This is a genomic window from Streptomyces phaeofaciens, from assembly GCF_014648915.1.
Taxonomy (GTDB): Bacteria; Actinomycetota; Actinomycetes; order Streptomycetales; family Streptomycetaceae; genus Streptomyces; species Streptomyces phaeofaciens.
The window spans coordinates 57,672-115,342 of sequence record NZ_BMSA01000029.1 but is presented as its reverse complement, the minus strand read 5'-3'; the positions used below and the strand labels follow the sequence as shown (position 1 = coordinate 115,342).

Sequence of the window (57,671 nt, the reverse complement as noted above, 5' to 3'; positions counted from 1 at the left end):
GCGGCTGAAGGCGGAGATCGTGAGCCAGACCGTGCCGTCGCCGGTGCGGTCGACGACGAAGGACTCCTCGCCGCATTCGGGGTGGCCGGGGAGGGTGCCGTAGGCCCAGCCGGCGCGGCGGGGTTCCTCGGCCGTCCAGACCACGCGGCAGGGGGCCTTGATGACGCCGGCCAGGGTGACGGTGACGTCGACGTCGGGGGCCGCCCGCTCGGCGGTCGCGGCTATGCCCACCCCGAGGGCGCGGTGCATCTCCCAGGTCATCACCGCTTCCGCGGCGCGGTGGAAGACGTCGTGGCCCTCGCCGATGCGGGCGCGCACGTGCAGGGGGTGGAAGCCGGGCGGGCAGAAGCCGGGCTCGCGGGTGGCGCCGACGTCGTCGTACGTGAAGGACATGGGAGCCAAGGGTAGGGCGGCACCCGGGACGCGTTCGTCCCGGGTGCCGCCCCGTGCCGGCCGCTCGTGATCAGGCGACGTTGACGGCCGTCCAGGCCGCCGCCACCGCCTTGTACTCGGTGCTGGTGGAGCCGTACAGGGCAGACGCCGCGCTCAGGGTCGCCGTGCGGGCGCCCGCGTAGGTGGTCGTCGAGGTCATGTACGTCGTCAGCGCCTTGTACCAGATCTGGACCGCCTTGGCGCGGCCGATGCCGGTGAGGGTGGAGCTGTTGTACGTCGGGGAGTTGTAGGTCACCCCGTTGATGGTCCGGCTGCCGCTGCCCTCGCTCAGCAGGAAGAAGAAGTGGTTCGCCGGACCGGACGAGTAGTGCACGTCCAGGTTCTTCAGGGACGAGGACCAGTAGTTGGCCGACCCGCCGTCCTTGCTGGGCTGGTCCATGTAGCGCAGCGGGGTGCCGTCGCCGTTGATGTTGATCTTCTCGCCGATGAGGTAGTCACCGACGTCGGAGGAGTTCGCCGCGTAGAACTCGACCGCGGTGCCGAAGATGTCCGAGGTCGCCTCGTTGAGGCCGCCGGACTCGCCCGAGTAGTTCAGGCCCGCCGTGTTCGAGGTGACGCCGTGGGTCATCTCGTGTCCGGCGACGTCCAGCGAGGTCAGCGGGTGGGTGTTGCTCGACCCGTCGCCGTAGGTCATGCAGAAGCAGCTGTCGTCCCAGAAGGCGTTGACGTAGGCGTTGCCGTAGTGGACGCGGGAGTAGGCGGCGACGCCGTTGTTCTTGATGCCGCTGCGGCCGAAGGTGTTCTTGTAGAAGTCCCAGGTCGTCTGGGCGCCGTAGGCGGCGTCGACGGCGGCCGTCTGGTCCGTGGTCGAGCTGGAGGCCGCGCCGGTGCCCCAGGTGTCGTCGGCGTCCGTGAACAGCGTGCCCGCCGAACTGCTCGTGCTGCGCGCCTTGTTGTACGTCTTGTGGCTGCCGCGCGTGCTGTCCGTCAGCTGGTACGTCGAGCCCGACAGGGTCGTGCCGAGCGTCACCGTGCCCGAGTACAGGCTCTTGCCGGTGCCGGTCTCGATGCCCTGGTACTCGTACAGCTTCTTGCCGGTGGCCGCGTCGGTGATGACGTGCAGCTCGTTCGGGGTGCCGTCCTCCTGGAGGCCGCCGACGACGGTCTCGTAGGCGAGGACCGGCTTGCTGCCGTTGCCCGCCCAGATCACCTTGCGGGGCGCGGAGTCGGCCGCGGTCTTCGCGGAGCCGGCGTCCTTGGCGAGGGTCAGGGCCTGCTTCTCGGCCTTGGCGGCGGCGATGACCGGCTTGACGGAGGCGACCTTGATGGTGGTCTTCGTCGCCTTCGTGACGCCCTTGCTGACGCCCGCGGCCGACTCGTGGACGACGAGGTCGCCGCCGAGGACCGGCAGGCCCGCGTAGGTCCGCTCGTAGCGGGTGTGCACCGAGCCGTCCGCGTCCTTGATCACGTCACGGACGACCAGCTTCTCCTTGGCGCCCAGGCCTATCTCCTGCGCGGTCGCGGGGGCGTCGGCCTGCTTGTCCTGGATCAGGGCGGTGCGGGCGGACGCGGAGAGGGCGACCGGCACGGCCAGCGGGGTCTTGGTCGTGGAGTCCGCGGGCGTCTGAGCGGCGGCCGTACCGGCGGTGAGGCCGGTGGTGACCAGCGCACCGGCCGCGACGGCGGTGGCGATGGTCAGCGAGGTGCGGCGGTGACGCGCGTAGAGGGAGGTCACACAAGCTCCTTGGATGTGGGGGTGCCCGGTCGGCGTGGGGTGGCCGGCCGTGACGGCTGTGAAGTTGTGCGGCGGGTGTGAGGAAGCCTCGCATCAGGTCGCGTACATGTCAGGACCCCGATGTGATGTTGGCTCAAAATCGACGAACGGGTGAACATTGCCGGAATGTAAACCGACTTGACCTGGGTAAAGCGCCAACAGGGCGTGGGTAAGCGGCTGGCAAAAAGAGGGCGCCGCCCCGGAGGATCCACCTCCGGGGCGGCGCTTCGCTCGTGTTCCGGGCCTACGGGAAGGTGAGCTTCCAGCTGTTGATGTAGCCGGTGTCGATGGCCGCGTTGTCCTGGACCCTCAGCTGCCACACACCGTTGGCGACCTCGGAGGAGGCGTTCACCGTGTACGTGGTGTTGAGGTTGTCCGTGCTGCCGCCGGTGCCGTACGCCTTCAGCGTGTACGCCGTGCCGTCGGGCGCGACCAGCTGCACCTGGAGGTCACCGATGTAGGTGTGGACGATGTCCACCGCCACCGCGAGGTTCGACGGCGCGTTGCCGGTCCGCCCGGAGACGGTGATCGGCGAGGTGACCGCCGCGCCGTTGTCCGGAATCGACACGTCGGCGGTGTTCTCGAAGGAGGTGCCGCCGCCCCCGCCGCCGGGACGCGAGCCGACCGCGATGGCCGCCCAGGCGTTCTGCACGGCCGTGTACTCGGCGCTCGTGGTGCCGTACAGCTCACCCGTCGCCGCGAGGGTGCCGGTGCGGGCGCTCGCGTAGTTGGTGGTCGAGGTGAACTTCGTGGTCAGCGCGCGGAACCAGATCTTCTCCGCCTTGTCGCGGCCGATGCCGGTGACCGGAAGGCCGTCCGAGGTGGACGAGTTGTAGGTGACACCGTTGATGGTCTTGGTGCCGCTGCCCTCGCTCAGCAGGTAGAAGAAGTGGTTCGCGGGGCCCGAGGAGTAGTGCACGTCGATCGAGCCGATGCCGGAGTACCAGCTGTCCTTGGACGCGCCGTCCTTGCTGGGCTTGTCCATGTAGCGCAGCGGGGTGCCGTCGCCGTTGATGTTGATCTCCTCGCCGATGAGGTAGTCACCGACGTCGGAGGAGTTGTTGGCGTAGAACTCGACGGTCGAGCCGAAGATGTCGGAGGTCGCCTCGTTCAGACCGCCGGACTCGCCGCTGTAGTTGAGGCCGGCCGTGTTGGAGGTGAGACCGTGGGTCATCTCGTGGGCGGCCACGTCGATCGACGTCAGCGGGTTGGAGTTCCCGGAGCCGTCGCCGTACGTCATGCAGAAGCAGCTGTCGGACCAGAACGCGTTGACGTAGTTGTTGCCGTAGTGGACGCGCGAGTACGCGCCGACCCCGTCGCCGCGGATGCCCGAGCGGCCGTGCACGTTCTTGTAGTAGTCCCAGGTCAGCTGTGCGCCGTAGTGGGCGTCGGCGCCGGCCGACTCCAGGTTCGAGGCGCTGCCGTTGCCCCAGATGTCGTCGGGCCCGGAGAAGAGCGTGCCGGTGCCGGACGTGCCGCGGTTGAGGTTGTACGTCTTGTGGCCGCCGCGCGCGCCGTCGGTGAGGTTGTACGTCGACCCGGACTGGGTGGTGGTCAGGGCGACCTGACCGCTGTAGACCGTGTTGCCGGTGCCGGTCTCGATCGCCTCCCACTCGTACAGCTTCGCGCCCGAGGTGGCGTCGGTGATGACGTGCAGTTCCTGCGGGGTGCCGTCGTGCTGGAACCCGCCGACGACCGTCTCGTACGCCACGGTCGGCGTGCCGTTCGCGGCCCAGATCACCTTGCGCGGCGCCCGGTTCACGTCGGGGCTCTTGGCGTCCTCCGCCTTCGCGGCACCGAGCGCCTGCGCCTCGGCCTTGGCGGCGGGCACGGCGGCGGTGGTGGTGGCCGGGGCTATCTTCGCTCGGGTGGCCTTGACGACGGACTCCGTGGCGTCGGCCGCGGTCGACTCGACGACCAGGTCGCCGCCGAGGACCGGCAGTCCGGCGTAGGTCCGCTCGTAGCGGGTGTGCAGGGTGCCGTCGCCGTCCTTCAGGACGTCCCGGACGACCAGCTTCTCCTTGGCGCCCAGGCCGAGTTCCTTGGCGGTGTCCGCCTTGGCGGCGTCCGCGGTGCGGATCAGCTCGGCGCGCTGGGCGGGGGTGAGCCGGACCGACTCGGCGCCGGGCAGGACCTTGCCCGCGGCGGACGGCGCCTGCTGGGGGGCCGCGGTGGCGCCGCCGGTCTGCACGGCGGCGGCGATGAGCGCGGCGACGCCGACCAGGGCGACGGCCGCGGCCTTGCGGGGCGGGGTGTGGGAGGTGCGTCTGCGAGAGGAACTGCTTCTCAACACTGACTCCTTCTGCGCGGCCACGGATCACGCGGCCTGGGGAGACCGGACGGCGGGTGGGCCGGCCCGGCACGACAAAGGCGGTACGCAGAACGTGAAGCTGTGGGGTTGCTGTGAAGTAGCAGAGGGAAGAGTGGCAGGGGATTGCGCTCTCTGTCAGGAGCGCGTCAGAAATTTGGCCGGAAAAGCTCCGTTGTCCGGTAGTTCATGTTCGATATACGGAGGAGGGGGTGACTCTCAGGCCCCGCCGGGCTCCCCGTGCCACGTCCGCCACAGCGCCGCGTACGCCCCGCCCGCGGTCACGAGTTCCTCGTGCGTGCCGAGTTCGGTGAGCAGCCCGCCCTCCATCACCGCCACCCGGTCCGCGTCGTGCGCGGTGTGCAGCCGGTGCGCGACGGCGATGACGGTCCGGCCCTTCAGCACGGCGGCCAGGGCCCGCTCGGTGTGCCGGGCGGTCGCCGGGTCCAGCAGCGCCGTGGCCTCGTCCAGGATCAGCGTGTGCGGGTCGGCCAGCACCACCCGGGCCAGCGCGAGCTGCTGCGCCTGCGCACCGTCCGTACGGCACCGCGAGCCGCCCAGCGGGGCGTCCAGGCCGCCGGGCAGCTCCCGCACCCAGCCGGTCGCGCCCACCGCGGCCAGCGCCGCCCACAACGCGTCGTCGGACGCGGCCGGTTCGGCGATCAGCAGGTTGTCGCGGACCGTCCCCAGGAACACATGGTGCTCCTGCGTCACCAGCACGACCTGCCGGCGCAGCGTCTCGGGCGCCAGCTCCGCGACCGGCACCCCGCCCACGGTCACCGTGCCCGAGCTCGGCGCGTCCACGCCCGCCAGCAGCCGGCTCAGCGTGGTCTTGCCCGCCCCGGACGGCCCCACGACCGCCAGCCGCTCCCCGGGCCGCACCGTCAGATCGACCCCGCGCAGCACCTCGCCGCCCCGCCCGTAGGCGTACCGCACCCCGGTGACGTCGATCCGGTCATCCACCGGAACCGGGGCGTCCGCCCGCCGGGGTGCGCGCGGCGCCGCCGCCAGCCCCTCCACCCGGGCGAACGAGGCGCCACTGGACTGGAGTTGCTCCACCCGCACCAGGATCTGATCCAGCGGATCGGCGAACTGGCGCAGATACAGCGCCGCCGCCACCACCGCCCCGAGGCTCGTCACCCCCCGCGCGTGCAGCACCCCGCCCACCAGCAGCGCGCCCGCCACCGGCAGCGTGTACGACACCTCGACCACCGGGAAGAACACGCTCCGCAGATACAGGGTGTGCAGCCGGGCCCGGCGCGCGCCCGCCAGCGACTCCCGGTTCGCCGCCGTGCGCCGCTCCCGGAGCCGGAACGCCTCGACCGTCCGCGCCCCGGCCGCCGTCGAGGCCAGGACCTCGGCGACGTCCGAGTCCGCCGCCCCCTGCGCGAGATAACCGGAACGGGCCCGGCGCAGATACCAGCGCAGCGCCCACCAGATCGGCGTCAGCCCGAGCACCCCCACCGCCCCGAGCAGCGGGTCGATCACGAACACCGCGGCGAGCGCCAGCAGCGCCTGCACCGAGCAGACCAGCAGCTCGGGCCCGGCGTCGCGCAGGGTGGTGCCGACCACCGCCACGTCGGCGGTGCCTCGCGTGGTCAGATCACCGGTGCCGGCCCGCTCCACGACCGACGCCGGCAGCGCCAGCGCCCGCTCGACGAACTCCTCCCGCACCCGCGCCAGCGTGCGCTCACCGAACCGGTGCCCCGCGTACCGCGCCCAGCGGGCCAGCAGCAGCTGCGCCCCCGCGCACACCACGATCGCGACCGCCAGCCGGTCCACGGCCCCCACCCCGGCCCCGGTCCGCACCACGTCGACGATCCGCCCGAGCAGCCAGGGCCCGGCGAGACTCGCCGCGGCGGCGAGCACGTTGAGCAGCAGCACCCCCGCGAAGGCCCGCCCGTCGGCCCGCACCAGCCGCACGGCCGCCCGCCGCACCTGAGCGGCCCCGGCGACGGGCAGCCGGCCCTGCGCCGTCTCCTTCGGTGTCTCCTCCCGCGTCATCCCTCGACCTCGGCCTCGGCCGTGTCCCGCGCCACCAGCACCCGGTACCCCGGCTCCCGTTCCAGCAGGTCACGGTGGCCACCGCTTGCCGCCACCTTCCCGTCGACCAGGTAGAGCACGGTGTCCGCGTGGTCGAGGACCAGCGGGGACGTGGTCGTGACGACCGTGGTCCGTCCGGCCCGGGCCGCCCGCAGCCGTTCGGCCACCGCCGCCTCCGTGTGCGCGTCGAGCGCCGACGTCGGTTCGAGCGCCAGCAGCACCGCGGGGTCGGCGAGCAGTGCCCGCACCAGCCGGACGCGCTGCCGCTGGCCCCCGGAGAGACTGCGGCCCTGCGCCGCCACGGGCGCGTCGAGACCCTCCGCCAGCCCCCGCACGACGTCCTCGGCGGCGGCCGCCCGGACCGCCTCCCGCACCTGCGCCGGCTCGGGTTCCCGCCGGCCGCCCACCACCTCGCGCAGGCTTCCGGCGAACAGGTCGGCCTCGTTGTCCGCGACCAGGATCCCGGCTCTGACCTGGGGCAACGCGATCGCGTCGAGTCGGGTCCCGCCCCAGGTGACATCGGTCGGACCGTACCGGCCGAGCCGGTCGACGACGGCGGTCAGCTCGGCGGGGCGCGCCCCGACCAGCGCGGTCAGCCGGCCCGGCGCCACCCGGACGCCCGACGCGGGGTCGTACAGCGCCGCCGGTTCGGCGGGCGCGTCGGCGGTGCCGGTGTCCGGATCGGGCTCCAGCCGCAGCAGCCGTACGACCCGCCGGGCCGCGACCACACCCCGGCTCAGCTCGTACCCCATGTCGACGAGGAAGGCCACCGGGCCGACCAGCACGGCGACATAGCCGTACACCGACACCAGCTGGCCCACCGTCATGTCCCCCCGGACGGCCGTGCGGGCCGCCAGCCAGGTCACCACGGCGAGGAACAGCGTCGGCAGGCCCATGCCGAGGGCCTGCATCCAGCTGGTGACCGCGCCCACCCGGTAGCCCTGCTCCCGCAGCCGCGCCGAGTCCCGCCGGAAGGCGTCCGCGAACAGGTCCTTCCCGCCCAGCCCGCCCAGCACCCGCAGCCCGCCCGCGAGATCGCCGATCCGTGAGGTGAGCACGCCCTGCCGCTCCCGGTACTCGCTCTCCGCGCCCTGGAGCCGCGCCATCAGCGGCCCGACGAGCACGGCGATCACCGGCATTCCCAGCAGCACGACCGCCGTCAGCAGCGGCGAGACGGACAGCAGCAGCCCGGCGACGAAGACGTACACGACGACCGAGCCGACACCCGGCCCGATCACCGTCAGCGCGTTCGCGATGGTCTGCACGTCGCCCACCCCGATGGTGACGATCTCCCCGGTGCCGATCCGGCGCGGCAGCGCGGCACCCAGCCGGACCGCCTGCCCGACGACCACCTTGACGGTGCGGAAGTAGGCGTCCATACGCAGCCGGGTCATCGTGCGGTGCCGCATGATGCTCACCCAGGAGTTGGCCGCCCCGACCACGAACAGGGCGGCCGTCCAGCCCGCCAGCGCGGCCGCGTCACCGGGTTCCAGCCCGTCGTCCACCGCCCGCGACAGCAGATACGGAGCCACCGCCAGCAGCACCATCCAGACGCTGGCCAGCACCGCGCCGGCCAGCGCCCGGCCCGGCTGGCACCGCACCAGCCAGGCCAGATACGCCCAGCCGCCCCGGCGGTCGGGCGACCCGGGATCCTCGTACGCGTCGACCACAGGCTCCCCCGATCGTCAGGCCAGACTGTCCCGCCAGGCCCGGTGCAGATCCGCGAACCGGCCGGTGCCGGCGATGAGTTCGGCCGGGCCGCCGTCCTCGACGATCCGTCCGTGCTCCATGACGAGCACCCGGTCGGCGATCTCCACGGTCGACAGCCGGTGCGCGATCACCACCGCCGTACGGCCCTTGAGGACCGTCGCCATCGCGCTCTGCACGGCCCGCTCCCCGGGCACGTCCAGTGAGCTGGTCGCCTCGTCCAGGATCAGCACCGCCGGATCGGCGAGCAACGCCCGCGCGAACGCCACGAGCTGCCGCTGACCGGCGGAGATACGGCCGCCGCGCTTGCGGACGTCCGTGTCGTAGCCGTCGGGCAGGGCGCTGATGAACTCATGGGCGCCGATCGCCTTCGCCGCCCGCTCGATCTCCTCCCGGGACGCGTCCGGCCGCCCGATGGCGATGTTCTCGGCGACCGTGCCGGAGAACAGGAACGCCTCCTGCGTCACCATGACCACCCCGCGCCGCAGCTCGGGCACCGCAAGCTCGCGCAGGTCGACCCCGTCCAGCAGCACCCGCCCCCGCGTCGGGTCGTAGAACCGGGCGAGCAGCTTGGCCAGCGTCGACTTGCCGGCGCCGGTCGAGCCGACCACGGCGACGGTCTGCCCGGCGGGCAGGGTCAGGTCGAAGCGGGGGAGCACCTCGCCGCCGGTGCGGTAGCCGAAGGCGACTCCGTCGAACACGACCTCGCGGCCGGGGAGTTCGCCGGGCGGCGCGGGCAGTTCCCGGGGCACGGACGGCTCCGGCACGGACGGCGTCTGCGCGAGCAGCCCGGCGATCTTCTCCAGCGAGGCGGCCGCCGACTGGTAGGAGTTGAGGAACATGCCGAGCCGGTCGATCGGGTCGTACAGGCGCCGCAGGTACAGCACGGCGGCGGCCAGCACACCCAGCTCCAGCGAGCCGTCCGAGACCCGGTGGGCGCCCCACAGCACGATCGCCGCGACGGCCGTGTTGGCGACCAGCCGGGAGCCGACCACGTACCGGGCCATCTCGATCAGCGCGTCGCCGTTGGTGCGCTCGTGCCGCCGGTTCAGGACCCGGAAGTCGGCGTCGTTGGCGGCCTCCCGGCGGAACGCGCGCACCGGGCGGATGCCGTTCATCGTCTCCACGAACTTCACGATCACGGCCGCGATCGCCGTGGACCGCGCCGTGTACACCCGCGCGGCCCGCCGCCGGTACGTCCGCACCAACAGGTACAGCGGTACGAAGGAGGCCACCGCGACGGCGCCGAGCCCCAGATCCAGCCAGAGCAGCATCGCCGAGATGTAGAGGAACGACAGGATGACGGTCACCAGCTCCTGGAGACCCTCCTCGAGCAGCTCGCGCAGCGACTCCACGTCCGTGGTGGAGCGGGAGATGAGCCGGCCCGAGGTGTAGCGCTCGTGGAAGTCGACGCTCAGCGCCTGCGCGTGCCGGAAGATCCGGCCCCGCAGATCGAGCAGCACGTCCTGGTTGACCCGGGCGGCCGCGATCAGGAACGCGTACTGAAGCCCGCCGGAGAGCAGCGCGCACAGCAGATAGCCGGCGCCCACCGCGATCAGCGGTCCGTGGTCGTCGGCCCGGAAGGCCGGTACGGCCCGGTCGATCGCGTAGGCCACCAGCAGCGGACCCGCCTGCACGGCCGCCTGCTGAAGCAGCAGCAGAAGCGTGGTGAGCGCCACCCGCGCCTTCATGGGGGCGAGCAGGGAGCGCAGCAGCGTCCCCGTGGCGCCCGGCGGGGTGGGCAGGACGTCGTGGTCGAAGGGGTCGCCGGCGGCCCGCGGGCCCAGGTCGTCCGGCGCGTCGTCGGTGGTGGGGGAGGAGGTGGTGGGGGCGGTCATCGGTCGTCCTCCTGGCGGCCGGTTCCGGACATGAGGTGGGCGTACTCGGCGTTGCCGCGCAGCAGTTCCTGGTGGGTGCCGACGGCGGTGATCCGGCCGCCGGAGAGCAGGGCGACCCGGTCGGCGAGCAGCACGGTCGACGGACGGTGGGCGACGATCAGCGCGGTGGTGCCGGCGAGGACCTGGCGCAGCGCGGCCTCCACGGCGGCCTCCGTGTGGACGTCCAGCGCGGAGAGCGGGTCGTCGAGCACGAGGAACCGCGGCGTGCCGACGACCGCCCGGGCGAGCGCGAGCCGCTGCCGCTGCCCGCCGGAGAGGCTGAGGCCCTGCTCGCCGACCTGGGTGGCGGTGCCCTGCGGCAGCTGGTGCACGAAGGCGGCCTGCGCGACGCCGAGCGCCCGCTCCAGCTCGGCGGCGCCCGCCGAGCCGTCCGCGCCCATCAGGACGTTCTCCCCGACGCTCGCGGAGAACAGCGTCGGCTCCTCGAAGGCGACGGCGACCTTCGCCCGCAGCTCGGCGCGCGGCATCGCGGTGATGTCCTCGCCGTCGAGCGTGATCCGTCCGGCGGTCGTCTCGTGCAGTCGGGGCACGAGCGCGGTGAGCGTGGTCTTCCCGCTGCCGGTGGCCCCGACCAGGGCCATCGACTCCCCGGGTCTGATGTGCAGGTCGATCCGGTCGAGGGTGGGCGGGGAGCCGGGCTCGGCGTCCGGGTAGCGGAAGACGACCCCGTCGAAGCGGAGCCCGCCGTCCCCGGTGGCCGGTTCCGTACCGGAGCCGGACTCCTCCTCCGGCCGCTCGTCCATCACCTCGAAGTACCGCTCGGTGGCGGTGGCCGCCTCCTGGCTCATGGCGAGCAGGAAGCCGATCGAGTCCACCGGCCAGCGCAGCGCGAGGGCCGTGGACAGGAACGCCACCAGGGTCCCCGCGGACAGCTCGCCGTCCGCCACCTGGACCGAGCCCAGCACCAGGGCGGCGCCGATCGCCACCTCCGGGAGCGTCACGATGACGGCCCAGATGGTCGCGAGCAGCCGCGCCTTGCGCAGTTCGGTGCCGCGCAGGCCGGCCGACAGGTCGCGGAAGGCGCGGGCCTGGCTGCGGTGGCGGCCGAAGCCCTTGATGATCCTGATCCCGAGGACGCTCTCCTCGACGACCGTGGTCAGGTCGCCGACCTGGTCCTGCGCGCGCCGGGCCACGACCGCGTACCGGCGCTCGAAGATCACGCACATCACCATCACCGGGAGGGCCGGGCCCAGGATCACCAGGCCCAGGGTCCAGTCCTGGAGCAGCATGATGATCACGCCGACGAGGATCGTGACCGAGTTGACCAGCAGGAACGTCAGCGGGAACGCCAGGAACATGCGCAGCAGCATCAGATCCGTGGTGCCCCGCGACAGCAGCTGCCCCGAGGCCCAGCGGTCGTGGAAGGCGACCGGGAGCCGTTGCAGGCGCCGGTACAGATCGGCCCGCATCTCCGCCTCGACGTTCGACAGCGGCCGCGCCACCAGCCACCGCCGCAGCCCGAACAGCCCGGCCTCCGCGAACCCGAGGAGCAGCAGGTACAGGGCGCCGAGCCAGATGCCCGCGGTGTCCCCGTCGGCGACCGGCCCGTCCACCATCCACTTCAGGACGAGCGGGATCACCAGGCCCGTGCAGGAGGCGACCACCGCGACGAACGCGGCGGTGAACAGGCGCGTCCGCACCGGCCGCACATACGGCCACAGGCGCAGCAACGTCCGTACCGCGGACCGGTCCTTGGTGGGTTCAGGTGTCGTGGCCATCAGCAGCGAGCCTACGGAACGCCACTGACGACGCCCACCGAGTTTTGGCCGGGCCGCGCTCGGGCCTTGGTCCTACGACCTGCGTGTTCGACCCGTCGTCCGCCCTTCGGGTGAATCCCGGGTCTCACCCCGCCACCCGCAGCAGCAGCACCGCCCGGGCCGGCACCGTCACCGCCGCGCCCGCCCGGTGGTGGACCGCGGGCGGCTCCGCCTGGTCCTCCCGGGAGGTGTCCACGACCACCTCGTACCGCTCGGCCCACGGCGGCCCCGGCAGGACGAAGCTCACCGGGCGGTCGCCGGCGTGCAGGACGGCGAGGAAGCTGTCGTCGGTGATCGGGACCCCTCGCTCGTCCCGGCCCGGGATGTCCCGGCCGGAGAGGTACATGCCGAGGGTGCCGGCGGGCGCGTACCAGTCCCCCTCCGTCATCTCCGTGCCCCGCGCTGTGAACCACGCCAGGTCGCGCAGCCCGTCCGCCGAGTGCGCCCGGCCGGAGAAGAACGCGCGCCGGCGCAGCACCGGATGGCGGTGGCGCAGCGCGATCAGCCGGGCCGTCAGGTCGAACAGGGCCTTCCAGCCCGGTTCCGCCAGCAGGTCCCAGTCGACCCAGCCGATCTCGTTGTCCTGGCAGTACGCGTTGTTGTTGCCGCCCTGGGTGCGCCCCAGTTCGTCGCCCGCGACCAGCATGGGCACGCCCGTCGACAGCAGCAGGGTGGTGAGCAGATTGCGCAGCTGCCGGCGGCGCAGCGTCCGCACCCGTTCGTCGTCCGTCTCCCCCTCCGCGCCGCAGTTCCAGGCGCGGTTGTCGTCCGTGCCGTCCCGGTTGCCCTCGCCGTTCGCCTCGTTGTGCTTGCGCTCGTACGACACCAGGTCCCGCAGGGTGAAGCCGTCGTGCGCGGTCACGAAGTTCACCGACGCGTACGGCCGCCGCCCGCCCCAGGCGTACAGGTCGCTGGAGCCCGACAGCCGGTAGCCCATCTCCCGCACGTCCGGCAGCGCGCCCCGCCAGAAGTCCCGCACCGCGTTGCGGTACCGGTCGTTCCACTCGGTCCACAGGGGTGGGAAGGCGCCCACCTGGTAGCCGCCCGAGCCCACGTCCCACGGCTCGGCGATCAGTTTCACCCGCCGCAGCACGGGATCCTGCGCGATCACCGCGAGGAACGGCGACAGCATGTCCACGTCGTGCATGGACCGGGCCAGCGCGGCGGCCAGGTCGAACCGGAAGCCGTCCACACCCATCTCGGTGACCCAGTAGCGCAGCGAGTCCGTGATCAGCCGCAGCACGTGCGGCTGCACCACGTGCAGGGTGTTCCCGCAGCCCGTGTAGTCCGCGTACCGCCGGGCGTCCGACTGGAGCCGGTAGTAGCCCCGGTTGTCGATGCCCTTCAGGGACAGCGTCGGGCCCAGCTCGCCGGCCTCCGCCGTGTGGTTGTAGACCACGTCGAGGATCACCTCGATGCCCGCCGCGTGCAGCGCCCGCACCATCCGCTTGAACTCGCCGACCTGCTCGCCCCGGGTGCCGGCGGAGGCGTATCCGGCGTGCGGGGCGAAGTAGCCGACGGAGTTGTAGCCCCAGTAGTTCGCCAGGCCCCGGCGCAGCAGATGGTCCTCGTGCGCGAACTGGTGGACCGGCAGCAGCTCCACCGCCGTCACGCCCAGCTTCACCAGGTGCTCGACCGCCGCCGGGTGCGCCAGCCCCGCGTACGTGCCCCGCAGCTCCGGCGGGATCCCCGGGTGGCGCATGGTGAAGCCCTTGACGTGCACCTCGTAGATCACCGAGTCCGCCCACGGCGTCTTCGGCCGGCGGTCGTCGGCCCAGTCGTCGTCGTCGTGGACGACGACCCCCTTCGGGACGTACGGCGCCGAGTCGCGTTCGTCGCGCACGGTGTCCGCGACCTGCTGCTGCGGCCAGTCGCGGACGTGCCCGTACACCTCCGGCGGCAGGGTGAACTCGCCGTCCACCGCGCGGGCGTACGGGTCCAGGAGCAGCTTCGCCGGGTTCCAGCGGCCGCCGGTCCACGGGTCCCAGCGGCCGTGCACCCGGTAGCCGTAGCGCTGGCCCGGCATCACACCCGGGACGAAGCCGTGCCAGATCTCGTGCGTCAGCTCGGTGAGCCGGGCCCGGGTCTCCTTGCCCGACGCGTCGAACAGGCACAGCTCGACCGCCTCGGCCCCGCCCGCCCACAGCGCGAAGTTGGTCCCCGCGACCCCGTCCGGACCGGCCCGGAACCGGGCGCCGAGCGGCATGGGCGCACCCGGCCACACGGGCACGCCGGGCGTCCTGTGCGACGCACCGTTCACGACGGCCGCGGGCGCGACGCGCCCCTCCGCCACCGTCTCCTGCTCGGCTGCGCTGGACACCGTTCAGCCTCCCGCGGCTCGTGGAACGACATGGTCACAGCGCAACGGCGTCCCGGCCGCTGCTCCCCGTCGCGTCGTCCTCCCCCCTGTTCTGCCCAGAGCGTGCCTCGCACTCACGTTTCCCGGGAGCGTGCCCGGTCGTTGGACATGTCGTGAGGCACGTACATGGGCGCGCACGGCGCGCGAGGGTCGCAGTGGCCGCCGTAGTGGCATGGGCAGGACTGCTGGCCGGGGCGGCCGGCTGCACCGGGGAGAGCGGCGCCGGGCTCGACCGGATGCTGGGCAAGGCGCCGGCCCCCGAGGATGTCGTCCGGGTCGTCCCGGACGACGGGGCGAAGGGCGTCGGTCCCGGCACCCGGCTGCGGGTGCGGGTGCCGGACGGGCGGCTGGAGTCGGTGAAGGTCGTCCGTTCCCAGGACGCCGAGGAGACGAGGGTGCCCGGCCGGATCTCCGCCGACGGACTGTCCTGGCGGCCCGACGACGACCGGCTCGCCCTCGCCGCCCGCTACACGGTCGACACGGTGGCCCTCGACGGCGACGGCAACCGCTCCGCCCGCCACACCACCTTCACCACCCAGGTCCCCGAGGAGCGTTTCATCGGGTACGTCACCCCGGAGGACCGCTCCACCGTCGGCACCGGCATGATCGTCTCCCTGGAGTTCAACCGGGAGATCGAGAACCGGGCGGCCGTGGAACGGGCCGTCCAGGTCACCGCGGACCCGGCCGTCGAGATCCGGCCGCACTGGTTCGGCGCCGGCCGCCTCGACTTCCGCCCCCGGGAGTACTGGAAGCCCGGCACCCGGGTCACCGTCGCGCTGCGGCTGCGTGACGTCGAGGGCGCGCCCGGTGTCTACGGGCTCCAGGACAAGACGTTCGCCTTCACCGTCGGCCGCAGCCAGGTCTCCCTCGTCGACGCGGCCCGGCACACCATGCAGGTGCGCCGCGACGACGAGCTGATCGCCACCGTGCCCATCACGGCGGGCGCGCCGAAGACGACGACGTACAACGGGAAGATGGTCGTCACCGAGATGCTCGAGCTGACCCGGATGAACGGTGCCACCGTCGGCTTCAAGAAGAAGAACGGCAAGGGCGAGTACGACATCCCGGACGTGCCGCACGCCATGCGGCTGACCGAGTCCGGCACCTTCCTGCACGGCAACTACTGGGCGGAGGACGTCTTCGGCAGCGCCAACGTCAGCCACGGCTGCGTGGGGCTCAGGGATGTGAAGGGCGGCGGCTCGGACACGCCCGCGGGCTGGTTCTTCGACCGCTCGCTCATCGGGGACGTCGTCGAGGTCGTCCACAGCAAGGACAAGGAGGTCGCCCCCGACAACGGGCTCGGCGGCTGGAACATGGACTGGGAGGAGTGGACGGACGACGGTTCGGTCGACTGAACTTCGCTCCCCGGTGCAACCATCTTCGCGGTCGATGGTCCAAGTTGCGACGGAACGGTGACATTGACCTGACACGGCGCTCAAAACCGTGAGGTTAATATGCGCCAGTGATCGCGCGGGACGCGCTGGGGTGGGGGCCTGACCAGGCCTTGCGAGGGGAGAACGACTGTGAACGTGCGACCGATATCGGGGGCGTCGGCAGGTGGACGCTCACGCGGCCGCAACAAGCGGTGGGCGGTGATCGTCGGCGGTGCGCTGCTGGCCGTCACGGCCTGCGGCGGAGGCGGGGGATCGGACTCGGGGTCCGAGGGGAAGGGCAAGGACGACAAGGGCAGCACCGCCGCGGCGGAGAGCAAGCAGTCGGTGGCCGTCGTCACGATCGCGCCGAAGACGGGCGCCAAGGACGTCGACACCAGCGGCACCCTCAAGGTCACGGCCAGTAAGGGCAAGCTGACCGAGGTCACCGTCAAGGACGACGAGGGCACGAAGATCGACGGCGAGATCTCGGCCGACGGCAGCGGCTGGACGCCCGCCACGCATCTCTCGGCGTCCACCAAGTACCAGGTGCACGCGGTCGCGAAGGACTCCGAGGGCCGGACGGCGGCCGAGGACTCCTCCTTCACCACGCTGAGCCCGCAGAACACCTTCACCGGCAACTTCACGCCCGAGGACGGTTCCAAGGTCGGCGTCGGCATGCCGTTCTCGGTCCGCTTCACCCGGGGCATCACCAAGCCGGACGACGTCGAGAAGGCCATCAAGATCACCACCGAGCCGGCCGTGGACGTCCAGGGCCACTGGTTCGGCAACGACCGCCTCGACTTCCGGCCCGAGAAGTACTGGAAGGCCGGCACCAAGGTCACGGTGAAGCTGAACCTCGACGGCGTCGAGGGCCGCAAGGGCGTCTACGGCAAGCAGGCCAAGACGGTCTCCTTCACCATCGGCCGTGACCAGGTGTCCGTCGTGGACGCCAAGAAGCACACGATGAAGGTGATGCAGGAGGGCAAGGTCGTCAAGACCATCCCGGTCACCACCGGCAAGCCCGGCTACGCCACCTGGAACGGCCAGATGGTCATCAGTGAGAAGTTCACCGTGACCCGCATGAACGGCGACACGGTCGGCTACGACGGCGAGTACGACATCAAGGACGTGCCGCACGCCATGCGCCTGACCAACTCCGGCACGTTCGTGCACGGCAACTACTGGGGCGGCGGCGCCTTCGGCAACTACAACGCCAGCCACGGCTGCATCGGCCTGCGGGACGTGCGCGGCGGCTACGACAGCGGCGTGCCGGCCGCGTGGTTCTTCAACCACTCGATGGTCGGCGACGTGGTGGTCGTGAAGAACTCCACCGACCCGGTGGTCGACCCGGCCAACGGCCTCAACGGCTGGAACCTGTCCTGGGCGGAATGGACGAAGTAGCCCTTCCGGCCGACGGTGGGCCCGGTGCTGTGACTCACGGCACCGGGCCCACCGGCGTTAGTGGCCGTTAACCTGCTGCCATGACCGTGAATCTCGAAGTCTCCGAGGGCGTCGGCACCATCCGCCTCGACCGCCCGCCGATGAACGCCCTGGACATCGCCACCCAGGACCGGCTGAAGGAAGTGGCCGAGGAGGCGGCCGTCCGCGACGACGTACGGGCCGTCGTCGTCTACGGCGGGGAGAAGGTGTTCGCGGCGGGCGCGGACATCAAGGAGATGCAGGCCATGGACCACACGGCGATGGTCCTGCGGTCCCGCGCCCTCCAGGACTCCTTCACGGCGGTGGCCAGGATCCCCAAGCCGGTCGTCGCGGCCGTGACGGGGTACGCGCTGGGCGGCGGCTGCGAGCTGGCCCTGTGCGCGGACTTCCGGATCGCGGGGGACAACGCCAAGCTCGGCCAGCCGGAGATCCTGCTCGGCCTCATCCCCGGCGCGGGCGGCACCCAGCGCCTGGCCCGGCTGGTCGGCCCGTCCCGGGCGAAGGACCTCATCTTCACGGGCCGGATGGTCAAGGCGGACGAGGCGCTGACGCTCGGCCTGGTGGACCGGGTGGTCCCGGCCGCCGAGGTGTACACGGAGGCGCATGCCTGGGCCGCGAAGCTGGCGCAGGGGCCGGCGCTCGCGCTGCGGGCGGCGAAGGAGTCGATCGACACGGGCCTGGAGACGGACATCGACACCGGCCTCGCGGTCGAACGGAACTGGTTCGCGGGCCTGTTCGCGACCGCCGACCGGGAGATCGGCATGCGGAGCTTCGTGGCGGAGGGCCCGGGCAAGGCCAAGTTCCTGTGAGGCACGTCTCTGTGAATCCGGCCGGAATCACTTGCAATTGACGCGGCGTCTGATCCGGTTCCCTCGATGGGGCGGTTTATGGGAACCTTAAGCCAACCTTAAGCCTGCCTTGTCGAGGGAGTCCGGCGGTCGCCTCCGGACCTGTCGTCGCCGCAGGTCAGTGGCCCCGTGCAAGACACCGCGCTGCCTCTGGCATATGCCTACCGAGGTGCGCGGACCGGAGTCGCACGGGGGGCGTATTCCCCCGGAACGGCCCCGGAGGAGGCGCCGGACGGCCATGATGGGGGCATGGCGGGGCTGGAGGGTATCGAACAGCCGCGAGGGCACGGGCGTGTGGCCGCGGCGCGCTGGTCGCCGGCGGTCGAGGACGAACGGGCGCTCAAGGCGCTGGAGTTGTTCGGCAATCCGACGGAGGGTGAGGTTCCCCTGCCGTCCCGCCCCGAGTCCGCCGCCACCGCCCGCCGGCTCACCCAGGTCGTCGTCCTGCGCCACTGGGGCCTCAGCCCCCGGATGACCGAGGACGCGGTGCTGCTCGTCTCCGAACTCGTCGGCAACGCCGTACGGCACACCGGTGCACGGGTGTTCGGGCTCCGGATGCGCCGTCGACGCGGCTGGATCCGCATCGAGGTCCGCGATCCGTCCCGAGGGCTGCCCTGTCTGATGCCGGTCCAGGAGATGGACATCAGCGGCCGCGGCCTCTTCCTCGTCGACAAACTCTCCGACCGCTGGGGCGTCGACCTGCTGCCACGCGGGAAGACGACCTGGTTCGAGATGCGGGTCGCGGACCGCTAGGCCGTGTCCGGCGGACCGTTCCGGCATCGGGCGGCCGGGTTCCGCGTCCGCGCTCCGCCCCCCTGTTCACCGTCGGCCGTCGCTCCCCGGGGGCGCGCCAACCGGCCGCCGAACGGACCAATCGCCCGATTTGCACCTCAACTCGCCTTAAATGGTGCGGGTGACCCCGACAGACCGCCGAACGGCCCTGCGCACAGCCGCCGGACTCGCCGCCGCAGCTGCGTTCGCCGCGGGATGCGCCTCGACCGGCGCCGTCGCACACCCCGCGCCGGACGCCACACGCGCGTCCCCGCGGCGCCCCGCCGCCGGACCCCGCCCCGCCCCGTCCCCGCGCCGCTTCCCCGGGCAGCCGGCCCAGCTCACCCACGGCCCCCGCACCCGCCCCCGGGTCGCCCTCACCTTCCACGGGAACGGGGATCCCGCCACCGCCCGCGCGCTGCTCGGCGAGGCCGAACAGCACGGGGCCCGGATCACCGTGCTCGCCGTCGGGACCTGGCTCGACGAACACCCGGACATGGCCCGCCGGATCCTCGACGGCGGCCACGACCTCGGCAACCACACCCAGCGCCACCTCGACATCAACGCCATGTCCGAGGCGGACGCGGCCCGGGAGATCGCCGAATGCGCCGCACGCCTGAAGCGGCTCACCGGGTCCGTCGGCACCTGGTTCCGCCCCTCCCGCACCGCCCGCGCCTCCCCGCTCGTCGAGACCCTGGCCCGCCGGGCCGGCTACCCCCACGTGCTCTCCTACGACGTCGACCCCCTCGACTTCACCTCGCCCGGAGCCCCCGCCGTCACCCGCGCCGTCCTCGACGAGGTCCGCGCCGGATCCGTCGTGAGCCTGCACTTCGGCTACGCGGACACGGTCGCCGCGCTCCCCGCCGTCCTGGACGAACTGCACCGCCGCGGACTGCGCGCGGTCACCACCACGGAGCTGTTCAGCTGATGCACCCCACACTTCTCAGGCGCGCCCTGCTCACCGGGACCGCCCTCACCGCCGTCACCGCCCTCGCCGCCTGCGGCACCGACTCCCCGGGCGGCACCCACCGGGCCGTCAAGGCCGCCGCCCCCGCCCCGGCCAAGCCGAAGAAGCCGGCCGTCGAGGGGCTGCCCGGCATGCCGCCGGTCCTCGACTCCAAGGACGTCTACGCCGCCGACCGCCCGAACCGGCTCTCCCCGGTCGTCAAGGACTTCCCGTCCCGCGTCTACGTCCCCAACACCGAGTCCGACACGGTCACCGTCATCGACCCGAAGACGTACAAGGTCGTCGACACCCTCCACGTCGGCCAGCAGCCGCAGCACGTCGTGCCCTCCTGGGACCTGAAGACGCTCTGGGTGAACAACAACCGCGGGCACACCCTCACCCCCATCGACCCGAAGACCGGCAGGGCGGGCAAGGAGGTCGAGGTGCACGACCCGTACAACCTCTACTTCACGCCCAACGGCAAGTACGCGATCGTGATGGCCTCCCTGGACCGCGAACTCGTCTTCCGCGACCCGCACACCATGAAGCGGATCAAGACCGAGCCGGTCACCTGCTACGGCGTCAACCACGCCGATTTCTCCCGCGACGGCCGGTACTTCATCGTCTCCTGCGAGTTCAGCGGCGAACTGCTGAAGGTCGACACCGAGCGGATGGAGGTCGTCGGGCAGCAGAAACTGCCCTTCGAGGGCGCCATGCCCCAGGACGTCAAGGTCGCCCCCGACGGCAAGCGGTTCTACATCGCCGACATGATGGCCGACGGGATGTGGGTGATCGACGGCGACACCTTCGGCAAGCCGACCCTGCTGCCCACCGGCAAGGGCGCCCACGGACTGTACGTCAGCCGCGACTCCCGCGAGATGTACGTCTCCAACCGCGGCGAGGGCTCCGTCTCCGTCTTCGACTTCGCCGCGGACAAGGTCACCAGGAAGTGGCACCTGCCCGACGGCGGCAGCCCCGACATGGGCGGCGTCTCGGCGGACGGCAAGGTCCTGTGGCTGTCCGGCCGTTACGACGCCGAGGTGTACGCCATCGACACCCGCACCGGCAGGCAGCTCGCCCGCATCCCCGTCGGCAGCGGCCCGCACGGCCTCGCCGTCTACCCTCAGCCCGGCCGCTACTCCCTCGGCCACACCGGCATCTTCCGGTAGTCACCGGCGGGCGGTCAGCAGCAGCTCCGCGCCCACCGGCACATACCCCGCCGCCTGGAACGCCCGCACGCTGCGGGCGTTCCCCGGGGCGATCTGCGCCCACACCGGCTCCGTGGCGAGGTGCCGCGCGGCGGTCACCAGCAGCCGTCCGAGCCCCCGGTGCCGCAGCGCCGTCCCGACCTCGGCCGAGACCTCCAGCCGTCCGCCGATCCCGCGCCCGGTGACCAGCACCCCGCCGTCCGCGGACCACGCGCGCACGTCGTGGCGCCGACGGAGCGCGTAACGGATGCGGGGATGGCCCCGGTCCTCGATCTCCGTCAGCGGCAGCGGCGGCCCGCCCGGCAGCGGGGAGCCCACCAGCATCGCGTCGATCGTCTCGGCCGTGCGCCCCGTGCGCTCCATCAGCGCGGCCAGGAATCGCGGGTGCATCGACGCGGACAGCGCGTCGCAGTCCACGGCCCGCAACGCCTCGTCCACCCACGCGGGGTCCTCGTCCGTGAAGACCACCGAGTGCGCGGTGAAGGCGAGGACGCCCGCGTCGCGCGGGGACATCTGCGGGACGACCCTCGTCCGGCCGTCCTGAGGGGGGAAGACGCCGTGCGCGGCCCCGTCGAGAATGTCCCGCAACGTCTCCACCGCACCGCCCCTTGAGTCTCCACCCACTGGAAGGCCCAGACTCCCAGACATGATCGACGACGGCACCGGACTTCTCACCATCGGCGAGCTGGCCCGCGCCACCGGACTGACCGTGCGCACCATCCGCTACTGGTCCGACGAGGGTGTCCTGACCCCGGCGGCCCGCTCCACCGGCGGCTACCGGCTCTACGACGCCGGCTCCGCCGCCCGCCTGGAACTGATCCGCACCCTGCGCGAGCTGGGCCTCGGCCTGACCGATGTGCGCCGGGTGCTGGCGGGGGAGCGGACGGTCGCCCAGGTCGCGGCGGCGCACGTGTCCGCGCTGGACGCGCAGATCCTCCCCCAGAGGGGGGACCCCCAGCTCAAGGTGACCCGCGCGGTGCTGTCGTCCGTGGCGCGACGCGGTGCGAGTGCGGAGGAGACGACCCTGATGAACAAGTTGGCCCGGCTGTCGGCGGCCGAACGCGGACGGATCCTGGAGGAGTTCGTGGACGAGATGTTCCACGGACTCCGGGCGGCGGACCCGGTGATCCGGGAGCGGATGAGGGCCACCGTGGTGGACCTGCCGGACGATCCCACGCCCGAGCAGGTGGACGCCTGGGTGGAGCTGGCCGAGCTGCTCCAGGACCCGGGGTTCCGGGCGCAGATGCGCAAGGCGGCCGAGTTCAACGCGGCGGACCGGGGGCCCGAGGTGCCCGCCGGGGCGTCGCTGTGGTTCGCCCGGCGGCTGGTGCAGCTGGGGGCGCGGGCGCGCGAGGGCGGCATCGCCCCCGACTCCCCGCAGGCGGCGGAGGTGCTGCGCGAGCTGCTCGGTGACGCGGACCCGGCTCAGGTCCTCGAACGCCTGACGTCCCACGCGAACGACCAGGTGGCCCGTTACCGGGAGTTGCTGGGGATCGTGAACGGCCACGGGCCCGCGGCGGCCCACCGGGAGGAGTTCGCCTGGGTGGTCGCCGCGCTGGAGGCTCGCACGGACGGCTAATCTGACCTGCGTCAGTACGACGGCAAGCGAAGAAAAAGGGGCGGATCGGTGGCCGACATCGAAGAAGCACGCAAGCAGTTCCAGCGCATCGACACGGACGGTGACGGATTCATCACCGCTGCCGAGTTCAAGACCGCCCTGGCCCAGGCAGGCGACTGGAACGTCACCGAGTCGGTCGCCGAGGTCATCATCAAGGACCGTGACCTCAATGGGGACAAGGTCCTCTCGTTCGACGAGTTCTGGGCCTACCTGAACAAGTAGTGCCCCAGGGGGGAGCCCGGCGCGGGATCTTCGCGCCGGGCTCCCCCTTTCTCGTGCCCGCGGGCACCGGAATAGCCGATGGCCGCCCGGGGTTGTCGCCCCTCGGAGGTTCCATGCGTATGCATGGAACCCGGACGGACGGACACGGACGGACCGGAAGGCCTGACATGAAGATCGGCATCATCGGCGCGGGCAACATCGGCGGCAACCTCACCCGGCGGCTCACCGCCCTCGGCCACGAGGTCTCCGTCGCCAACTCACGGGGCCCGCACACCCTCACCCAGCTGGCGGCGGAGACCGGCGCGACCCCGGTGGCCGTGACGGAGGCGGCCCGCGGCGCGGAGGTCGTCGTCGTCACGATCCCCCTCAACGCGGTGCCCGGCCTCCCCGCCGGGGTCCTCGACGGCGCGGCCGACGGCCTCGTGGTGATCGACACCAACAACTACTACCCGCAGCAGCGCGACGGCCGTATCGCCGGGATCGAGGACGAGGGCCTCACCGAGAGCCGCTGGATCGAGCGCCAGATCGGCCACCCCGTCGTCAAGGCCTTCAACGGCACCTACGCCCAGGACATCCTGGACCGCCCGCTCCCGGCCGGTGACCCCGCCCGCACCGCCCTGCCGGTCGCCGGGGACGACGAGGTGGCCAAGGCGAAGATCCGCGCCCTGATCGACGAGCTCGGCTTCGACACCGTCGACGCCGGCGGCATCGACGACTCCTGGCGCCAGCAGCCCGACACCCCCGTCTACGGCCTGCGGGCAGGCGTCGCCGAGGTCACCAAGGCTCTGGCGGAGGCCGACCCCGAGCGCCCGGCGGCGTTCCGCGGCTGAGGCCCCTGCGGACCGGGCCCGCGCCCGGCGCGACACCGGTGCCCGGGGCGGGGGCGGCGGGGCGGCGTCGGCACTCGACGATGCCGGCCGCCGGCCCGCCCCGGCCTGCCCCGGGCGGTCACGGCCCAGGCCGCCGAGGCCGCCGCGGCCGTCCTGCGCGCCGCGCCGGAGGACCTGTTCGGCGGCGGCCCCTCCCGACGGGCGGGCCCCTTCCGGTACCGGGTGCCCGCCGAGAAGTGTCCGCCGTCTCAGCCCGTCAGGGACGTCCACAGGGTGATCGGGCGGTCCTCGACCACGATCCGGTCGGGGTGCCCGTGTCCGTCGGCGATCGAGATGATCCGGTACTTGTCCTGGTGGAACACCCAGAACAGGCTCAGCCCGTCGACGCGCTGCCCGTCGGGTACGGCGAGGAACTCGTCCACCCGGGAGATCCCGGCCAGTGACGGCCACAGATCGAGCGACCGGTCGCCGCGCTCGATGACGTCGTGGTGCGCGGAGCCGTCGGCGATCGAGATCAGCCGGTAGACCTGCCGGCCCAGCGAGGAGTGGAAGAGCCAGTAATGGCTCTTGCCGTTCTGGCGCTGCATGTCGGGCACCGGCAGCAGGGCGTCCACCTGCTCGATCCCGCTGAAGGAGGCCCAGGCCGAGATCGGCCGGTCGGGCCGTTCGAGCGTGACCGCCGCCTCGGGCGCGAGTCCGGACTCCGCCCCGTCCGTGACCGACAGCAGCCGGTAGACCTGACGCCCCTCGACCGTGTGGAACAGCCAGTACCGGCTGAAGCCGCCCACCCGCTGCTCGTCCGGCACCGGCAGGATCGCGTCCACCGTGGCCACGCCGACATAGGCCGGCCAGGTGGACAGGGGCCGGTCGGGACGCTCGACGACATCCTGGTGCGTGTCGCCGTCGGCGATGGAGAGGGTGCGGCAGACCGGTCCCGCGCCGCCCGTCCCGTAGGCCCAGTACCAGCTCTTGCCCTTGTCCCGCTGCCGGTCGGGGATCGGGAGGAAGGCGTCGGTGGGCCGCACCGCGTCCGGGAGCCGGTCGGTCAGCCGGCCGTCGCCCAGCAGCCGCAGGGTGGTGAGCGAGGGGACGAAGGCGTAGACGGAGCCCTCGGTGGTGACGAACTGATGGAAGCTCAGCTCGGTCGTCGCGCCGGGGGTCTCGAAACCGACCGTGCCGGTGGGGCCGACCATCGGGTCGGGGCCGGGCTTCCTCGGGCGGTCCGGCGGGAAGCCGGTGTCGTTGATCCAGCTCTTCTGGATGAACTCGAACTGCTCGACGAGATCGGACTGGTAGCAGACGAAGAGCAGCCCGCGCGGGTGGTCGGGGCCGCCGGGCCCTTCCGAGGCCGGGTCGAAGGGCGCGCCGTAGGGGGCGCCGCGGCGGATGATCCGGCGGCGGTCCATGACCGGATTCTCGGGGAGCGGCTCCGTGCCGGGATGTTCCTGAAGGCCGTCGCGGGGGTTGGTCTTGCGCAGGTGCGAGAAGAGCGGGGTGACGAACCCCTCCGGGTCGCCCCGGTAGCCGAAGTCGTTGTCCTGGCTCGCGAGGGCGTTGTCGGGCATGTCGGCGTGCGGGCACGTGGCGACGGGAGTGCCCGAGCGCCAGCGGCCCACCATCCGGGCGGCCAGCCACTCGGTGGTCGCCTCCTGCGGGACGACCTTGGCCCGGCGCAGGACCTTCAGCTGCGCGGCGACCTGGGCCCACCAGCCGGGGACGTCCTGAGCGAGCCGGCGCACCACCTGGAAGCTGCCGTTGCGGGCCCACTCCGGCATGTCGTCGTAGGGGATCCCGCCGATCCGGTCGTGCCCGATGACGAACTCGCCGGGCGGCACCAGCCGGGTGCCCGGGTGGTCCTTGACGTACTCGGGGCGCTCCGGGTCCGGCTCGTCGAAGCCGGTCACCCCCGGCTCGCTGACCCCGTCCTTGAAGCCGAAGTGCTCCTTGCCGCGGCGGGTGCCCGGCAGGGTGGCGCCGTTCTGCTGGAAGACGATCACGATCTTGGCCTGCGCGGCCGCCTCGCGCTGGGCGGTCAGGGCGTCCTGGAGCCCCTCGGCGGTGTCGGAGGCGACGGTGATCACGGCGTGCACGGTCTGGCCCTTGCCGTCCCCGAACAGCCAGTTCTCCGGTGAGCTGTCGCCGGTGTCGCCCAGGGAGCGCTTGTGGGACCCGTCCTTGAACGCCTCCAGGGTGCCGCCCCGCCGCACCGAGGGCAGGGGGTCCTTGCCGGTGAGGACCTTGAGGCCCTCGTAGGTGAAGCTGACGTTCGTCCAGGTGGCCTTCAGCTTCTGCGGGTCGTCACCGCCGTTGGCCTGCCGGGCCCTGCGGAACGCCGCGTTGAAGGCGGCCACCTGCCGGGTGGTGGAGATCTGGGAGGCGAGCCGCTTCACCCAGGTGCGAGCCCGCGGGGGGTCCTCGAACTTGAGGAAGAGCAGGGTCATCCGGTCCTTCTTGAAGCCCGCGATCACATCGCCCTGGATGTCGTCGCTCTCGCGCAGTGTGAGCTCTTCTGTCATGGACTTTCCCTCATCGGTCACATGTGCCGGGAATATGCTCAGTAGTCATGACAGTACGCTAAGTAATCGGCGTGTGAAGGGGTGAGATCGCCCGGCCGCCCCCTCCCGGCGCCGCCCCCTGGCGGCGGAACCCTTGTCCCACCTGGGCTCTGACCCGCTCGGCCCTCGTGGAGTCACCCGCCTGCCCGGCATCGCGCGACAGTCCGCGCCCGAGATGCGAACACTGAGAGTAATTGCAGGATTGCGTCATGTGTTCGCCGCCCGGGCCGCCGAAACGGCACGGCCGCGGCGCTCCGCCGTGCGCCCTGTCCCCCCTCTCGCAAGGAGTTCCATGTCCCACAGGAACCGGCCCGGGCCGTCGTCCAGGAGGATGCTGGCCGCGGCGGTCACCGCCTGTGCCGCCTCCGCGCTCACCTTCACCGCGCTGTCCACGGGCCCGGCCCTAGCCCACGGCACCGGCGGTGACGTCCCCTCGGCCGACCGGGTGCACGTCGACCCGGACGAGGCGACCGTCATCGGCCGGGAACACGCCGAGGAGCACGCCAGGACCAGGGAGGCCGTCAAGGCCGTCGGCGAGTACCCGCAGACCACCCGAACGGAGCGCCTCAAGGCGCTCGGGGCCTCACAGGCCAAGATCAACGCGGAGTTCGACCCGGCGGACGCCGGCCGGTTCCGGGAGTACTTCCAGTCCCCGGACTTCGCCGCCCACATCGCGATGCTGCCCACCGGCAAGGTGCTGCTGTTCTCCTTCGAGCGCATCGAGACCAATCCGCAGAAGGAACCCGCCCCGACCGACACCATCGGCAGGGAGAACGCGGGCCGCGCCTACCTGTGGGACCCGGCCAAGGGCACCGGACCGGGCTCGTTCACCAAGGTCACCCCGCCCGTGATCAACATGCCGGACGGCCTCGACCAGCCCCGCCCCGCGCCGTTCTTCTGCGCCGGCCACTCCTTCCTGCCCAACGGGATGCTCGGCGTCTTCGGCGGCAACCTCGGCGGCAACGGCGGCTCCGGCGCCAAGCTCTCCCTCGTCTTCGACCCGTGGGAGGAGAAGTGGTACCTGAACCAGGACATGGCGGTCGGCCGGTGGTACCCGTCGGTGGTCACCGGCGCGGACGGGCGGCAGCTGATCATGTCCGGGCAGTCGGAGCTCGGCTGGGGCACCCCCACCGCGATCGTCGAGCGCTTCCCCGCCCTGAACAAGCCCGTCCCCGTCGCCAAGACGGACAAGCCGCAGGGCTGGAAGCCGGAACTGTTCACGTCCGACGCCCCGTTCAAACGGGACTACCCGCACCTCTTCTCCCTGCGCGACGGCAAGGTCTACGGCCTGGGCCGGGACCCCGAGCAGCAGTGGCTGTTCGACCCCGTCGCCGAGACCCGCAAGGACCTGGCGCCCCGCCCGGACAACACGCCGCGCAACTACGGGTCCGCCGTGCCCCTGCCCGCCGGCTTCAAGGGGCCCGACTCGGTGCTGGTCCTCGGCGGGGACCGGGACGACCCGAACACCTACCAGCTGGTCGGCGGCAAGTGGAGCAAGGAGAAGGCGAGAGCCTTCGGCCGCACCCAGGACAACACCCTGCTCATGCCGGACGCCACCCTGATGACCGTCAACGGCGCCTTCGACATCCGCGACTACGGCAACGGCACGTACAACCCCAACGCGGACCTGAAGTACCGCCAGATCGAACTGCGCGACGAGAACGGCAACTGGCGGCTCGGCCCCGCCCAGCGGCTGCCGCGCGGCTACCACTCCAACGCCGTCGTGCTCCCGGACGGCCGGGTCATGGTCACCGGTGACGAACTCCAGGAACTCGCCAACGACCCCGACATCACCGACGACATGAACGGCAGCATCGAGATCTACGAGCCGGCCTACCTCCGGCAGGGCGGCCGCCCGAACCTCGGCACGGTGTTCAACCCGTCCGTCGGCTACAACGAGAAGATCGCGGTGAGCAGCAGCACCGCCGCCGACATCACCCGCGCCGTCCTGCTGGCGCCGACCACCGCCACCCACTCGGTCAACACCAGCCAGCGCCATCTCGACCTGCGGATCAAGAGCCGCAGCGGCAGCTTCCTCGAACTCCAGGCACCGCCGTCGGCGAGCGCCGCGCCGCCCGGCTACTACATGCTCTTCCTGCTCAACGAGGAGGGCGTGCCCAGCACCGCCGGCTGGGTCCAGCTCAAGCCCGCCTCGGGCGGCCAGACCCCCTAGGCCGTGTCCGGCCTAGCGCCGCACCCCCCTCCGGGGATCCCCGCCGCCGGCGGGTCCCCGGAGCGCCGCGCCGGGCGCCCGCTCAGCACTCGATGATGTTGACCGCCAGCCCGCCCCGCGCGGTCTCCTTGTACTTGACGCTCATGTCCGCACCGGTCTCCTTCATGGTCTTGATGACCTTGTCGAGGGAGACCTTGTGCGTGCCGTCGCCGCGCATCGCCATACGGGCGGCGGTGACCGCCTTGACCGCGGCCATGCCGTTGCGCTCGATGCAGGGGATCTGCACCAGGCCGCCGACGGGGTCGCAGGTGAGGCCGAGGTTGTGCTCCATACCGATCTCGGCCGCGTTCTCGACCTGCTCGGGGCTGCCGCCCAGCACCTCCGCGAGGGCGCCGGCCGCCATCGAGCAGGCGGAGCCGACCTCGCCCTGGCAGCCGACCTCGGCGCCGGAGATGGAGGCGTTCTCCTTGAAGAGCATGCCGATCGCGCCCGCGGCCAGCAGGAAGCGCACCACGCCGTCCTCGTCCGCGCCGGGGACGAAGTTGACGTAGTAGTGCAGGACGGCCGGGATGATGCCGGCCGCGCCGTTCGTCGGGGCGGTCACCACGCGGCCGCCCGCCGCGTTCTCCTCGTTCACCGCCATCGCGTACAGGGTGATCCACTCCATGGCGTGGGCCAGCGGATCGCCGTCGGCGCGCAGCTGGCGGGCCGTCACCGCGGCGCGGCGGCGGACGCGCAGGCCGCCCGGCAGGATGCCCTCGCGGGACATGCCCCGCGAGACACAGGCCTGCATGACCCGCCAGATCTCCAGGAGGCCCGCGCGGATCTCGTCCTCGGTGCGCCAGGCGCGTTCGTTCTCCAGCATCAGCGAGGAGATCGACAGGCCGGTCTCCTTGGTCAGGCGCAGCAGCTCGTCGCCCGTGCGGAAGGGGTACTTCAGCACCGTGTCGTCGAGCACGATGCGGTCCGCGCCCACCGCGTCCTCGTCGACGACGAAGCCGCCGCCGACCGAGTAGTACGTCTTGGAGAGCAGCTCGGCGCCGGAGGCGTCGTACGCCCAGAGCGTCATGCCGTTCGCGTGGTACGGGAGCGCCTTGCGGCGGTGCAGCACCAGGTCGTCGTCGAAGGAGAACGGGATCTCGCGCTCGCCGAGCAGGTTCAGCCGGCCCGACTCCTTGATCCGCTCCACCCGCTCGTCCGCCGACTCCACGTCGACCGTGCGCGGCGAGGCGCCCTCCAGGCCGAGCAGGACCGCCTTGGGCGTGCCGTGGCCGTGGCCGGTGGCGCCGAGGGAGCCGTACAGCTCGGCGCGGACCGAGGCCGCCGAGGACAGCAGCTCCTCGTTGCGCAGGCGCCGGACGAACATGCGTGCCGCGCGCATCGGACCGACCGTGTGGGAGCTGGACGGGCCGATGCCGATCGAGAACAGGTCGAAGACCGAGATGGCCACGGGGTACTCCTCAAGACGGGGTGGTGCAGGAGGGTTCTCACCGGGAGCCCCGCGCACCTTCACCTACGAGTGTGCGGGGCGCCCGGCGAAAAGGAACTACTTGTTCAGACCGGGGTACAACGGGTGCTTGGCGGCCAGGGCCGTGACCCGGGCCTTCAGCGCCTGGACGTCGGCCTCCCCGAAGGGGGAGGGCGCCTTCAGCGCCTCGGCGATCACATCCGCGACCTCGGTGAAGTCCTCGGCGGTGAAGCCGCGGGTGGCGAGGGCGGGCGTGCCGATCCGCAGACCCGAGGTGACCATCGGGGGCCGCGGGTCGTTCGGGACCGCGTTGCGGTTGACCGTGATGCCGACCTCGTGGAGCCGGTCCTCGGCCTGCTGGCCGTCCAGCTCGGAGTCGCGCAGGTCCACCAGGATCAGGTGCACGTCCGTACCGCCGGAGAGCACGTTGATCCCGGCCGCCCGGGCGTCGGCCGCCGTGAGGCGCTCGGCGAGGATCCGCGCGCCCTCGACCGTACGGTGCTGGCGCTCCTTGAACTCCTCCGAGGCCGCGACCTTGAAGGAGACCGCCTTCGCCGCGATCACGTGCTCCAGCGGACCGCCCTGGAAGCCCGGGAAGACGGACGAGTTCAGCTTCTTCGCGAACGCCTTCTTCGCCAGGATGACGCCGCCGCGCGGGCCGCCCAGCGTCTTGTGGGTGGTCGAGGTGACCACATCCGCGTACGGCACCGGGTTGGCGTGCAGACCGGCCGCGACCAGGCCCGCGAAGTGCGCCATGTCGACCCACAGGTACGCCTCGACCTCGTCGGCGATCCGGCGGAACTCCGCGAAGTCCAGCTCGCGCGGGTACGCCGACCAGCCGGCGATGATCACCTTCGGGCGGTGCTCCTTGGCGAGCCGCTCCAGCTCGGCCATGTCGACCAGACCGGTCTCCGGGTCCACGTGGTAGGCGACCACGTCGAACTGCTTGCCGGAGAAGTTCAGCCGCATCCCGTGGGTCAGGTGGCCGCCGTGCGCCAGGTCCAGGCCCAGGATGGTGTCGCCGGGCTGGGCCAGCGCGAACAGGGCGGCCTGGTTGGCGGAGGCGCCCGAGTGCGGCTGGACGTTGGCGTACTCGGCGCCGAACAGTTCCTTGATCCGGTCGATCGCGATCTGCTCGGCGACGTCGACGTGCTCGCAGCCGCCGTAGTAGCGGCGGCCCGGGTAGCCCTCGGCGTACTTGTTGGTGAGGACCGAGCCCTGCGCCTCCATGACCGCGAGCGGAGCGAAGTTCTCCGACGCGATCATCTCGAGCGTGGACTGCTGACGGTTCAGCTCGGCGTCGACCGCGGCCGCGATCTCCGGGTCGAGCTCGTGCAGGGGCGTGTTCAGGACGGACATGCGTCTACGACTCCTCAGCCGGCGGTGTAGGCGGTGTACTCGTCGGCGGAGAGCAGCTCCTCCTGCTCGCCCGTGACGCGTACCTTGAACAGCCACCCGCCCTCGAAGGGGGCGGAGTTGACCAGCGACGGGTCGTCGACCACGTCCTGGTTGATCTCGACGACCTCGCCGGCGAGCGGCGAGTACAGCTCGCTGACCGACTTGGTCGACTCCAGCTCACCGCAGGACTCGCCCGAGGTCACCGTGGCACCGACCTCCGGGAGCTGGACGAAGACCACGTCGCCGAGCGCGTTGGCCGCGTGCTCCGTGATGCCGACCGTCGAGACGCCGTCCTCGGCGGCCGACAGCCACTCGTGCTCCTTGCTGTAGCGCAGCTGCTGGGGGTTGCTCATGGCCTGAATTCTCCTGTACGCGGGGGAGTGCTGGTGAATGGGGGACTACTGAAAACGCGCGTGAGCAGCGGAAATGTGCGCAGTGTCACCTGCGCTCGATCTCCAGTGTCTACTTCTGGCGCCGGTAGAAGGGCAGCGCCACGACCTCGTACGGCTCGTGGCTGCCGCGGATGTCCACACCGACGCCCGAGGTGCCCGGAGCGGCGTGCGCGGCGTCGACGTAGGCCATCGCGATCGGCTTGCCCAGCGTCGGGGAGGGGGCGCCGGAGGTGACCTCGCCGATCACCTCGCCGCCCGCGACGACGGCGAACCCGGCACGCGGGACCCGGCGGCCCTCGGCGACCAGGCCGACCAGGACCCGCGGCGGCTTCTCCAGGGCCTGCTCGGCCGCCCGGGCCAGCGCCTCGCGCCCGACGAAGTCGCCGTCCTTCTCGAACTTCACCACGCGCCCGAGACCCGCGTCGAAGGGGGTCAGCGCGGTCGACAGCTCATGCCCGTACAGCGGCATGCCCGCCTCCAGGCGCAGGGTGTCCCGGCAGGACAGACCGCAGGGGACCAGGCCGACGCCCTCGCCGGCCCGGGTCAGCGCCTGCCACAGCTCCACGGCGTGCTCCGGCTTCACGAACAGCTCGAAGCCGTCCTCGCCGGTGTAGCCGGTGCGCGCGATCAGCGCGGGGACCCCGGCGACCGTGCCCGGCAGGCCCGCGTAGTACTTCAGGCCGTCCAGGTCGGCGTCGGTGAGGGACGCGAGGATCCCCGGGGACTCGGGGCCCTGGACGGCGATCAGGGCGTAGGCGTCGCGGTCGTCGCGCACCTCGGCGTCGAAGCCGGCCGCCCGCTCCACCAGCGCGTCCAGCACGACCTGGGCGTTGGAGGCGTTGGCGACGACCATGTACTCAGTGTCGGCCAGCCGGTACACGATCAGGTCGTCCAGGATGCCGCCGTCCTCCCGGCAGATCATGGTGTAGCGGGCCCGGCCGGACCGCACGCCCCCGATGTTGCCCACCAGGGCGAAGTCGAGGAGGGCCGCGGCCTGCGGGCCGGTGACGGTGATCTCGCCCATGTGCGAGAGGTCGAAGAGCCCGGCCCTCGTGCGCACGGCGGTGTGCTCGTCGCGTTCGGAGCCGTAGCGCAGGGGCATGTCCCAGCCGGCGAAGTCGGTCATCATCGCGCCGAGCGAGCGATGCAGGGCATCGAGCGCGGTATGACGGAGTGCGGTACTGCTCATCGGTCGGTCGTCTCCCAAGGCATGACAGGCGAGGTCGTTCCTCCCCATCTGTCATCGGAACCTGAGAGGTTCGCCATGACCGGACAGGACATGGCTTGCACCTTGGGTGGGACCACCGGCGACGGCGGCCCGCTTTTCAGATGTGCCTCGCCCGCGCGGTAACGGGGACCTGAGAGATTCAAGGGAGGGACTTGCTCCTTCGGCGCCCCAGCGCGTGCTGCTGCTGGAGACTCTCCCGCGCGGATTCAAGCGGCCGGTATGCAGTTGGCGGGCACATCATTGCACGGCTCCCCCCGGTCGCGGCAGGCCGCATCTGTAACCGGGCTGTGGCGGTACGCGCACGAAAACGCGAGACATCACGGATTACCTTCTCTTTACGTTCGATGGGGAGAAGACTTACCTGACCCCAGGGGAAGGACGATCACGGTGAACAGGACCACGGCGAGGACCACGGCGTTGGCGACCACCTCGGCGCTCGCGCTGCCCGCGCAGCCGGCGGCCCCGGCCGGGGAGGCGTGCCGCGCGCGGCCCGCGCCCGTCGTCCGCGACCTGCGCGAGCGCTCCGGCCGCAGCCCGCACGGCCTGCTCTTCGGCCCCCACGACCTGGTGGTGGTCACCGGGCTGCCCGGCAGCGGGAAGTCCACGCTCATGAGGCGCGCGGTCACCGGCCCGCGCATCGACTCCCAGGACACCCGCGACCGCTGGGACGCCCGCGCGCCCCGCTTCCTGCCCTACGCCCTCTACCGTCCCCTGGTCCGTCTCGCCCACTACGTCGGCCTGCGCCGGGCCCTGCGCACCGGCGCGGGCGTCGTCGTCCACGACTGCGGCACCCAGGCCTGGGTGCGCGACTGGCTGGCCCGCGAGGCCCGCCGCCGCGGCGGCACCCTGCACCTGCTGCTCCTGGACGTCACCCCCGGCACCGCGCTGGAGGGCCAGCGCGAGCGCGGCCGCGGCGTCTCCCGGTACGCGTTCCTGCGCCACCGCACGGCCGCCGCACGGCTGCTGCGCGCGGTGGAGCGCGGCCGGCTGCCCGTGGGCGTCGGCTCGGCGGTCCTGCTCGACCGGGACGCGGCGGACGCCCTGCGCCGGATCGGCTTCACCGGCTGAGGACTGAGGAAAGAGCCCCGACACCCGTTAGCCTTTCAGCCACACTCGTGGTTCCCAGCAGGCGGTAGGCAGATGGATTTCCCACCGGCGGACTTCCCGACGGCATTCCCGGCACAGGCACACCCCCACCCGCACGGCGGATGGCCCGGCAACGAGCTGGAGGAGGTGCTCTCCGCCTCCCTCGGCGTCCCGGGCGCCGGCGGGCGCATCGTGGAGGTGCTCGCCCGCAGTTTCGTCTGGGTCCCGCTGCCCGGCGGCGGCGGCCCGCACAGCGGCCCCCTCGACCTGCCCGCCATCGAGCTGGAGGGCCAGGCCTTCGTGCCGGTGTTCAGCTCCGAGGAGCAGTTCCGTCAGGTCGCCGGGGCGCACATGTCGTACACGATCGCGCCCGCGGTGGAGTTCGCGCGGGGGCTGCCGCCGCAGGTCGGCATGTTCGTCAACCCGGAGGGCGTGGTCGGCATCCCGCTGCCGCCGGCCGCCGTGGCCGAGCTGTGCCGGGCCGGCCGTACCGTGCTGGACGGACCGGCGAGCGGTGCCCGCGTCCGTCTCTTCGAGCCGGACTGGCAGGACGACCCGGTGGACTTCCTCGCCGCCGCCTCGGCCGAGTTCGACGCCACGGGCGTGGTCCTCACGGCCCGCCGCTGCCTGGCCGCCATCGAGACCGCCGACCCGGTGATGTTCGTCGGCGTCGAGCTGTCCCACTGGGAGGGGGACGCACGCGAACTCCCCCTGGACGCCCTCGGCCGGGCCATGGGCAAGGCCGGGCCGAAGTGGCCGGTCAACCTGATCCTGCTGGACGTGGCCCAGGACCCGGTGGGGGAGTGGATGAGGGCGCAGGTCCGCCCCTTCCACCAGCGCTAGGGCGGCCCCGGGGGCGTGCGGCCGGGCCGGTGCCCGGCGCCGCCGCCGGGCGCGGCACGTCACCGCGCACCGGTACCCGCGGACGCGCAACAGGTCCCGGGCCCCTGGGCGCTTAAGCTGTTCTCATACGCGGGGCAACTCAAAATAGAAGGGGCGGTACAGGTGAGCGCCAGCGGCATCGCGGCCGGACAGGTCGAGCACATGCTGCGCCAGGTCACGCCCGGGCGTTACGACGCCTACGAGGCGCTCCTGCGCGCCCTCGCCACCCCCGCCTCCGGCCAGGTCTGGATGCTCCTGTGGCACGGCCAGGCCGGCTCCCCGGACGCCCAGTACGGGAACATGGAGGTGGAAGGCCACGGCTACGCCCCGTGCGTCACCTCCGCCCAGGAGCTCTCGGCGAGCGGCTGGAACCGGTCGTACGAGGTGGTCGACGGAGTCGACGTGGCCCGCACGCTCTATCCCGACCACTACGGCCTCTGGCTGAACCCGCACGCCCCCGGTGGTGGTGTCGGCATCCCCTGGCTGGATCTGCGCCGCATCGCGACCGGCCTGGACCGCCAGCCGGCCGGACCGCTCAGACTCTCCGAACCCGCCATCGAGATCCCGCAGTTCTACGCCCTGCTCGCGCAGAACGCCCATCGCACCCCCGCCGTGCGCGCCCTGCGCCGTGCCTGGGTGCAACCGGCCCTGGGCGCCCCCTACCTGGCGATCGGGCTCGACGTGTACGACTCCTCGCCGCCGGCCGTGGACGCCGTGCGGGCGATGATGCAGCAGTCCATCGGGGCGGTGCCGGACGGGCTGCCGGTGTCGACGGTCGCCATGACGGACGAGTACGACCCGGTGGTGATGTGGATGCGGGCCGGCGCACGGCCGTTCTACGACCGTGAGGCGCACGTTCCCGCCGCCCCGGCCCAGGCACCCGCGGCCGGCGGCTACGGCTTCCCGCCCACGGGCCGGTACTGACCACCCGGGACGCCGGCGCGAGGCCACGGACCGGGAGTCGGGGGCGTCGCGTGCAGGGTGGTTCACAGGACCCTCACGGGTTCTGCGCGCGTAGATGACAACTAATAGTCCGATTTGCACCGGGTATGACCCAATTCGCCCCTGTCCGGGGGGCGTTACCCGGCGTCCGGATAACGGAACCCTTCTGGCCGCATCACGTTTACGCATCCATTCACTGCCAAGTCTGGCTACAGATCGCCAAAGCGTTGAAGACTCCCGCTCCAGGGGACTTCGTCCCTGTGTACGACGGACGGATCAGCCGCTACAGCGGCAAGCGCGGGCCGGCTACCGCCGGTTGAGAGGGGTCCCTGCCAGATGACGGCACCATTGCACGAGCCGACCGCGGAAGCGGCCCCGAGCGCGGCCGACGAAGCGGCGGTCGCCACCGCAAGCGCCAAGGCCGTCCAGGGTCGTTCCCTGGGCCGGATCGCCTGGGAGCGCCTGAAGCGGGACAAGCTCGCCCTGACGGGCGGCATCGTCGTGCTCTTCCTCGTCCTGGTCGCGCTGTTCGCCCCGGTCATCACGAGTCTCCTCGGGCAGGACCCGAACGAGTATCACGAGAACCTGATCGACCCGCTGTTCGGCACCCCGACGGGTTCCCTGGGCGGCATCAGCGGCGACCACCTGCTGGGCGTCGAGCCGGTCAACGGCCGCGACATCCTCGCCCGCATCCTCTACGGGGCCCGGATCTCGCTGCTGGTCGGCTTCCTGTCCGCGGTCGTGGCCGTGATCCTCGGAACCGTCCTGGGCATCCTCGCCGGCTTCTTCGGCGGCTGGGTCGACTCGCTCATCAGCCGGATCATGGACGGCCTGCTCGCCTTCCCGCAGCTGCTGTTCATCATCGCGCTGGTCTCCGTCATGCCGAACCACATGCTCGGCCTGACCGGATCGAGCGTGCGCGTCTTCCTGATGATCGTGGTCATCGGCTTCTTCGGCTGGCCCTACATCGGCCGCGTGGTGCGCGGCCAGACGCTCTCGCTGCGTGAGCGCGAGTACGTCGAGGCCGCCCGGTCACTGGGTGCGGGCCGGCTGTACATCCTGTTCAAGGAACTGCTGCCCAACCTGGTCGCCCCGATCGTCGTGTACACGACGATGATGATCCCCACCAACATCCTCACCGAGGCCGCACTGAGCTTCCTGGGCGTGGGCGTCAAGCCGCCCACCGCCTCCTGGGGGCAGATGCTCTCGAGCGCCATCGACTACTACGAGTCCGACCCCATGTTCATGGTGGTTCCGGGCGTGGCGATCTTCATCACCGTGCTGGCGTTCAACCTCTTCGGTGACGGCGTCCGGGACGCGCTCGACCCGAAGGCGTCCCGTTGAACCGCCGCACCGCGGCCGCACCACAACTGTCCCGTGGCACTGACACGGGGGCTCTCATCAAATCCGGAGGATCCGAGATCGTGACTACCGAACGCACCTCAGGGCGGCGGAAGCAGGCATTTGCCGCTGCTGCCGCGGTCGCCGCGCTGCTGACCACGGCGGCGTGCGGCGGCGGCAGCGACGACGACGGCGGCAAGGGCTCCAGCACCGGTGCCGCCGGCTTCGACGCCGCGAACAACAAGGTCGCCCAGGCGTCCCTCGCCAAGAAGGGCGGCACGCTGAAGTTCGGTGCCGCGCAGGACGCCGACTCGTGGGACACCACGCGTGGTTACTACGGCATGATGTGGAACTTCGCGCGCTACTACAGCCGTCAGCTCGTCACGAACAAGACGGAGCCGGGCGCGGCCGGTGCGGAGATCACCCCGGACCTCGCGACCGCGACCGCCAAGGTCACGGACGACGGCAAGACCTACACGTACACCCTGCGTGACGGCGTCACGTGGGAGGACGGCAAGCCGATCACGTCCCAGGACGTGAAGTACGGCATCGAGCGCGTGTGGGCGCAGGACGTGCTGGCCGGCGGTCCGACGTACCTGAAGGACGTGCTCGACCCCAAGGGCGCGTACAAGGGTCCGTACAAGGACACCTCCAAGGACAAGCTCGGTCTGAAGGCCATCGAGACGCCGGACGCGAAGACCATCGTCTTCAAGCTCCCGCAGGCCAACTCGGACTTCGAGGAGATGCTGGCGCTCGTCTCGGCCTCCCCGGTCCGCCAGGACATGGACACCAAGTCCAAGTACGGCCTGAAGCCCTTCTCCTCCGGCCCGTACAAGTTCGAGTCCTACGCCCCGGGCAAGGACCTGACCCTGGTCCGCAACGACAAGTGGGCGCAGGCTTCGGACCCGATCCGCAAGGCGTACCCGGACAAGATCACGATCCAGTTCTTCTCGGACGCCAACCAGCTGGACCAGCGTCTGCTCAACGGTGACCTGGACCTGGACCTCAACCAGACCGGTATGTCGCCGCAGGGCCGCACCACCGCCCTGAAGGAGCACAAGGGCAACCTGGACAACCCGGTCTCGGGTTACGTCCGGTACGCGGTCTTCCCGCAGAGCGTCGCGCCGTTCGACAACATCGAGTGCCGCAAGGCCGTGATCTACGGCGCCGACCACGTCTCGCTGCAGACCGCGCGCGGCGGCCCGGTCGCCGGTGGCGACATCGGCACCAACATGCTGCCGCCGTCCGTCCCGGGCGCCGAGGGCCAGAAGTACGACCCGTACGAGATCTCCGGTGCCAACAAGGGCGGCAACGAGGCCAAGGCCAAGGAGGCCCTGAAGGCCTGCGGTCAGCCGAACGGCTTCAAGACCACCATCGCGGTGCGTAACAACAAGCCGGTCGAGGTGGCCACCGCCCAGTCGCTCCAGGCGTCGCTGAAGAAGGTCGGCATCACCGCCGAGATCGACCAGTACGACGGCTCGCAGACCGCCGGCATCATCGGTAGCCCCTCGAACGTGAAGAAGAAGGGCTACGGCATCATCATCATGGGCTGGGGCCCGGACTTCCCGTCCGTGCAGGGCTTCGGTCTGCCGCTGTGGAGCAGCAAGTACATCGCCGAGAGCGGTAACAACAACTACGCGCTCATCAAGGACAAGGCGATCGACGGCCTGTTCGACTCGTACGTCACCACCCTGGACGACGCCGGCAAGACCAAGATCTCCACGGAGATCAACCACAAGGTGATGGAGGGCGCGTACTACCTGCCCTTCGTCTTCGAGCGGTTCATCAACTGGCGCTCGGACAACCTGGCGAACGTCTACACGACCGACGGCTACAGCGGTCAGTACGACTTCGTCAACCTCGGTCTGAAGAACCCGAAGAAGTAAATCCCGGCACACCCGCCGAACGGCACGAAAGGCAGGTGAAGGCCGGCGCGGCGTGATCGCGGGCCATCGGACGATCTCCGATGGCCCGCGGTCCCGCGGCGGGCCGAGAGCTGTGCTCGCTTATCTCATCAGGCGGTTCTTCGCCGCCGCAGTGATGCTTGTGGTCATCGTCATGGTGGTCTTCGGCATCTTCTTCCTCATCCCCAAGTGGGCCGGCGTAGACATCGCCTTGAGCTTCGTGGGCAAGCAGGCCGACCCTGCCGCCGTCGAGGGTGTGCGCGAGAAGCTGGGCCTGGGCGACCCGATCTACGCCCAGGTCTGGGAGTTCTTCAAGGGAATTTTCGCCGGCCGTACCTACACGGGCGGCGGGGACACCATCCACTGTGCCGCGCCGTGCTTCGGCTACTCCTTCCGTAGCGAGCAGGCCGTCTGGCCGGTGCTGACCGACCGCTTCCCGGTGACCCTGGCGCTCGCGCTCGGTGCCGCCGTGCTGTGGCTGATCATGGGCGTCTCGGCCGGTGTGCTCTCCGCGCTCAAGCGGGGCAGCCTGTGGGACCGCGGTGCGATGGTCGTCGCGCTGTCGGGTGTCTCCCTCCCGATCTACTTCACGGGCATGCTCGCCCTGTCGATCTTCGTCTACGGACTGGATCTGTTCGACGGGCAGTTCCACCCGCTGGAGGAAGGCTTCAGCGGCTGGTTCGGCGGCATGATCCTGCCGTGGGTCACCCTGGCCTTCCTGTACGCGGCCATGTACGCCCGCATCACCCGGGCCACCATGCTCGAGATCCTCGGTGAGGACTACATCCGCACCGCTCGCGCCAAGGGCCTCAAGGAAACGACCGTCATCGGCAAGCACGCCATGCGTTCCACGATGACGCCCCTGCTCACCATGCTCGGCATGGACCTCGGTGCCCTCATCGGCGGCGCGATCCTGACCGAGACCGCGTTCAGCCTGCCCGGTCTCGGCCAGGCCGTGCTCAACGCCATCAAGAACCAGGACCTGCCCATCATCCTGGGCGTCACCCTGGTGACCTCCGTAGCGGTGCTCGTCGCCAACCTCGTGGTGGACATCCTGTACGCCGTGATCGACCCCCGAGTGAGGCTCACATGACCGAACTCAGCAAGAGCGGAGCGGCCGTGGGCGAGCCCACCCCCGCTTCGCCCGCGCCGAAAGCCTTCCTTGAGGTCCGTGACCTCAAGGTGCACTTCCCCACGGACGACGGTCTCGTCAAGTCCGTCGACGGGCTCAGCTTCCAGCTGGAGAAGGGCAAGACCCTCGGTATCGTGGGTGAGTCCGGCTCCGGCAAGTCGGTGACCTCGCTCGGCATCATGGGCCTGCACACCGCCGGCCAGTACGGCAAGCGCAAGGCGCAGATCTCCGGCGAGATCTGGCTGGACGGCACCGAGCTGCTCTCCGCCGACCCGGACCACGTGCGCAAGCTGCGTGGCCGCGAGATGGCGATGATCTTCCAGGACCCGCTGTCCGCGCTGCACCCGTACTACACGATCGGTCAGCAGATCGTGGAGGCGTACCGGATCCACCACGACGTCGACAAGAAGACCGCGAAGCGACGCGCGGTCGAGATGCTCGACCGGGTGGGCATCCCGCAGCCGGACAAGCGCGTGGACAGCTACCCCCACGAGTTCTCCGGCGGTATGCGCCAGCGCGCGATGATCGCGATGTCGCTGGTCAACAACCCCGAGCTGCTGATCGCGGACGAGCCGACGACCGCCCTCGACGTCACCGTCCAGGCGCAGATCCTCGACCTGATCCGTGACCTCCAGAAGGAGTTCGGCTCCGCGGTCATCGTCATCACCCACGACCTGGGTGTGGTGGCCGAGCTGGCCGACGACATCCTGGTGATGTACGGCGGCCGTTGTGTGGAGCGGGGACCGGCGGAGAAGGTGTTCTACGAGCCCCGCCACCCCTACACCTGGGGTCTGCTCGGCTCGATGCCGCGTCTCGACCGCGACCAGCAGGAGCGTCTGATCCCGGTCAAGGGCTCCCCGCCCTCCCTGATCAACATCCCGTCCGGCTGCGCCTTCAACCCGCGCTGCCCGTACGCGGACCTCCCGAAGGACAACGTCACCCGCACCGTCCGGCCCGAGCTCGCCGAGGTCGGCAGCCGGCACTGGGCGGCCTGCCACATGGGCACGGAGCAGCGGGAGCGTATCTGGACCGAAGAGATTGCGCCGAAGCTGTGAGTGACGACAAAGCGGTGACGATTCCCGCACAGAGCACCGGACCGGGCCGTGCCGACGGCGAGGTCCTGCTGAAGGTCACCGGGCTCCAGAAGCACTTCCCGATCAAGAAGGGCCTGCTCCAGCGGCAGGTCGGGGCGGTGCACGCGGTCGACGGCCTGGACTTCGAGGTCCGTTCCGGCGAGACCCTCGGTGTCGTGGGCGAGTCCGGCTGCGGCAAGTCGACGATGGGCCGGCTGATCACCCGGCTGCTCGAACCGACCGGCGGCAAGGTCGAGTTCCAGGGCAAGGACATCACGCACCTCGGGGTGGGCGGCATGCGTCCGCTGCGCCGCGATGTGCAGATGATCTTCCAGGACCCGTACTCGTCGCTGAACCCGCGTCACACCATCGGCACGATCATCGGCGCTCCCTTCAAGCTCCAGGGCGTCACGCCCGAGGGCGGCATCAAGAAGGAAGTGCAGCGGCTGCTGTCGGTCGTGGGTCTCAACCCCGAGCACTACAACCGCTACCCGCACGAGTTCTCCGGCGGTCAGCGCCAGCGCATCGGCATCGCCCGCGCGCTCGCGCTGAACCCGAAGCTCGTCGTGGCCGACGAGCCGGTGTCCGCGCTGGACGTGTCGATCCAGGCGCAGGTCGTGAACCTGCTGGACGACCTCCAGCAGGAGCTCGGCCTGACGTACGTGATCATCGCGCACGACCTGTCGGTCGTCCGGCACGTCTCGGACCGGATCGCGGTGATGTACCTCGGCAAGATCGTGGAGCTGGCCGACCGCGAGCAGCTCTACAAGTCGCCGATGCACCCGTACACCAAGGCGCTCATGTCGGCGGTGCCGATCCCGGACCCGAAGCGGCGGAACGCCAAGAGCGAGCGGATCCTGCTCCAGGGTGACGTGCCCTCGCCGATCTCGCCGCCGAGCGGCTGCCGTTTCCACACCCGGTGCTGGAAGGCGACGCAGATCTGCAAGACGACCGAGCCGAAGCTGATCGAGCTGCGGACCGGCCAGCAGGTCGCCTGCCACCACCCGGAGAACTTCGCGGACCAGGCTCCGCAGGACACCGTCCTGCTGACCGTCGCGAAGGCGGCGGCTGAGCTGGTGGCCGACGAGGTGCTCGCGGAGTCGGCGGAGACGTCGGCGGCGGTGGCGGCCGAGGTGGCCGCCGCGGCGGAGCCCGAGGCAGCCGCTGGGGACGCGTCGGAGACCGTCGCGGACGAGCCGGAGGCTGCTGCGGACGAGGCCGAGAGCGCCGAGTCGGAGCCCGAGGCCCCCGCGTCGGAGCCCGAGGCCCCGTCGGCCGAGACCGAGGCTTCCGCGGAGACCAAGGTCACCAAGGAAACCGGCGACAAGTAAACCCAACATCGAGCCCCCGCCTTGCAATGGAAGGCGGGGGCTCAGTGTTGCGTCACAATGTAAGGGTGATCCAGCAGCTCTTCACTCCGTCCGTCCAGCACACCCTCGACCTGGTCGGCATTTTCGTCTTCGCCATCTCGGGGGCGCTGCTGGCCGTTCGCAAGAACTTCGACGTCTTCGGCATCGCCGTGCTCGCCGAGGTCACCGCGCTGGGTGGCGGGCTGTTTCGGGATCTGGTCATCGGCGCGGTGCCGCCGGCCGCCTTCACCGACCTCGGGTACTTCCTCACCCCGCTGCTCGCCGCCCTGCTGGTGATCTTCCTCCACCCGCAGGTGGAGCGCATCCAGATGGGCGTGAACGTCTTCGACGCGGCAGGCCTCGGCCTGTTCTGCGTCACGGGCACGACGAAAGCGTACGACTACGGGCTCAACCTCACCGCGTCGGCGGCGCTGGGCCTGGCGACCGCCGTCGGCGGGGGTGTGCTGCGGGACGTCCTGGCCAACGAGGTGCCCTCACTGCTCCGCTGGGACCGCGATCTCTACGCGGTCCCGGCGATCGTGGGCGCCACGATGGTGGCGCTCTGCATCCGCTACGACGCCCTCACCCCGCTGGCCAGCGGTTTCGCGGCACTCACGGCGTTCGTGCTGAGGCTGCTCGCGATGCGGTACCACTGGCGAGCGCCGCGCGCGTGGAACCGGCGTTCGACCGTGCGGGAGGAGTAGGGCCCCCGGCCGGCACGCGATGCTGGTCCAGCTGGACGGTCAGCCAGCGGAACGCCGGCACCACCTGCGGCCGCCACAGCGCCATGGTGTGACCGCCCGCGCTCTTCGGGACGGGGACCACGTGCACGGCCGTCGGTGCCTTCGCCTCCCGCTGGAGGTCCAGCGCGGCCTCGTAGCCGTCGTGCGGCTGGCCGGAGAGGTAGAGGGCCACGGCGGGCGGGGTGGCGGCCCGGCCCAGCAGCAGACACGGGTTGTTGGCCCGGCGCAGCGCGGGGTCCTGGCCGGTGAGCGAGTCCCGCTCGCCGGCCGGGTCGTTGTAGCCGGACAGACTCACCGCCGCCCGGTAGCGGTCGGGGTGGGCGACGGCCAGCTTGACGGCGCAGTGCGCGCCGGCCGAGTACCCGGCGACCGCCCACCCCCTGGGCGCGGGCTGGGCGCGGAAGTTGTCCATGACCATCTTCGGCACGTCGAGGCTCAGCCAGCTGTCCGCGTTGACGGTGCCCGGCACGTTGGCGCAGCCGGTGTCCACCCCGGGCAGCAGGGTGGTGCGCGGTGCGACCAGGATGAACGGCGCGACCCTGCCGTCCCGCATCAGCGGCGCCAGCTGGGCGGGCGCGCGCAGCGAACCGAACCAGGACTTCGGCGAGCCCGGGTAGCCCGGCAGCAACTCCACGACGGGGAACCGGTGGTGCCGGTAGGCGGGCTCGTCGTACTGCGGGGGCAGCCAGACGTAGACCTCGGCGTTCACGCCGGAGACCCGGCCCTTCAGCTGGGTGACGCGGACCCCGCCGGCCTGGTGCATGCCCGGCCCGTCGGCCTGGACGAAGGTCTGGCGGACCCGGGGCAGCCGGTCCAGCGCGATGCCGCCGGTGCCGTCGGCGCCGAGGTCGGCGGCCTGCTCCACATGGTCACCGGTGCCCAGGAGGTCGCCCCACGTGTCGTACAGACTGTTGGCGTTGTTGACCAGGGTGAAGACCAGGGCGACGGCGGTGCCCTGGGCGAACAGCAGCATCAGCACCCGGGCGGCGGCCCGCAGGATCCGTGGACCGCGCAGCCGTGACCACAGGGCCAGGGGCAGTGCGACGGCGACGGCCGACAGCGCGATCAGGGTGAGGAGGAACGGAGTCCCGGTGAGGCTCATGTCCCGGTAGAGGGGGCGACGAGGCCTCAGGTTCACGGATGAGTACGGACACTTACCAAGAAATTGCCCCGGTCTCACCGTCGTGACGCCGAGTCCGTGGACAAAGCTACCGCTTAGTAATCACTTGTTGTACCGTTCAGGCATGCCAGAAGCAGCTACCGCGGCGGCCGCGCGGGCCACCATCGGCGACAGTGAGTTCGACCGGGACACCGCGCTGACCCGGCGCGCACCCGGCGTCTACGACATCGACCTCTCGGCCGGCTGGACGATCATCAGTGCCGTCAACGGCGGCTACCTGCTCGCCGTCCTCGGCCGCGCCCTCGCGGACGCCCTGCCGCACCAGGACCCGTTCACGATCTCGGCGCACTACCTGACCGCCTCCCAGCCCGGCCCCGCCGTCGTGCGCACGGACGTGGTGCGCACCGGCCGCACCCTGTCGACCGGCCAGGCCTCGCTCCTCCAGTACGACGACGAGGGCAACGAGGTCGAGCGGATCCGCGTCCTCGCCTCCTACGGCGACCTGGACGCCCTGCCCGACGACGTGCGGACGACGGCGAAGCCGCCCGAGATCCCGCCCATCGACCGGTGCTTCGGCCCCGAGGACGGCCCGGCGCCGGTCGACGGCAGCTCCGCGATCGCCGACCGGCTGATGCTCAAGCTCGACCCCTCGACCCTGGGCTGGGCGCTCGGACAGCCCTCCGGCAAGGGCGAGATGCGGGCCTGGTTCGGCCTGAAGGACGGCCGCGACCCCGACCCGCTCTCCCTGCTCCTCGCGGTGGACGCGCTGCCCCCCACGGCCTTCGAGATCGGCCTGCGCGGCTGGGTCCCCACGGTCGAACTCACGGTCCACGTCCGCTGCCGCCCCGCCCCGGGCCCCCTCCGTGTGGCCATCACCACCCGCAACCTCGCGGGCGGCTTCCTGGAGGAGGACGCCGAGGTCTGGGACAGCCAGGACCGACTGGTGGCCCAGTCCCGCCAGTTGGCACGGGTCAGGCTCGGCTGAGCGGCGCCCGCCCTGGGGGGCGGCTCGGCAGGGTGCGCGCGTCGGACGCGGTGCAGGGGTCCTCTGTCACGGAGCTGTACCAGCGCGCGACCGGGTGCAGGAGGTGAACTCCCTGGCCAGGCAGGTTTCTTGAGGGGTGCTTTACCCGATTGACAGGCGGCGGACAGAGGAGGCCCAAGGAAGCCCCAGTCGGCGTTGTCACAGTTCCCGCCTCAGGACTCCCTCATCTTGCTTGGAGCTGTCTCTCATGAAGCGTGTGCCGATGCCGAAGCGTCTCGTCCCCGCGGTGGCGCTGCTGGCGCTCTCGCCCCTCGCCCTGGCGGCCTGCGGCTCGGGCGACTCGTCGTCCTCGAACAGCGGCACCTCCGGCCAGCAGTCCTGCCAGCCGCCCTCGGGCATGCCGAGCGGGGCGCCGAGCGGTGCTCCGTCGGGCGCGCCGAGCGGCGCCGCCTCCGGCGGGCCCACCGGCACTCCGACGGGCACCCCGACCGGTGTTCCGTCGGGTATGCCGAGCGGTGGCCCCGGTGGCGGTGGCCAGGGCGGCCCCGGCGGCGGTCAGGGCGGCGGCTGCGGCGGGCCGGGCGGCGGCGGCGCGCCGAGCCAGCAGGCGCAGCAGCAGGGCTGACCGACCGTCGGTCCTCGTCCGGCAGGGGCGGCGCATCCGGGAACGGGTGCGCCGCCCCTGTGTGTGCGGGGCACCCGGTGCGGTGCGGTGGGTCGGTCGAGCCGGTGCGGTGCGGTGCGGTGCGGTGGGTCGGTCGAGCCGGTGCCGGTGCCGGTGCCGGTGTTCGTGCCGGTGCCGCTGCGTCAGTCGAGCCAGTGGTGGCGGCCGATGCTGATGAGCCGCATCTGACGGGTGACGAGCTGGGCGACGCGCTCCTGCTCCTCCTCCGGGGCCTCCAGGGACTCCAGGAAGAGCGACGCCGTGACGAGCATCTGGTCCACGAACAGGTGCGCCAGCATCAGCAGGTCGTCCTCGCTCCAGCCCGCCGACTCGGGGTCCTTGGCCAGCTCGGCCCGCACCTCCTCGGCGAACCGGCCCAGTTGGCTGCGGATGGCCTCCCGTACCGGCTGCACCCCGCCGTGCCGCTCCCGCGCGATGAACCGGACGTGCGCCGGCTGGGTGTGCACATGATGGGCGATCAGCTCGACGGCGCGGGTGATGCGTTCCTCGCTGCTGCGGGCGCCGGCCACCGTGTTCTGGATCATCGGGTGCAGGCTGCCCAGCGCCTCCTCGACCAGCGCCACGCCGAGATCCGCGGTGGACCGGAAGTGCCGGTAGAAGGCGGTCGGCGCGACCCCGACGGCCCGGGTGACCTCCCGCAGGCCCAGGCTGCTCAGGCTCTGTTCCTCCAGCAGACCGAGCGCCGCGTCCAGGAGTGCCTGCCGGGTCTTCTGCTTCTGGGCCTGCCGGATGCCGAGGGTGTGACTCATGTCATCCAGTTAACAACTGTTCTCCGGAATTGAAAAGTCGTCGGACACGCTAGACTCAGGAGTCAGTGAACAAGTGTTACTACAACTGTTCACCGAAACGTAACGAGAGACGGCCGTGAGAGCCGTCCGGAGGGGGTTTCATCCCATGCTGTTCCTCGTCGCCGCACTACTGCTGCTCGGCGTCGTCATGGGCACCGTGGCCCACGCGCCGTTCGCCTTCACCCTCGTCGCCGGTGCCGTGATCGCCGCCTGGCTCGGCGTCTTCGCGCTCCGCGAGCGCCACGGCCGCCGCCGGCCCACCTCGACCCACTGACCCGCGCCCTTCCCTCGGCAGGAGCTGACAACGTCATGCAACTCACCGCACCGGCCACCCCGGCCCCCCGGCGCACCGGCACCCGCGACGCCGACGGCATGGCCGTCGCGTCCTTCATCCTGGGCCTGCTGGGCCTGCTCGTCCTCAACGTCTTCCTCGGCCCCATCGCCATCGTCCTGGCGGCCGTCGCCCTCTGGCGCGGTACGGCCCGCCGCGGCCGCGCGTTCCTCGGGCTCGCCCTGGGCGTCGCCGACCTGCTCGTCCTGCTGGCCTTCATGCAGGCGGACTCGACGATCTCGTGGAGCTTCTGAACCGCCGCGCACCCGCTCGGCGTCCACGTGGCCGACCGCGCCGCGAGGCCCTCTACCGTGTCCCCGTAGAATCGGGGTCACCATGGCTTACCTCGACCACGCCGCGACCACCCCGATGCTCCCGGAGGCGGTCGAGGCACTCGCCGCGCACCTGAGCGTCACCGGCAACGCCTCCTCCCTGCACGCGTCCGGCCGCAAGGCCCGCCGTACGGTCGAGGAAGCGCGTGAGACCCTCGCGGAAGCGCTCGGCGCCCGCCCCAGCGAGGTCGTCCTCACCTCCGGCGGCACCGAGGCCGACAACCTCGCCGTCAAGGGCCTGTACTGGTCGCGCCGCGACGCCGACCCGGCCCGCACCCGTGTCCTGGCCAGCCCCGTCGAACACCACGCCGTCCTCGACGCCGTGCACTGGCTGGGCGAGCACGAGGGCGCCACCGTCGAGTACCTCCCGGTCGACACGTACGGCCGGGTCCACCCCGACGCGCTGCGCGCGGCGATCGCCTGCGACCCCGACGACGTCGCCCTCGCCACCGTCATGTGGGCCAACAACGAGATCGGCACGGTCATGCCGGTCCGTGAACTGGCCGACGTCGCCGCCGAGTTCGACATCCCGCTGCACGCCGACGCCGTCCAGGCCTTCGGTCAGATCCCGGTCGACTTCGCCGCCTCCGGCCTCGCCGCGATGACGGTCTCCGGCCACAAGGTCGGCGGCCCGTACGGCATCGGCGCCCTCCTCCTCGGCCGCGAGTACAGCCCCGTGCCCGTGCTGCACGGCGGCGGCCAGGAACGCCACGTCCGCTCCGGCACCCTCGACGTCCCCGCGATCGCCTCCTTCGCGGTCGCCGGCCGGCTCGCCGCCGAGCAGCACGAATGGTTCGCCCGCGAGATCGGTGCCCTGCGCGACGGCCTCGTCTCCGCGATCCGGGCGGCCGTCCCGGACGCGATCCTCGGCGGCGACCCGGCACCGGGCGGCCGCCTCCCGGCCAACGCGCACTTCACGTTCCCCGGCTGCGAGGGCGATTCGCTCCTGCTGCTGCTGGACGCCCAGGGCATCGAGTGCTCCACCGGCTCCGCCTGCACCGCCGGTGTGGCCCAGCCCAGCCACGTCCTGCTCGCCACCGGCACCGACCCGGACCTGGCCCGCGGCACCCTGCGCTTCTCCCTCGGCCACACCTCCACCGAGGCCGACGTCGAAGCGGTCGCCAAGGCCATCGGCCCGGCGGTGGAACGGGCGCGCGCGGCGGGCCTGACCTGAGAAACCGGTTTGCCGCCCCGGATCACGGGTGGCTAGCGTCGCCACCCGTGACCCCGACGCTGCGCACCGCCCGCCTGGCCCTCGACCCGTACCTCCCGGGGGACGAGGAGAGCTTCGTCGCCCTGTTCCAGGACCCGAGGGTGTCCCGGTGGATGGGTGACGGACCCGCCTCCGAGGAGGACGACCGCGCCCTGTTCCGACGGGTGTTCACCAAGGTGTACGCCCACAACCTGTTCGACGTCTGGGCGGTGCGCCGCGACGGACGGCTGATCGGCCACGCGGAGATCAAGCCGACCGAGGACTCCGGAGGCCACGAGATCGTCTACGCCCTGCTCCCCGAGGTCTGGGGCAGCGGCCTGGGCACCGAACTGGCCGAGGGGCTCGTCGCCCACGGCTTCGACACCCTCGGGCTGACCGAGGTGCACGCCACCGTGGCCGCGGAGAACGAGGCCTCACTGGCCCTGCTGGGCCGGATCGGCTTCGCTCACGTCCGGGACATCCCGGAGGACGACGGTGGCGTCACCCGGCTGCTGACCCGCCGACGCCCCTGACGGTGCGAGGCCCGCTAGCCGTCCATGACCATCAGGGCCGCCATCATGCCCTCGTCCTCGTGCTGGAGCAGATGGCAGTGGAGCATGTACATGTAGGTGTCGTCGGTGAAGTCGGTGAACTTCATCGCGATCTTGATGGAGCCGCCGCCGACCACCTCGAAGGTGTCGAACCAGCCGAGGTCGACGCCGGTGGGTTCCTCGCCGTTGATCTCGATCAGCTGGAACGGCACATCGTGCAGATGGAACGAGTGCTCCAGCTGCGTCCCGTTGCTGATCGTCCAGACCTCCTCGGCGTCCAGGGTGGTCATGATCGTCGCCATGCCGTCCATGGTGGTGCCCACGGAGCCGTTGATCGTCATGTTCTGCCCGCTCTGACCGAGGGTGATCGTCCGCGCGGCGAAGTCGGCCGTGTCGTACCGGGTGATCGTGGTGAGCGTGCTCGGCAGGTCGTCGGGCGTGTCGGTGGCCTCCGGCGTGACGGTCAGGAAGTCGTACGTGCCGCTGCCGCCCCGGATCCAGCCGGTGGTGACGACGGCCTGGAGCGTGACCGCGTCCGCCAGGTCGAGGACGAACTCGGCGCGGGCGCCCGCCACCAGCCGGATGGTGGTCACCTCGGTGGGCTCGGTGAGATAGCCCTGGTCGGTGGCGATCTGGGTGAGCGTGCCGCCGTCGCCGCGCTGGATGGTCATGATGTCGGCGGGGGAGGCGTTCAGCACGCGGAAGCGGATGCGGGTTTTGGTGGCGGTGAAGCCCAGGGTGGTCGAGTCGACGTTGGTGCCGTTGCACAGCACCGGGTAGCTGAGGCCGGAGCCGAGGTAGCCGGTGACGTTGTACTTGATGTCGCCGCTGCTGTCGGCCGCGAGACACTGGAGGATGATCGGGATGTCGTCGACGCCGTACTCGCTCGGCAGCGCGGCCGAGGCGTCCGAGTCGTCCTCGACGATGATCATCCCGGCCAGGCCGTGGACGACCTGCTCGGCCGTGGTGCCCAGGGCGTGCGGGTGGTACCAGAGCGTCTTGGCCTCGTCCTTGACCTCGAAGGTGGGCGACCAGGTCTCGCCGTCGGCGAAGGAGTTCTGCGGGCCGCCGTCCATCTTGGGCGGGATGTGGGCGCCGTGGAAGTGGACCGTGGTGTCGGCGCCCAGGGTGTTGGTGATGTTCAGCAGGACCGTGTCGCCGGTGGTCCATTTCATGGTCGGGCCGAGGTAGGAGCCGTTGTAGCCGGCCGTGGTGCTGCTGACCCCGCTGATCACCTCGTTCGTGCCGGTCTTCGCGGTCAGGGTGTAGGTGGTGGTGCCGTCGGAGGTGGTGCCCTCCAGCAGGTCGGGGACGGTGAGGGTGCCGGTGGCGTCCGCGGCGGCCGCCTTGTTGGCGTTGCCGCCGCTCAGCAGGGAGAAGGTCGCTCCCGCCGCGCCGACGGCGCCCAGCCCGACCCCCGCCATCCCGCCGAGGAACTTCCGCCGGTGCAGGCCCTTGCCGCCCTTGCGCTGCCGTCCCGCGCCGGAGGCGGGCTCTGTGGTGTGCGTCATGGGCGTGGAGCTTCGGGCCCGGGGCTATGTGAGGACTGAGGCGTACGTAGGAGCGAGCCGGGGAGGCTGTGCGGTCACCGCACCCGTCAACTCCCTTGAAGAAAAGCCAAGTTGGTGTGCCGCAGGTCACGCCCGGAGTGCGGGACATGTCGGGCGGGCCGCCCTCGCGCGGGGTTCACATACTCAGGTGTCTGTGACCTGCGTCACAGGCTCGATTTCAGGCGGAGGCGGTGTGCGCCGCAGCCACCAGCTTCATGTACCGGTCCCAGTCCCAGAGTTCGCCCGGGTCGGTGTGGTCCGTCCCCGGGACCTCCACATGCCCGACGATGTGCTCGCGGTCGACGGGTATGCCGTACCGCCGGCAGATGCCGGCCGCCAGCCGCGCCGACGCGGCGTACATCGCGTCGGTGAAGTCCTCCGGCCGGTCCACGAACCCCTCGTGCTCGATGCCTACACTCCGCTCGTTGTACCCCCGGTTGCCCGCGTGGTACGCCACGTCCAGCTCGCGGATCATCTGCGTGACCCGGCCGTCCTGGCCGACGATGTAGTGCGCGGCCGCCTGATGGCCCGGGTCCTGGAACGCCTTCACCGCGCTGTCCAGACCGCCCTGCGTGACATGCACGACGATCATGTCGATGCCGTAGTCGTCCGGCCGGTCCGCCCAGCGGAAGTTCGCCTCCGAGGCCGACACCCAGCGCGCGCCCCGGAAGTCGACCGCGCCCTCCACCCGCGGCCTGCGCACCCCAGGCAGCCGCCAGTACAGCCGCGCCAGCTCGTCCCGTGCCAGCACCGCCGAGCCCGCGGCCGCCGCCGCCCCGCCGATCAGCAGAGCCCGCCGCCCGATCCGCCGGTCGGAGTCGCGCTTCCTCGCCCCCATCGCCCGCCCTTTCTCGCCCCTCGTGATCGTCAACGGATATGCGCGGGCTCCGGTTCCCGGCGCCCCGTACCCTGGAAGGGTTATGACTGAGACCTCGCAGCGCTCCCGCCCCCTCCGCGTACTCGCCGCCATGTCCGGCGGGGTCGACTCCGCCGTCGCCGCCGCCCGCGCCGCGGAAGCCGGCCACGATGTGACCGGCGTCCACCTCGCGCTCTCCGCGAACCCGCAGTCCTTCCGCACGGGCGCGCGGGGCTGCTGCACCATCGAGGACTCGCGCGACGCCCGCCGCGCGGCCGACGTCATCGGCATCCCGTTCTACGTCTGGGACCTCGCCGACCGCTTCCGCGAGGACGTCGTCGAGGACTTCGTCGCCGAGTACGAGGCCGGCCGCACCCCCAACCCCTGCCTGCGCTGCAACGAGAAGATCAAGTTCGCCGCCCTGCTCGACAAGGCACTGGCCCTGGGCTTCGACGCCGTCTGCACGGGCCACTACGCCCAGGTGATCGTGAACGAGGACGGCACGCGCGAGCTGCACCGCGCCTCCGACATGGCCAAGGACCAGTCGTACGTCCTCGGCGTCCTCGACGAGAGGCAGCTCGCCCACGCGCTGTTCCCGCTCGGCGACACCGTCACCACCAAGGACGAGATCCGCGCGGAGGCCGAGCGCCGCGGCCTGGCCGTCGCCAAGAAGCCCGACTCCCACGACATCTGCTTCATCGCCGACGGCGACACCCAGGGCTTCCTCGCCCAGCGGCTGGGCCGCGCCGAGGGCGACATCGTCGACGAGTCCGGCACCAGGATCGGCACCCACGAGGGCGCGTACGGCTTCACCATCGGCCAGCGCAAGGGGCTGCGGATCGGCACCCCGGCCGCCGACGGCAAGCCGCGCTACGTCCTGGACATCTCCCCGGTGAACAACACGGTGACGGTCGGCCCGGCCGCCTCGCTGGACGTCCGTGCCCTGTCCGCCGTCAAGCCCCGCTGGTGCGGCGCCGCCCCGGTCGGCCCCGGCACCTACACCGCCCAGCTGCGCGCCCACGGCGGCGAGACCGAGGTCACCGCCGAACTCGTCGACGGTTCCCTCGAGGTCACCTTCACCGAGCCCGTCCGGGGCGTGGCCCCCGGCCAGGCGATCGTCCTGTACGACGACACGCGCGTGGTGGGCTCGGCGACGATCTCCGCCACCGTACGGGCGACGGCCGGAGTGTCCTAGAAGAGATCTTCGGGGCTCGGGGCAGGCCCACGACACGGGCCTATGAGGCCCCGAAGAACTCCGCCAGCACCGGCGCCAGCACATTCGGGTCCACCATGTGGGTCTGGCCTGGCCCTCCAGTACCCGGTACGTCCCGTGCGGTGCCGCCTCCGCGACCGCGCGGGTGGCCTCCCGCAGCCATCGCGGGCTGTCCCCGCCCGCCGCCGCCAGTACCGGTACGCCGACCGAGGCCAGCTGCTCCCGGGGCACCAGGCCGCCCGCCATCACCGCGTCGTCGTAGGCCAGCGTGGGCGCGATGGCCTCCATGCCGGCCCACATCGGTGACTGACGGGCCCGCTGGATCATCTCCTCGGCCAGGCCCGTCAGCCGCAGGAACAGCTCCACGGCGTCCCCGCGCCGGTCCTCGGCCAGCGCCCCGGTGAGGTCGGCGGAGTACGCGGCGCGCTCTCGGACCCCTTCCTCGTCGAGCGCGAACGGCGTCTCGTACACCGCCACCCGCCGCACCGGCAACCCGCTCGCCGCCGCCTCCAGCACCAGCGCGCCGCCCGAGGAGATCCCGTACAGCCCCGCCTCACCGCCCGCCGTGTCGATCAGCGCGGCCAGGTCCTCGACCTCCCGCTCCACCGCGTACGGCGCCGTGTCACCGCTCTCGCCCCGGCCTCGGCGGTCGTACAGGAGGACGGTGCAGTGCCGCGCCAGCAGCCCCGCCAGGGGTGCCACGGTGCCGCCCGTGGACATCGCCCCGCTCACCAGGATCACCGCGGGACCCTGCCCCGCGCGCGCGTACGCCACATCGGTTCCGTCGCGCGAAATGGTCTTCTTGTCCATGCCAGAGCAGACTGCCGCACGGCACGGTGGTCATCGCTCTACGACACTTCCACTTCGTAGAAGCAGAGGTGGTTCCTGATCGCGGCGACGTCGGGCTTGGGGTCGGGGTAAGACCAGACGAGGTCGGGCGCCTCCGGCAGCGACCAGTAGGACGCCGTGCCCTTGAAGGGGCAGTAGGTGTGGGTGTCGGACGGGGTCAGCAGATCCGTGCGCACGTCCGCCCGCGGAATGTAGTACCGCACCGGACAGCCGGTCTCGCGCAGCACTAGCGCCCGGTCGGTCTCGGCGAGCACCTGCTGTCCGTGGACGACCCTGATGTGCCGGTCGCCCCGCTCGATGGTGATCGTGTGTCCTTGGGTCATGCCCACAAAAAGCGCTCGCGGGCCCCCGGTTCTTCCCGCGTACGGTGGCTCCATGCGTATCTGTGTCTTTCTCTCCGCCGCCGACCTCGACGAGCGCTACACGCGCCCCGCGCGCGAGTTCGCGGAACTGCTCGGCAAGGGCGGCCACACGCTCGTCTGGGGCGGTTCGGACAGCGGTCTGATGAAGGTGGTCGCGGACGGCGTGCAGGAGACGGGAGGGCGGCTCTGCGGGGTGTCCGTGGACTTCCTCGCCGCCAAGGCCCGCGAGGGCGCCGACGAGATGGTGATCGCCACGAGCCTCGCCGAGCGCAAGAGGCTGCTGCTGGAGAAGTCCGACGCCGTCGTCGTCCTGGTCGGCGGGGCCGGCACCCTGGACGAGGCGACCGAGATCCTGGAGCTGAAGAAGCACGGGCACACCGAGAAGCCGGTCGTCCTGCTCAACACCGCGGGCTTCTACGACGGCCTGAAGACCCAGTTCCGGCGCATGGAGGACGAGGGTTTCCTGCCGCGCCCCCTGGCCGACCTGGTGTTCTTCGCGGAGGAGCCGGCCGGCGTGCTGGCCCATCTGGAGGCCGTGGCCACGGTGGCTCCGGCCGAGGCCCGGGGCGTCGCCTGACCCCGGGGTGATGCGAGCATGGCGGACATGGCTACTCATGTGATCACCGGGGCGGGTTCCGGCATCGGCGCCGCCGTCGCCCGCCGTCTGCACGCGCGCGGGGACGAACTCGTGCTGCACGCGCGCGACGCGGGCCGGGCGAAGGAACTGGCGGCCGCGTTCCCCGGGGCGCGCACGCTCGTCGGCGACCTCGCCGACCCCGACCGCCTGAGCTGGGCCTTCTCCCACCAGACGCTCCCCGACCGGGTGGACTCGCTGCTGCACATCGCCGGGGTCGTCGACCTCGGCCCGGTCGGCGAGCTGACCCCCAAGGCCTGGCGCCACCAGCTCGACGTCAACCTGATCGCCCCCGCCGAGCTGACCCGCCACTTCCTGCCCCAACTGCGCACCACGCGCGGGCACGTGGTGTTCGTCAACTCCGGCGCGGGCCTGCGGGCGAGCGCCGACTGGTCCGCCTACGCCGCCTCCAAGCACGGCCTCAAGGCGCTCGCCGACTCCCTGCGGAACGAGGAGCACGGCAACGGCGTCCGCGTCACCTCCGTCTACCCCGGCCGCACCGCCAGCCCCATGCAGGCCAAGGTGCACCAGCAGGAGGGCAAGGAGTACGACCCGGCCGAGTGGATCGACCCCGAGTCGGTCGCCACGACGATCCTGGTGGCGCTGGACCTGCCCAGGGACGCGGAGATCAACGATCTGACGGTACGGCCCGGGCGGTGAGGCCGGCATGACGGACGGTGCGCAGATCCGGGCCTGGCTCGACGAGGCCTGGAGCCGCACCGAGGCCGCGGTCGTGCTGGCCGGCGGGGACGACGCCGGTCCGCTCGCCCGGCGCCGGGTGCTCGCCGAGGTGTACGACGACGACGCCCTGGCCGAGCTGCGGGAGCTGACCACCACCGGCGCCTTCACGGGCGACATCTGCCGCTGCTTCGGCAGCCTGACCGTGGCCCTGCTGGACGCCCGCGGCGACTTCGTCGGCAGCGGCAGCCACCACGGCGGCACCGACATCTCCTGGGAACGCGGCCGCTTCCGCAACAACCTGGAGGTCGCCGACCCGGAGCGACTGGAGGCCTTCTTCCGCCGGCACGAGGTGTACGGGCGTCCCCCGGACGTTACGTAGGCTTCCGGGGTGAGCGAAAACAGGCAGTTCAGGTTCGGCCCCGCCACCGGCGTCGGGTCCCTCCCCGGCGGGGACGCGCGGGAGGCCGCCAAGACCGCCACCGGGTCCTTCGAGGACTTCCCCTTCCTGCCCGAGCTGCCGGCCCGCGGCCCCGGCGCGGACATGATCGGCCGGACCGCGGGGATGCTCGTCGAGCTGTACGCGCGCGTGGAGCCCAGCGGTTGGCGGCTCGGCGACCGGCCGGGCCGGGACACCCTGCGGGCCAGGTCGTGGCTCGGGGAGGACCTCGACGCGCTGGAGGAGTTCACCCAGGGCCACCAGGGCCCGCTCAAGGTGCAGGCCGTAGGCCCCTGGACGCTCGCCGCCGCCCTGGAGCTGCGCAACGGCGAGGCGGCCCTCTCCGACCCCGGCGCCTCCCGCGACCTCGCCGCCTCCCTCGCCGAGGGCCTGCGGCTGCACCTCGCGGAGGTCCGGCGCCGCGTGCCCGGCGCCCGGCTCGTCCTCCAGCTCGACGAGCCCTCCCTCACCGCCGTCCTGCGCGGCCACGTACGGAGCGCGAGCGGCTACCGCACCCATCGCGCCGTGGACCGCCAGCTCGTCGAGGCCACGCTCCGGGACGTCGTCGGGGTCCACAGCGACGGCCCCGTCGTGGTCCACTCGTGCGCCCCGGACGTGCCGTTCGCCCTGTTGCGCCGGGCCGGCGTCGACGGGGTCTCCTTCGACTTCTCGCTCCTCACCGAGCGTGACGAGGACGCGATCGGCGAGGCGGTCGAAGGAGGGACCCGACTCCTCGCCGGTGTCGTGCCCGGCACGGACTCCGCATTGTCGGACCCTGCCGGTAGCGTCATGGGTGTCAGGACGCTGTGGCGCAGGCTGGGGCTGCCACCGGGGCTGCTCGCGGAAGCGGTCACGATCACTCCGGCGTGCGGCCTCGCGGGGGCTTCCCCGGCGTACGCCCGCCGGGCGCTCGCCCACTGCGTCCAGGCGGCGAGATCCCTCGCGGACAACCCAGAGTAACGGGAGGACCACACGGTGGCCGGCGACAAGCAAGCGGAGACGACGGTGCCCACCGAGGCACGGGAGCAGCACGCGCAGCTCGCTGAGCAGATCGAGGAGCACCGCTTCCGGTACTACGTGAAGGACGCTCCCGTCGTCAGCGACGCGGAGTTCGACCGCCTCCTGCGCGCCCTGGAGGGGCTGGAGGAGCGGCACCCCGAGCTGCGCACGCCCGACTCGCCCACCCAGAAGGTCGCGGGCGCCTACGCGACCGAGTTCACGGCCGTCCAGCACCGCGAGCGCATGCTGTCGCTCGACAACGCCTTCGACGACCTGGAACTGGCCGCCTGGGCCGAGCGCGTCCACCGGGACGTGGGCGCCTCCGCCTACCACTTCCTGTGCGAGCTGAAGGTCGACGGACTCGCCGTCAACCTCACCTACGAGAACGGCCGGCTCACCCGCGCGGCGACCCGCGGCGACGGCCGGACCGGCGAGGACATCACGCCCAACGTCCGCACCATCGCAGAGATCCCGGACCGGCTGACCGGCGACGGGGTGCCCACGCTCGTGGAGATCCGCGGCGAGGTCTACTTCCCGATGGAGAAGTTCGAGGAGCTGAACGCCCGTCTGGTGGAGGCCGGCGACAAGCCCTTCGCCAACCCGCGCAACGCGGCGGCCGGTTCACTGCGCCAGAAGGACCCGCGGGTCACCGCCACCCGCCCGCTGCACATGGTGGTCCACGGCATCGGCGCCCTGGAGGGCTACGAGGGCATGGACCGCCTCTCCGAGGCCTACGACCTCCTCAAGGGCTGGGGCCTGCCCACCTCCCCGCACAACAGGGTCGTCGACGACCTCGACGGCGTACGGCGGTTCATCGCGTACTACGGCGAGAACCGGCACTCCGTCGAGCACGAGATCGACGGCGTGGTGGTGAAGCTCGACGAGATCCGCCTCCAGGGCCGGCTCGGCTCCACGGCCCGCGCGCCGCGCTGGGCGATCGCCTACA

The 57,671-nt window shown here is 71.6% G+C and carries 50 protein-coding genes, 1 pseudogene and 2 riboswitches (2 of these 53 cut by a window edge); of the genes and pseudogenes, 31 read left to right on the top strand and 20 right to left on the bottom strand.

Annotation, left to right across the window (positions count from 1 at the left end; all coding sequences use genetic code 11):
- The 8 genes from IE275_RS36580 to glgX form a co-directional block, all read right to left on the bottom strand.
- Positions 1 to 393, bottom strand: partial view of a DUF1990 domain-containing protein gene (locus tag IE275_RS36580; RefSeq protein ID WP_189716967.1) — the 5' portion only. The gene continues 117 nt to the left of window position 1, outside the view; 393 of the gene's 510 nt are visible here — the first part of the coding sequence; it begins with the start codon at positions 391 to 393; its stop codon lies off the left edge, out of view.
- Between the two features lie 70 nt (positions 394 to 463).
- Positions 464 to 2,128 (bottom strand): M4 family metallopeptidase, encoded by a 1,665-nt coding sequence (locus tag IE275_RS36575; protein ID WP_189716966.1) that lies wholly within the window; start codon positions 2,126 to 2,128, stop codon positions 464 to 466.
- A 283-nt stretch (positions 2,129 to 2,411) separates the two neighbouring features.
- A complete protein-coding gene (locus IE275_RS36570; RefSeq protein WP_189716965.1) occupies positions 2,412 to 4,457 on the bottom strand; it encodes a M4 family metallopeptidase in 2,046 nt (681 codons plus the stop codon).
- Positions 4,458 to 4,694: 237 nt separating this feature from the next.
- Positions 4,695 to 6,479 (bottom strand): ABC transporter ATP-binding protein, encoded by a 1,785-nt coding sequence (locus IE275_RS36565; RefSeq protein WP_189716964.1) that lies wholly within the window; start codon positions 6,477 to 6,479, stop codon positions 4,695 to 4,697.
- Complete coding sequence (locus tag IE275_RS36560) at positions 6,476 to 8,188, bottom strand: ABC transporter transmembrane domain-containing protein (protein ID WP_189716963.1); 1,713 nt, start codon at positions 8,186 to 8,188, stop codon at positions 6,476 to 6,478. Before IE275_RS36560 ends, IE275_RS36565 begins: the two co-directional genes overlap by 4 nt.
- Before the next feature lie 15 nt (positions 8,189 to 8,203).
- A complete protein-coding gene (locus IE275_RS36555; RefSeq protein ID WP_189716962.1) occupies positions 8,204 to 10,063 on the bottom strand; it encodes an ABC transporter ATP-binding protein in 1,860 nt (619 codons plus the stop codon).
- Entirely contained in the window at positions 10,060 to 11,841 is a 1,782-nt protein-coding gene (locus IE275_RS36550; RefSeq protein ID WP_189716961.1) for an ABC transporter ATP-binding protein, read from the bottom strand. The genes IE275_RS36555 and IE275_RS36550 overlap by 4 nt, the downstream gene beginning before the upstream one ends.
- Positions 11,842 to 11,965: 124 nt before the next feature.
- Positions 11,966 to 14,200, bottom strand: coding sequence for a glycogen debranching protein GlgX (glgX, locus tag IE275_RS36545; RefSeq protein WP_189716960.1), 2,235 nt, complete (start codon positions 14,198 to 14,200; stop codon positions 11,966 to 11,968).
- A gap of 152 nt (positions 14,201 to 14,352) precedes the next feature.
- On the opposite strand from glgX, the gene IE275_RS36540 reads away from it, so the two are divergent.
- The 6 genes from IE275_RS36540 to IE275_RS36515 all read left to right on the top strand — a co-directional run bounded on the left by IE275_RS36540 (position 14,353) and on the right by IE275_RS36515 (position 20,786).
- The gene (locus tag IE275_RS36540; RefSeq protein WP_189716959.1) at positions 14,353 to 15,594 is read left to right on the top strand and encodes a L,D-transpeptidase; all 1,242 of its coding nucleotides are present in this window, start codon (positions 14,353 to 14,355) and stop codon (positions 15,592 to 15,594) included.
- Positions 15,595 to 15,762: 168 nt separating this feature from the next.
- Positions 15,763 to 17,013 (top strand): L,D-transpeptidase, encoded by a 1,251-nt coding sequence (locus IE275_RS36535; RefSeq protein WP_229870967.1) that lies wholly within the window; start codon positions 15,763 to 15,765, stop codon positions 17,011 to 17,013.
- Between the two features lie 80 nt (positions 17,014 to 17,093).
- Positions 17,094 to 17,861, top strand: a complete 768-nt coding sequence (locus tag IE275_RS36530; RefSeq protein WP_189716958.1) for an enoyl-CoA hydratase/isomerase family protein — start codon at positions 17,094 to 17,096, stop codon at positions 17,859 to 17,861.
- Positions 17,862 to 18,149: 288 nt separating this feature from the next.
- Entirely contained in the window at positions 18,150 to 18,653 is a 504-nt protein-coding gene (locus IE275_RS36525; RefSeq protein ID WP_189716957.1) for an ATP-binding protein, read from the top strand.
- Between the two features lie 151 nt (positions 18,654 to 18,804).
- Positions 18,805 to 19,599 (top strand): polysaccharide deacetylase family protein, encoded by a 795-nt coding sequence (locus tag IE275_RS36520; RefSeq protein WP_189716956.1) that lies wholly within the window; start codon positions 18,805 to 18,807, stop codon positions 19,597 to 19,599.
- Complete coding sequence (locus IE275_RS36515; protein WP_189716955.1) at positions 19,599 to 20,786, top strand: YncE family protein; 1,188 nt, start codon at positions 19,599 to 19,601, stop codon at positions 20,784 to 20,786. Before IE275_RS36520 ends, IE275_RS36515 begins: the two co-directional genes overlap by 1 nt.
- Here the strand turns inward: IE275_RS36515 and IE275_RS36510 are convergent, their stop codons facing one another.
- Positions 20,787 to 21,422: a GNAT family N-acetyltransferase gene (locus tag IE275_RS36510; RefSeq protein WP_189716954.1), complete on the bottom strand. Its 636-nt coding sequence runs from the start codon at positions 21,420 to 21,422 to the stop codon at positions 20,787 to 20,789.
- Between the two features lie 49 nt (positions 21,423 to 21,471).
- Here IE275_RS36510 and IE275_RS36505 point away from each other — a divergent pair, with 49 nt between their 5' ends.
- From IE275_RS36505 to IE275_RS36495, 3 genes are all read left to right on the top strand, one after another.
- Positions 21,472 to 22,404: a helix-turn-helix domain-containing protein gene (locus IE275_RS36505; protein WP_189716953.1), complete on the top strand. Its 933-nt coding sequence runs from the start codon at positions 21,472 to 21,474 to the stop codon at positions 22,402 to 22,404.
- 48 nt (positions 22,405 to 22,452) lie between these two features.
- Entirely contained in the window at positions 22,453 to 22,665 is a 213-nt protein-coding gene (locus tag IE275_RS36500) for an EF-hand domain-containing protein (RefSeq protein WP_189716952.1), read from the top strand.
- A gap of 119 nt (positions 22,666 to 22,784) precedes the next feature.
- Positions 22,785 to 23,495, top strand: a complete 711-nt coding sequence (locus tag IE275_RS36495; protein WP_373299360.1) for an NADPH-dependent F420 reductase — start codon at positions 22,785 to 22,787, stop codon at positions 23,493 to 23,495.
- A gap of 248 nt (positions 23,496 to 23,743) precedes the next feature.
- Here IE275_RS36495 and IE275_RS36490 read toward each other — a convergent pair whose 3' ends face one another.
- Complete coding sequence (locus IE275_RS36490; protein ID WP_229870964.1) at positions 23,744 to 26,011, bottom strand: Dyp-type peroxidase; 2,268 nt, start codon at positions 26,009 to 26,011, stop codon at positions 23,744 to 23,746.
- Positions 26,012 to 26,342: 331 nt separating this feature from the next.
- Between IE275_RS36490 and IE275_RS36485 the strand changes: the two genes are divergently transcribed.
- On the top strand, positions 26,343 to 28,223 hold the full coding sequence (locus IE275_RS36485) for a galactose oxidase early set domain-containing protein (protein ID WP_189716950.1): 1,881 nt from the start codon (positions 26,343 to 26,345) through the stop codon (positions 28,221 to 28,223).
- An 82-nt stretch (positions 28,224 to 28,305) separates the two neighbouring features.
- Here the strand turns inward: IE275_RS36485 and IE275_RS36480 are convergent, their stop codons facing one another.
- The 4 genes from IE275_RS36480 to gcvT form a co-directional block, all read right to left on the bottom strand.
- Entirely contained in the window at positions 28,306 to 29,673 is a 1,368-nt protein-coding gene (locus IE275_RS36480) for an L-serine ammonia-lyase (protein WP_189716949.1), read from the bottom strand.
- Positions 29,674 to 29,769: 96 nt separating this feature from the next.
- Positions 29,770 to 31,050, bottom strand: a complete 1,281-nt coding sequence (gene glyA / locus IE275_RS36475; protein WP_189716948.1) for a serine hydroxymethyltransferase — start codon at positions 31,048 to 31,050, stop codon at positions 29,770 to 29,772.
- A gap of 14 nt (positions 31,051 to 31,064) precedes the next feature.
- Positions 31,065 to 31,442 carry a glycine cleavage system protein GcvH gene (gene gcvH / locus IE275_RS36470; protein WP_189716947.1) on the bottom strand — a complete coding sequence of 126 codons (378 nt, stop codon included), beginning with the start codon at positions 31,440 to 31,442 and terminating at the stop codon, positions 31,065 to 31,067.
- Positions 31,443 to 31,551: 109 nt separating this feature from the next.
- Positions 31,552 to 32,670, bottom strand: a complete 1,119-nt coding sequence (gcvT, locus tag IE275_RS36465) for a glycine cleavage system aminomethyltransferase GcvT (RefSeq protein WP_189716946.1) — start codon at positions 32,668 to 32,670, stop codon at positions 31,552 to 31,554.
- 38 nt (positions 32,671 to 32,708) lie between these two features.
- A riboswitch (glycine riboswitch) is annotated at positions 32,709 to 32,816 on the bottom strand.
- Positions 32,817 to 32,918, bottom strand: a riboswitch (glycine riboswitch).
- Positions 32,919 to 33,096: 178 nt separating this feature from the next.
- Here gcvT and IE275_RS36460 point away from each other — a divergent pair.
- From IE275_RS36460 to IE275_RS36420, 9 genes are all read left to right on the top strand, one after another.
- A complete protein-coding gene (locus tag IE275_RS36460) occupies positions 33,097 to 33,777 on the top strand; it encodes an AAA family ATPase (RefSeq protein WP_189716945.1) in 681 nt (226 codons plus the stop codon).
- A 72-nt stretch (positions 33,778 to 33,849) separates the two neighbouring features.
- Positions 33,850 to 34,638, top strand: coding sequence for an enhanced serine sensitivity protein SseB (locus tag IE275_RS36455; RefSeq protein ID WP_189716944.1), 789 nt, complete (start codon positions 33,850 to 33,852; stop codon positions 34,636 to 34,638).
- Between the two features lie 162 nt (positions 34,639 to 34,800).
- Positions 34,801 to 35,601 carry an enhanced serine sensitivity protein SseB C-terminal domain-containing protein gene (locus IE275_RS36450; RefSeq protein WP_189716943.1) on the top strand — a complete coding sequence of 267 codons (801 nt, stop codon included), beginning with the start codon at positions 34,801 to 34,803 and terminating at the stop codon, positions 35,599 to 35,601.
- A 354-nt stretch (positions 35,602 to 35,955) separates the two neighbouring features.
- Positions 35,956 to 36,963 carry an ABC transporter permease gene (locus IE275_RS36445; protein ID WP_189716942.1) on the top strand — a complete coding sequence of 336 codons (1,008 nt, stop codon included), beginning with the start codon at positions 35,956 to 35,958 and terminating at the stop codon, positions 36,961 to 36,963.
- A gap of 80 nt (positions 36,964 to 37,043) precedes the next feature.
- Complete coding sequence (locus tag IE275_RS36440; protein WP_189716941.1) at positions 37,044 to 38,846, top strand: ABC transporter substrate-binding protein; 1,803 nt, start codon at positions 37,044 to 37,046, stop codon at positions 38,844 to 38,846.
- A gap of 112 nt (positions 38,847 to 38,958) precedes the next feature.
- On the top strand, positions 38,959 to 39,957 hold the full coding sequence (locus IE275_RS36435; RefSeq protein ID WP_189716940.1) for an ABC transporter permease: 999 nt from the start codon (positions 38,959 to 38,961) through the stop codon (positions 39,955 to 39,957).
- Positions 39,954 to 41,051 carry an ABC transporter ATP-binding protein gene (locus tag IE275_RS36430; protein ID WP_189716939.1) on the top strand — a complete coding sequence of 366 codons (1,098 nt, stop codon included), beginning with the start codon at positions 39,954 to 39,956 and terminating at the stop codon, positions 41,049 to 41,051. The genes IE275_RS36435 and IE275_RS36430 overlap by 4 nt, the downstream gene beginning before the upstream one ends.
- 14 nt (positions 41,052 to 41,065) lie before the next feature.
- Positions 41,066 to 42,400, top strand: a complete 1,335-nt coding sequence (locus IE275_RS36425; protein ID WP_373299359.1) for an ABC transporter ATP-binding protein — start codon at positions 41,066 to 41,068, stop codon at positions 42,398 to 42,400.
- Between the two features lie 65 nt (positions 42,401 to 42,465).
- The gene (locus tag IE275_RS36420) at positions 42,466 to 43,122 is read left to right on the top strand and encodes a trimeric intracellular cation channel family protein (protein WP_189716937.1); all 657 of its coding nucleotides are present in this window, start codon (positions 42,466 to 42,468) and stop codon (positions 43,120 to 43,122) included.
- Here the strand turns inward: IE275_RS36420 and IE275_RS36415 are convergent.
- Positions 43,031 to 44,263, bottom strand: a complete 1,233-nt coding sequence (locus IE275_RS36415) for an alpha/beta hydrolase (protein ID WP_189716936.1) — start codon at positions 44,261 to 44,263, stop codon at positions 43,031 to 43,033. The genes IE275_RS36420 and IE275_RS36415 overlap by 92 nt on opposite strands.
- 142 nt (positions 44,264 to 44,405) lie before the next feature.
- On the opposite strand from IE275_RS36415, the gene IE275_RS36410 reads away from it, so the two are divergent.
- Positions 44,406 to 45,266, top strand: coding sequence for a thioesterase family protein (locus IE275_RS36410; protein ID WP_189716935.1), 861 nt, complete (start codon positions 44,406 to 44,408; stop codon positions 45,264 to 45,266).
- 262 nt (positions 45,267 to 45,528) lie between these two features.
- Positions 45,529 to 45,891, top strand: a complete 363-nt coding sequence (locus IE275_RS36405; RefSeq protein WP_229870971.1) for a hypothetical protein — start codon at positions 45,529 to 45,531, stop codon at positions 45,889 to 45,891.
- Positions 45,892 to 46,073: 182 nt separating this feature from the next.
- Here the strand turns inward: IE275_RS36405 and IE275_RS36400 are convergent, their stop codons facing one another.
- Positions 46,074 to 46,700, bottom strand: coding sequence for a TetR family transcriptional regulator (locus IE275_RS36400; RefSeq protein WP_189716933.1), 627 nt, complete (start codon positions 46,698 to 46,700; stop codon positions 46,074 to 46,076).
- Between the two features lie 145 nt (positions 46,701 to 46,845).
- Between IE275_RS36400 and IE275_RS36395 the strand changes: the two genes are divergently transcribed.
- From IE275_RS36395 to IE275_RS36380, 4 genes are all read left to right on the top strand, one after another.
- On the top strand, positions 46,846 to 47,013 hold the full coding sequence (locus tag IE275_RS36395; protein ID WP_189716932.1) for a hypothetical protein: 168 nt from the start codon (positions 46,846 to 46,848) through the stop codon (positions 47,011 to 47,013).
- A gap of 35 nt (positions 47,014 to 47,048) precedes the next feature.
- A complete protein-coding gene (locus IE275_RS36390) occupies positions 47,049 to 47,324 on the top strand; it encodes a DUF4190 domain-containing protein (RefSeq protein WP_189716931.1) in 276 nt (91 codons plus the stop codon).
- Between the two features lie 82 nt (positions 47,325 to 47,406).
- On the top strand, positions 47,407 to 48,576 hold the full coding sequence (locus tag IE275_RS36385) for a cysteine desulfurase family protein (RefSeq protein WP_189716930.1): 1,170 nt from the start codon (positions 47,407 to 47,409) through the stop codon (positions 48,574 to 48,576).
- A gap of 47 nt (positions 48,577 to 48,623) precedes the next feature.
- Positions 48,624 to 49,127 (top strand): GNAT family N-acetyltransferase, encoded by a 504-nt coding sequence (locus IE275_RS36380; RefSeq protein ID WP_189716929.1) that lies wholly within the window; start codon positions 48,624 to 48,626, stop codon positions 49,125 to 49,127.
- Between the two features lie 14 nt (positions 49,128 to 49,141).
- On the opposite strand, the gene IE275_RS36375 is transcribed toward IE275_RS36380, so the two are convergent.
- Together IE275_RS36375 and IE275_RS36370 are read right to left on the bottom strand one after the other, a co-directional pair.
- Positions 49,142 to 50,656, bottom strand: a complete 1,515-nt coding sequence (locus IE275_RS36375; RefSeq protein WP_189716928.1) for a multicopper oxidase family protein — start codon at positions 50,654 to 50,656, stop codon at positions 49,142 to 49,144.
- Between the two features lie 217 nt (positions 50,657 to 50,873).
- On the bottom strand, positions 50,874 to 51,533 hold the full coding sequence (locus IE275_RS36370; RefSeq protein ID WP_189716927.1) for an N-acetylmuramoyl-L-alanine amidase: 660 nt from the start codon (positions 51,531 to 51,533) through the stop codon (positions 50,874 to 50,876).
- Positions 51,534 to 51,615: 82 nt separating this feature from the next.
- Here IE275_RS36370 and mnmA point away from each other — a divergent pair, with 82 nt between their 5' ends.
- Positions 51,616 to 52,746, top strand: a complete 1,131-nt coding sequence (mnmA, locus tag IE275_RS36365) for a tRNA 2-thiouridine(34) synthase MnmA (protein ID WP_189716926.1) — start codon at positions 51,616 to 51,618, stop codon at positions 52,744 to 52,746.
- A gap of 40 nt (positions 52,747 to 52,786) precedes the next feature.
- Here mnmA and IE275_RS36360 read toward each other — a convergent pair.
- Positions 52,787 to 53,574, bottom strand: a pseudogene (locus tag IE275_RS36360) (alpha/beta fold hydrolase).
- 38 nt (positions 53,575 to 53,612) lie between these two features.
- Positions 53,613 to 53,936, bottom strand: coding sequence for a DUF427 domain-containing protein (locus IE275_RS36355; protein WP_189716925.1), 324 nt, complete (start codon positions 53,934 to 53,936; stop codon positions 53,613 to 53,615).
- A gap of 52 nt (positions 53,937 to 53,988) precedes the next feature.
- Here IE275_RS36355 and IE275_RS36350 point away from each other — a divergent pair, with 52 nt between their 5' ends.
- The 5 genes in view from IE275_RS36350 to ligA are tightly spaced (at most 18 nt apart) and all read left to right on the top strand, a layout consistent with a single transcriptional unit that may run on beyond the window.
- Positions 53,989 to 54,552, top strand: a complete 564-nt coding sequence (locus tag IE275_RS36350) for an LOG family protein (protein ID WP_189716924.1) — start codon at positions 53,989 to 53,991, stop codon at positions 54,550 to 54,552.
- An 18-nt stretch (positions 54,553 to 54,570) separates the two neighbouring features.
- The gene (locus IE275_RS36345) at positions 54,571 to 55,269 is read left to right on the top strand and encodes an SDR family oxidoreductase (RefSeq protein ID WP_189716923.1); all 699 of its coding nucleotides are present in this window, start codon (positions 54,571 to 54,573) and stop codon (positions 55,267 to 55,269) included.
- 7 nt (positions 55,270 to 55,276) lie between these two features.
- Positions 55,277 to 55,669 (top strand): hypothetical protein, encoded by a 393-nt coding sequence (locus tag IE275_RS36340; protein WP_189716922.1) that lies wholly within the window; start codon positions 55,277 to 55,279, stop codon positions 55,667 to 55,669.
- Between the two features lie 9 nt (positions 55,670 to 55,678).
- On the top strand, positions 55,679 to 56,686 hold the full coding sequence (locus IE275_RS36335) for a methionine synthase (RefSeq protein WP_189716921.1): 1,008 nt from the start codon (positions 55,679 to 55,681) through the stop codon (positions 56,684 to 56,686).
- Positions 56,687 to 56,701: 15 nt separating this feature from the next.
- Positions 56,702 to 57,671: the 5' portion of an NAD-dependent DNA ligase LigA gene (ligA, locus tag IE275_RS36330; protein ID WP_189716920.1), read on the top strand. Its footprint extends 1,223 nt past the window's final position; only the first 970 of its 2,193 coding nucleotides appear in the window; the start codon lies at positions 56,702 to 56,704; its stop codon lies beyond the right edge, outside the window.

Bases quoted from the DNA above. Each gene is read 5' to 3' on its own strand.
- IE275_RS36565 (WP_189716964.1), bottom strand. From the start codon at position 6,479: ATGACGCGGGAGGAGACACCGAAGGAGACGGCGCAGGGCCGGCTGCCC.
- IE275_RS36555 (WP_189716962.1), bottom strand. From the start codon at position 10,063: ATGACCGCCCCCACCACCTCCTCCCCCACCACCGACGACGCGCCGGAC.
- IE275_RS36550 (WP_189716961.1), bottom strand. From the start codon at position 11,841: ATGGCCACGACACCTGAACCCACCAAGGACCGGTCCGCGGTACGGACG.
- IE275_RS36530 (WP_189716958.1), top strand. From the start codon at position 17,094: ATGACCGTGAATCTCGAAGTCTCCGAGGGCGTCGGCACCATCCGCCTC.
- IE275_RS36525 (WP_189716957.1), top strand. From the start codon at position 18,150: ATGGCGGGGCTGGAGGGTATCGAACAGCCGCGAGGGCACGGGCGTGTG.
- IE275_RS36520 (WP_189716956.1), top strand. From the start codon at position 18,805: ATGGTGCGGGTGACCCCGACAGACCGCCGAACGGCCCTGCGCACAGCC.
- IE275_RS36515 (WP_189716955.1), top strand. From the start codon at position 19,599: ATGCACCCCACACTTCTCAGGCGCGCCCTGCTCACCGGGACCGCCCTC.
- IE275_RS36505 (WP_189716953.1), top strand. From the start codon at position 21,472: ATGATCGACGACGGCACCGGACTTCTCACCATCGGCGAGCTGGCCCGC.
- IE275_RS36495 (WP_373299360.1), top strand. From the start codon at position 22,785: ATGCATGGAACCCGGACGGACGGACACGGACGGACCGGAAGGCCTGAC.
- IE275_RS36490 (WP_229870964.1), bottom strand. From the start codon at position 26,011: ATGACAGAAGAGCTCACACTGCGCGAGAGCGACGACATCCAGGGCGAT.
- IE275_RS36485 (WP_189716950.1), top strand. From the start codon at position 26,343: ATGTCCCACAGGAACCGGCCCGGGCCGTCGTCCAGGAGGATGCTGGCC.
- glyA (WP_189716948.1), bottom strand. From the start codon at position 31,050: ATGTCCGTCCTGAACACGCCCCTGCACGAGCTCGACCCGGAGATCGCG.
- gcvH (WP_189716947.1), bottom strand. From the start codon at position 31,442: ATGAGCAACCCCCAGCAGCTGCGCTACAGCAAGGAGCACGAGTGGCTG.
- gcvT (WP_189716946.1), bottom strand. From the start codon at position 32,670: ATGAGCAGTACCGCACTCCGTCATACCGCGCTCGATGCCCTGCATCGC.
- IE275_RS36455 (WP_189716944.1), top strand. From the start codon at position 33,850: ATGGATTTCCCACCGGCGGACTTCCCGACGGCATTCCCGGCACAGGCA.
- IE275_RS36445 (WP_189716942.1), top strand. From the start codon at position 35,956: ATGACGGCACCATTGCACGAGCCGACCGCGGAAGCGGCCCCGAGCGCG.
- IE275_RS36430 (WP_189716939.1), top strand. From the start codon at position 39,954: ATGACCGAACTCAGCAAGAGCGGAGCGGCCGTGGGCGAGCCCACCCCC.
- IE275_RS36415 (WP_189716936.1), bottom strand. From the start codon at position 44,263: ATGAGCCTCACCGGGACTCCGTTCCTCCTCACCCTGATCGCGCTGTCG.
- IE275_RS36410 (WP_189716935.1), top strand. From the start codon at position 44,406: ATGCCAGAAGCAGCTACCGCGGCGGCCGCGCGGGCCACCATCGGCGAC.
- IE275_RS36405 (WP_229870971.1), top strand. From the start codon at position 45,529: ATGCCGAAGCGTCTCGTCCCCGCGGTGGCGCTGCTGGCGCTCTCGCCC.
- IE275_RS36400 (WP_189716933.1), bottom strand. From the start codon at position 46,700: ATGAGTCACACCCTCGGCATCCGGCAGGCCCAGAAGCAGAAGACCCGG.
- IE275_RS36395 (WP_189716932.1), top strand. From the start codon at position 46,846: ATGCTGTTCCTCGTCGCCGCACTACTGCTGCTCGGCGTCGTCATGGGC.
- IE275_RS36390 (WP_189716931.1), top strand. From the start codon at position 47,049: ATGCAACTCACCGCACCGGCCACCCCGGCCCCCCGGCGCACCGGCACC.
- IE275_RS36385 (WP_189716930.1), top strand. From the start codon at position 47,407: ATGGCTTACCTCGACCACGCCGCGACCACCCCGATGCTCCCGGAGGCG.
- IE275_RS36375 (WP_189716928.1), bottom strand. From the start codon at position 50,656: ATGACGCACACCACAGAGCCCGCCTCCGGCGCGGGACGGCAGCGCAAG.
- IE275_RS36370 (WP_189716927.1), bottom strand. From the start codon at position 51,533: ATGGGGGCGAGGAAGCGCGACTCCGACCGGCGGATCGGGCGGCGGGCT.
- mnmA (WP_189716926.1), top strand. From the start codon at position 51,616: ATGACTGAGACCTCGCAGCGCTCCCGCCCCCTCCGCGTACTCGCCGCC.
- IE275_RS36355 (WP_189716925.1), bottom strand. From the start codon at position 53,936: ATGACCCAAGGACACACGATCACCATCGAGCGGGGCGACCGGCACATC.
- IE275_RS36350 (WP_189716924.1), top strand. From the start codon at position 53,989: ATGCGTATCTGTGTCTTTCTCTCCGCCGCCGACCTCGACGAGCGCTAC.
- IE275_RS36345 (WP_189716923.1), top strand. From the start codon at position 54,571: ATGGCGGACATGGCTACTCATGTGATCACCGGGGCGGGTTCCGGCATC.
- IE275_RS36340 (WP_189716922.1), top strand. From the start codon at position 55,277: ATGACGGACGGTGCGCAGATCCGGGCCTGGCTCGACGAGGCCTGGAGC.